Origin of the sequence: Streptomyces sp. NPDC006435, assembly GCF_040612315.1 — a bacterium.
Taxonomy (GTDB): Bacteria; Actinomycetota; Actinomycetes; order Streptomycetales; family Streptomycetaceae; genus Streptomyces.
Genome location: NZ_JBEXPY010000057.1, coordinates 1 through 47,978, shown reverse-complemented (window position 1 = coordinate 47,978; position 47,978 = coordinate 1). Strand labels below are relative to the sequence as shown.

The 47,978-nt window shown below is 72.0% G+C and carries 38 protein-coding genes, 3 pseudogenes and 1 riboswitch; of the genes and pseudogenes, 30 read left to right on the top strand and 11 right to left on the bottom strand.

Annotated features, from left to right (window positions below):
• Both ABZZ04_RS34665 and ABZZ04_RS34660 read left to right on the top strand, forming a co-directional pair.
• Positions 1–1,625, top strand: a 1,625-nt coding sequence (locus tag ABZZ04_RS34665) for a peptidase C14 (protein ID WP_356936202.1), incomplete at its 5' end; no start/stop codon positions are given.
• A complete protein-coding gene (locus ABZZ04_RS34660) occupies positions 1,622–2,557 on the top strand; it encodes a GNAT family N-acetyltransferase (RefSeq protein WP_356936201.1) in 936 nt (311 codons plus the stop codon). The genes ABZZ04_RS34665 and ABZZ04_RS34660, both read left to right, overlap by 4 nt.
• 256 nt (positions 2,558–2,813) lie before the next feature.
• Here ABZZ04_RS34660 and ABZZ04_RS34655 read toward each other — a convergent pair whose 3' ends face one another.
• On the bottom strand, positions 2,814–4,205 hold the full coding sequence (locus tag ABZZ04_RS34655) for a solute carrier family 23 protein (RefSeq protein WP_356936200.1): 1,392 nt from the start codon (positions 4,203–4,205) through the stop codon (positions 2,814–2,816).
• Positions 4,206–4,469: 264 nt separating this feature from the next.
• A complete protein-coding gene (locus ABZZ04_RS34650) occupies positions 4,470–5,702 on the bottom strand; it encodes an MFS transporter (protein WP_356936199.1) in 1,233 nt (410 codons plus the stop codon).
• A 146-nt stretch (positions 5,703–5,848) separates the two neighbouring features.
• Here ABZZ04_RS34650 and ABZZ04_RS34645 point away from each other — a divergent pair, with 146 nt between their 5' ends.
• Positions 5,849–7,039, top strand: a complete 1,191-nt coding sequence (locus ABZZ04_RS34645) for an ROK family transcriptional regulator (RefSeq protein WP_356936198.1) — start codon at positions 5,849–5,851, stop codon at positions 7,037–7,039.
• A gap of 192 nt (positions 7,040–7,231) precedes the next feature.
• On the opposite strand, the gene ABZZ04_RS34640 is transcribed toward ABZZ04_RS34645, so the two are convergent.
• Positions 7,232–9,571, bottom strand: coding sequence for a glycosyl hydrolase family 18 protein (locus ABZZ04_RS34640; protein WP_356936197.1), 2,340 nt, complete (start codon positions 9,569–9,571; stop codon positions 7,232–7,234).
• A 267-nt stretch (positions 9,572–9,838) separates the two neighbouring features.
• Positions 9,839–9,969: riboswitch (FMN riboswitch) on the top strand.
• Between the two features lie 152 nt (positions 9,970–10,121).
• Here ABZZ04_RS34640 and ribD point away from each other — a divergent pair.
• The 10 genes from ribD (at position 10,122) to ABZZ04_RS34590 (ending at position 18,692) form a co-directional block, all read left to right on the top strand.
• Positions 10,122–11,222, top strand: a complete 1,101-nt coding sequence (ribD, locus tag ABZZ04_RS34635) for a bifunctional diaminohydroxyphosphoribosylaminopyrimidine deaminase/5-amino-6-(5-phosphoribosylamino)uracil reductase RibD (RefSeq protein ID WP_356936196.1) — start codon at positions 10,122–10,124, stop codon at positions 11,220–11,222.
• 1 nt (position 11,223) lies between these two features.
• Positions 11,224–11,841 carry a riboflavin synthase gene (locus ABZZ04_RS34630; RefSeq protein WP_356936195.1) on the top strand — a complete coding sequence of 206 codons (618 nt, stop codon included), beginning with the start codon at positions 11,224–11,226 and terminating at the stop codon, positions 11,839–11,841.
• On the top strand, positions 11,838–12,482 hold the full coding sequence (locus ABZZ04_RS34625) for a nicotinamide mononucleotide transporter family protein (RefSeq protein ID WP_356936194.1): 645 nt from the start codon (positions 11,838–11,840) through the stop codon (positions 12,480–12,482). The genes ABZZ04_RS34630 and ABZZ04_RS34625 overlap by 4 nt, the downstream gene beginning before the upstream one ends.
• Positions 12,479–13,777, top strand: coding sequence for a bifunctional 3,4-dihydroxy-2-butanone-4-phosphate synthase/GTP cyclohydrolase II (locus ABZZ04_RS34620; protein ID WP_356936193.1), 1,299 nt, complete (start codon positions 12,479–12,481; stop codon positions 13,775–13,777). The genes ABZZ04_RS34625 and ABZZ04_RS34620 overlap by 4 nt, the downstream gene beginning before the upstream one ends.
• 29 nt (positions 13,778–13,806) lie before the next feature.
• Positions 13,807–14,292, top strand: a complete 486-nt coding sequence (gene ribH / locus ABZZ04_RS34615; protein ID WP_351836421.1) for a 6,7-dimethyl-8-ribityllumazine synthase — start codon at positions 13,807–13,809, stop codon at positions 14,290–14,292.
• Between the two features lie 35 nt (positions 14,293–14,327).
• Positions 14,328–14,600, top strand: a complete 273-nt coding sequence (locus ABZZ04_RS34610; RefSeq protein WP_148833253.1) for a phosphoribosyl-ATP diphosphatase — start codon at positions 14,328–14,330, stop codon at positions 14,598–14,600.
• 65 nt (positions 14,601–14,665) lie between these two features.
• Positions 14,666–15,514 (top strand): ATP phosphoribosyltransferase, encoded by an 849-nt coding sequence (gene hisG / locus ABZZ04_RS34605; RefSeq protein WP_356936192.1) that lies wholly within the window; start codon positions 14,666–14,668, stop codon positions 15,512–15,514.
• Between the two features lie 55 nt (positions 15,515–15,569).
• Positions 15,570–16,034 carry a PH domain-containing protein gene (locus tag ABZZ04_RS34600; protein WP_356936191.1) on the top strand — a complete coding sequence of 155 codons (465 nt, stop codon included), beginning with the start codon at positions 15,570–15,572 and terminating at the stop codon, positions 16,032–16,034.
• Positions 16,035–16,221: 187 nt separating this feature from the next.
• Positions 16,222–17,598 carry a hemolysin family protein gene (locus tag ABZZ04_RS34595; RefSeq protein ID WP_356936190.1) on the top strand — a complete coding sequence of 459 codons (1,377 nt, stop codon included), beginning with the start codon at positions 16,222–16,224 and terminating at the stop codon, positions 17,596–17,598.
• Positions 17,595–18,692, top strand: coding sequence for a hemolysin family protein (locus tag ABZZ04_RS34590; protein WP_356936189.1), 1,098 nt, complete (start codon positions 17,595–17,597; stop codon positions 18,690–18,692). The genes ABZZ04_RS34595 and ABZZ04_RS34590 overlap by 4 nt, the downstream gene beginning before the upstream one ends.
• A 37-nt stretch (positions 18,693–18,729) precedes the next feature.
• Here ABZZ04_RS34590 and ABZZ04_RS34585 read toward each other — a convergent pair whose 3' ends face one another.
• Positions 18,730–20,655: an AAA family ATPase gene (locus ABZZ04_RS34585; RefSeq protein ID WP_356936188.1), complete on the bottom strand. Its 1,926-nt coding sequence runs from the start codon at positions 20,653–20,655 to the stop codon at positions 18,730–18,732.
• Between the two features lie 387 nt (positions 20,656–21,042).
• Complete coding sequence (locus ABZZ04_RS34580; RefSeq protein WP_356936187.1) at positions 21,043–21,645, bottom strand: hypothetical protein; 603 nt, start codon at positions 21,643–21,645, stop codon at positions 21,043–21,045.
• Between the two features lie 181 nt (positions 21,646–21,826).
• Here ABZZ04_RS34580 and ABZZ04_RS34575 point away from each other — a divergent pair, with 181 nt between their 5' ends.
• Both ABZZ04_RS34575 and ABZZ04_RS34570 read left to right on the top strand, forming a co-directional pair.
• Complete coding sequence (locus tag ABZZ04_RS34575; protein WP_356936186.1) at positions 21,827–23,179, top strand: peptidase C39 family protein; 1,353 nt, start codon at positions 21,827–21,829, stop codon at positions 23,177–23,179.
• Between the two features lie 326 nt (positions 23,180–23,505).
• Entirely contained in the window at positions 23,506–26,682 is a 3,177-nt protein-coding gene (locus ABZZ04_RS34570; RefSeq protein ID WP_356936185.1) for a DEAD/DEAH box helicase, read from the top strand.
• 474 nt (positions 26,683–27,156) lie between these two features.
• Here ABZZ04_RS34570 and ABZZ04_RS34565 read toward each other — a convergent pair whose 3' ends face one another.
• Positions 27,157–27,738, bottom strand: a complete 582-nt coding sequence (locus ABZZ04_RS34565) for a hypothetical protein (protein ID WP_356936184.1) — start codon at positions 27,736–27,738, stop codon at positions 27,157–27,159.
• Between the two features lie 301 nt (positions 27,739–28,039).
• Between ABZZ04_RS34565 and ABZZ04_RS34560 the strand changes: the two genes are divergently transcribed.
• Complete coding sequence (locus ABZZ04_RS34560; RefSeq protein ID WP_356936183.1) at positions 28,040–28,807, top strand: transposase family protein; 768 nt, start codon at positions 28,040–28,042, stop codon at positions 28,805–28,807.
• Positions 28,808–28,846: 39 nt separating this feature from the next.
• Here the strand turns inward: ABZZ04_RS34560 and ABZZ04_RS34555 are convergent, their stop codons facing one another.
• Positions 28,847–29,809 carry a hypothetical protein gene (locus ABZZ04_RS34555; RefSeq protein ID WP_356936182.1) on the bottom strand — a complete coding sequence of 321 codons (963 nt, stop codon included), beginning with the start codon at positions 29,807–29,809 and terminating at the stop codon, positions 28,847–28,849.
• Positions 29,810–30,068: 259 nt separating this feature from the next.
• On the opposite strand from ABZZ04_RS34555, the gene ABZZ04_RS34550 reads away from it, so the two are divergent.
• The 6 genes and pseudogenes from ABZZ04_RS34550 to ABZZ04_RS34525 form a co-directional block, all read left to right on the top strand.
• Positions 30,069–31,412: a hypothetical protein gene (locus ABZZ04_RS34550; protein ID WP_356936181.1), complete on the top strand. Its 1,344-nt coding sequence runs from the start codon at positions 30,069–30,071 to the stop codon at positions 31,410–31,412.
• A gap of 186 nt (positions 31,413–31,598) precedes the next feature.
• Positions 31,599–31,835, top strand: a complete 237-nt coding sequence (locus ABZZ04_RS34545; RefSeq protein WP_356936180.1) for a hypothetical protein — start codon at positions 31,599–31,601, stop codon at positions 31,833–31,835.
• Positions 31,836–32,203: 368 nt separating this feature from the next.
• Positions 32,204–32,344 (top strand): annotated as a pseudogene (locus ABZZ04_RS34540) (peptidase C39 family protein); the annotation flags it as partial.
• A 307-nt stretch (positions 32,345–32,651) separates the two neighbouring features.
• Positions 32,652–32,807: a DUF6131 family protein gene (locus tag ABZZ04_RS34535; protein ID WP_148833239.1), complete on the top strand. Its 156-nt coding sequence runs from the start codon at positions 32,652–32,654 to the stop codon at positions 32,805–32,807.
• A 160-nt stretch (positions 32,808–32,967) separates the two neighbouring features.
• A pseudogene (locus ABZZ04_RS34530) lies at positions 32,968–33,375 on the top strand (ornithine decarboxylase); the annotation flags it as partial.
• Positions 33,376–33,402: 27 nt separating this feature from the next.
• Positions 33,403–33,691, top strand: a pseudogene (locus tag ABZZ04_RS34525) (DJ-1/PfpI family protein); the annotation flags it as partial.
• Positions 33,692–33,739: 48 nt separating this feature from the next.
• On the opposite strand, the gene ABZZ04_RS34520 reads toward ABZZ04_RS34525, so the two are convergent.
• Positions 33,740–35,797, bottom strand: a complete 2,058-nt coding sequence (locus ABZZ04_RS34520; RefSeq protein WP_356936179.1) for a PA14 domain-containing protein — start codon at positions 35,795–35,797, stop codon at positions 33,740–33,742.
• Positions 35,798–35,936: 139 nt separating this feature from the next.
• Between ABZZ04_RS34520 and ABZZ04_RS34515 the strand changes: the two genes are divergently transcribed.
• Complete coding sequence (locus tag ABZZ04_RS34515) at positions 35,937–36,137, top strand: hypothetical protein (RefSeq protein WP_356936178.1); 201 nt, start codon at positions 35,937–35,939, stop codon at positions 36,135–36,137.
• A gap of 104 nt (positions 36,138–36,241) precedes the next feature.
• Here the strand turns inward: ABZZ04_RS34515 and ABZZ04_RS34510 are convergent, their stop codons facing one another.
• On the bottom strand, positions 36,242–37,108 hold the full coding sequence (locus tag ABZZ04_RS34510; RefSeq protein ID WP_356936177.1) for a VOC family protein: 867 nt from the start codon (positions 37,106–37,108) through the stop codon (positions 36,242–36,244).
• A 495-nt stretch (positions 37,109–37,603) separates the two neighbouring features.
• On the opposite strand from ABZZ04_RS34510, the gene ABZZ04_RS34505 reads away from it, so the two are divergent.
• Complete coding sequence (locus ABZZ04_RS34505; protein ID WP_356936176.1) at positions 37,604–39,046, top strand: MFS transporter; 1,443 nt, start codon at positions 37,604–37,606, stop codon at positions 39,044–39,046.
• A gap of 319 nt (positions 39,047–39,365) precedes the next feature.
• Positions 39,366–39,527, top strand: coding sequence for an SCO1431 family membrane protein (locus ABZZ04_RS34500; RefSeq protein ID WP_356936175.1), 162 nt, complete (start codon positions 39,366–39,368; stop codon positions 39,525–39,527).
• A 132-nt stretch (positions 39,528–39,659) separates the two neighbouring features.
• Here the strand turns inward: ABZZ04_RS34500 and ABZZ04_RS34495 are convergent, their stop codons facing one another.
• Complete coding sequence (locus ABZZ04_RS34495; RefSeq protein WP_356936174.1) at positions 39,660–40,934, bottom strand: glycoside hydrolase family 18 protein; 1,275 nt, start codon at positions 40,932–40,934, stop codon at positions 39,660–39,662.
• 375 nt (positions 40,935–41,309) lie between these two features.
• Here ABZZ04_RS34495 and ABZZ04_RS34490 point away from each other — a divergent pair, with 375 nt between their 5' ends.
• The gene (locus ABZZ04_RS34490) at positions 41,310–42,482 is read left to right on the top strand and encodes an acyl-CoA dehydrogenase family protein (RefSeq protein WP_356936173.1); all 1,173 of its coding nucleotides are present in this window, start codon (positions 41,310–41,312) and stop codon (positions 42,480–42,482) included.
• Positions 42,483–43,027: 545 nt separating this feature from the next.
• Here ABZZ04_RS34490 and ABZZ04_RS34485 read toward each other — a convergent pair.
• On the bottom strand, positions 43,028–43,426 hold the full coding sequence (locus ABZZ04_RS34485; protein ID WP_356936172.1) for a hypothetical protein: 399 nt from the start codon (positions 43,424–43,426) through the stop codon (positions 43,028–43,030).
• Between the two features lie 203 nt (positions 43,427–43,629).
• On the opposite strand from ABZZ04_RS34485, the gene ABZZ04_RS34480 reads away from it, so the two are divergent.
• From ABZZ04_RS34480 to fxsA, 4 genes are all read left to right on the top strand, one after another.
• Entirely contained in the window at positions 43,630–44,070 is a 441-nt protein-coding gene (locus ABZZ04_RS34480; protein WP_356936171.1) for an Lrp/AsnC family transcriptional regulator, read from the top strand.
• Positions 44,071–44,160: 90 nt separating this feature from the next.
• Entirely contained in the window at positions 44,161–45,807 is a 1,647-nt protein-coding gene (locus ABZZ04_RS34475) for an amidohydrolase (RefSeq protein WP_356936170.1), read from the top strand.
• 549 nt (positions 45,808–46,356) lie between these two features.
• Positions 46,357–47,124 carry a polyprenol monophosphomannose synthase gene (locus ABZZ04_RS34470; protein ID WP_356936169.1) on the top strand — a complete coding sequence of 256 codons (768 nt, stop codon included), beginning with the start codon at positions 46,357–46,359 and terminating at the stop codon, positions 47,122–47,124.
• 87 nt (positions 47,125–47,211) lie between these two features.
• Positions 47,212–47,799 carry an FxsA family membrane protein gene (fxsA, locus tag ABZZ04_RS34465; RefSeq protein WP_356936168.1) on the top strand — a complete coding sequence of 196 codons (588 nt, stop codon included), beginning with the start codon at positions 47,212–47,214 and terminating at the stop codon, positions 47,797–47,799.
• Positions 47,800–47,978 lie beyond the last annotated feature (179 nt).

Below are 47,978 nucleotides of genomic sequence, written 5' to 3'. Positions count from 1 at the left end.
ACCGCATACGCACCGAAGGCATCGAGAAGAACACCCACGACAACCCCTTCGGCGCCGTCCTCTCCTTCCGCGGCACCCCCACCGACACCACCGTCGAGCACGCGCTCTCCGGCAAGGTCATCGAGCTGACCGACACCTTCCCGGTCCCCGACGCCGAGGCGTTCGAGGTCGGCCAGTGGTGGGCCGTCCAGGTCGCCCCGGTCGAGGGCGGCGGGCGCGACGAACGCGAACTGCAGAAGCTCGTCGAGATCACCGAGATCGTCGACGCCACGCACATCCGGATCGGCTACCTCAACGGCTGGGAGCTCGCCGCCGGACGCACCCTGACCTGGACCCGCGTCGAACCGGTCCGCGACGCCCACGTCCGCAACATGGTCTTCGAGGGCGCCGGCCGCGACGAGTACACCGGCTCCCACCCGGTCAGCTACGAGTACGCGGTGGGCTGCGACGTCTCCGGCATCCACGCCACCGGCTCCTTCTGGCCGGTCATCATGCGCCGCTGGTGCACCCGCTTCCGCACCGAGGACTGCTCCCTGAAGAACCCGCCCACCGTCGAGTACGGCGGCGCGGGCTACCTCACCCAGCAGATCTACTGCCTGTACGGGCGGGTCGCCGACTGCACGACCAGCAACGTGCGCCACCTCAACGACCTCACCGCCTCCGCCTACTGCACCGTCGTCAACTGCCACGGCGACGGCGACGACGCGGGCGGCAACCCCTTCACCACCCATGGCCAGTACGAGCACGACCTGCTCTTCGACGGCAACTCCGGGCTGATGGACATCGCCAACTCCGGTGCGCAGTGGGGCATCTCCGCCAAGCGGATCACCGTACGGCGGCACGTCTGCTCCTGGTTCACCGCCAACACCAAGATCACCGACCTGACCCTGGAGGACGTCACGGTGATCGCCCGCCCCACCTTCGACCAGGCGGGCACCCTCACCGTCAACGCCGACGGGGCCCAGGTGCGCGGCTGCACCGCGAAGACCTTCGCCGTCGCCCAGCGCTCCGCCCGCTCCAGCCGCCCCACCACCATCAGCGACTGCTCCTTCGAGCCGCCCGCCGGTGCCGTCCTCGTGCAGACCCCGGTCACCGCCCCGGTCCACTTCGTGCGCTGCACGTTCAAGGGCGTCGACGGCGCGATCCTGCGCGGCGCGGGCCCCGTCCACTTCACCGACTGCACCGTCACCGGCGCCGAGAACGCCGCCCCGCTCTCGGTCGGCTCGGCGGACCTGCGGATCGACGGCGGGCACTACGACGACACCGGCATCGAGCTCAGCGCCGTGCGCGACCAGCGGATCACCCTCACCGGCGGGGCCCGCCTCACCGGTGGCAACAAGGCCAGGGCACTGCTCGGCCGGGCCGCCGGCCCCGGGAAGATCACCTGGGACATCAACGGGATCACCGGCGCCGCCTCCGGCACGGACACCGCCCACATCCGGATAGCCGACGGCACCAACCACTACGCGGCGAGCGGCAGCCGCTTCACCGGCGGCACGCTCCACCTCGCCCCGGACGCCCTGGCCTCGGCCCTGCACACCGGGTGCGTGGAGGACGGCACGAAGCGCACCGCGATGCCCGCGAACGGCCCGTCGGCGCGCACGGACGGGAACCTGGTCCTGTGACCGCCGTCGTACGGACCGCCACCCCGGCCGACGACCCGGAGCTGGCCGGGCTGTGGCGGCTGTGCTTCGACGCCCCGCAGGTCACCGCCCTGCACGCCCTCGACCCGGACCGTCACCGGCACACCTTCGTCGCGCAGAACGCCGCGGGCGACGGGATCGACGCGGTCGTCGTGTACGTGCCGAGGACGATCCGCGACGCGGACGGCGCCCCGCGGCGGGTCGGCGGCATCGGCAGCGTCGCCACCCGCCCCGAGGCCCGCGGGCGGGGGCTGGTGCGGCGGCTGCTGGTGGAGGCGGAGCGCACCATGCGGGCCGAGGGGTGTGCCTGGTCGCTGCTGTTCACCGGCACTCCGGGCGTCTACCGGGGCTCGGGCTGGCAGGAGTTCGACAGCACGTACACCGAAGGGACGCTCGCACCGGCGTCCGCCGCGGGGCAGGCCTTCCGGATCCGCCCGGCCACCGGGCGGGACGCCACCGGGGTGGTCGCGCTGCACCGCGCGTACAACGCGGACCGGCCGCTCAGTTCGCTGCGGAGCGCCGAGGACTGGGCGGTGCGTGTGCCCGCCTGGTACGGCCCGGCCGAGCGGTGGCTCGTGGCCGAGGACCCCGTGTCGGGGGCGCTCGCCGGCTGGGTCGTGGCCCAGCACGTGGGGGAGCACGTCGAGGTGCGGGAGTTCGCCGGGATACCCGGGTGCCTGGGGGAACTGCTCGCCGAGGTCGGTGAACGGGGCCGGGCGGCGGGGCTGGGCCGGGCCCGGGTCCGGCTCCCCGACGAGCCCGGGGTCCGGGCCGCGCTGCCGGCCCTGCTGACGGACGCCCGGCGGGTGACGGAGCGGGTGGGCATGGCACGCCCGCTGCACGCCACCGGGGAATCCGTCCGGGCCGCGGTCACGGCGCCCGGCGCGGTGCACTGGTACGGCGACTGCTTCTGAGCGACGGCCGGGGCGACGGGAACGCGGGAACGGGAACGCGGGAACGGAAACGCGGGAACGGGAACGCGGGAACGGAAACGCGGGAACGGGAACGCGGGAACGGAAACGCGGGAACGGGAACGCGAGGACGGCAGCGCGGTAACGGGGACGGGGCGCGCGAGCGGGGGAACGGGAACGCGGCGACGGCCGCGGCGGGACGGTGCGTCCGCCGCGGCCGTCGCCGCGTCATCGGGTCATCGCCGGTCCGGCCCGGCCGTCACCGCTTGTCCGCCGGGTCCTGCTCGTCGTACGCCGAGGTCCCCGAGTCCAGCAGGGGCTCCTGGGTCTTGAGGTGCGCCGGGGCGAAGGCCCGCAGCACGTGGTAGCCGGTGATCACCACGATGGTGCCCAGGGCGATCCCGCTCAGCTCGAAGTTGTCGGTGATCTTCAGGCCGACGCCGCCGACGCCGATGATGATGCCCGCGGCGGCCGGCACCAGATTCAGCGGATTGCGCAGGTCCACCTTGGCGTGCAGCCAGATCTGGGCGCCGAGCAGGCCGATCATGCCGTAGAGGATGACGGTGATGCCGCCGAGCACCCCGCCCGGGACCGCGGCGACGACCGCGCCGAACTTGGGGCAGAGGCCGAAGAGCAGGGCGAAGCAGGCCGCGGCCCAGTACGCGGCGGTGGAGTAGACCCGGGTCGCGGCCATGACGCCGATGTTCTCCGAGTACGTGGTGTTCGGCGGGCCGCCCACCGCGGTCGACAGCATCGACGCGGCGCCGTCGGCGGCGATCGCGGTGCCCAGCTTGTCGTCCAGCGAGGAGCCGGTCATCTCGCCCACGGCCTTCACGTGCCCGGCGTTCTCGGCGATCAGCGCGATGACCACCGGCAGTGCGACCAGGATCGCCGACCACTCGAAGCTCGGCGCGTGGAAGGACGGCAGCCCGATCCAGTCGGCCTTCGCGACGCCCGACAGGTCGAGCCGCCAGTGGTCCACGGCCTCGGCGCCGCCCGCCGGGGAGTGGATCTTGCCGAAGACCTGGTCGAGGACCCAGGACAGCACGTATCCGAAGACCAGGCCCAGGAAGATCGCGATGCGCGAGAAGAATCCGCGCAGGCACACTACGGCCAAACCGGTGAACAGCATCACCAGCAGCGCCGTCCACTGGTCCTGCGGCCAGTACGTCGAGGCGGTCACCGGCGCCAGGTTGAAGCCGATCAGCATGACGACGGCACCGGTGACCACCGGCGGCATGGCCGCGTGGATGATCCGGGCGCCGAACCGCTGCACCGCGAGACCGGCGAGGAGGAGCACCACGCCGACGACGAACACCGCGCCGGTGACCACGGCGCTGCTGCCGCCGCTCGCCCGGATCGTCGCCGCGACCCCGACGAAGGAGAGCGAGCAGCCGAGGTAGCTGGGCACCCGGCCGCGGGTGGCCAGCAGGAAGATGGCCGTCGCGACACCCGACATCATGATCGCCAGGTTGGGGTCCAGCCCCATCAGCACCGGCGCGACGAACGAGGCGCCGAACATCGCGACCACGTGCTGGGCGCCGAGGCCGAACGTACGGGGCCAGGAGAGCCGCTCGTCCGGACGGACCACGGCCCCCGGCGCGGGGGTCTTCCCGTCGCCGTGCAGGGTCCAGCGCACGCCGAGGTCCATGGTCGCTCCCTGTGGGTAGATGCGGAGCCCGCCGCCCCGATGGGCGTGGCGCTTCCGCCGAAATGATCAGCGCCATGGTAATGCCGGATCGCGGGGTCCTCTCGGCCGGGCCGCAGGTCGGGAGCCTGCCCGGCCCCGGCCCGGCCGGTACGGGCCCTTGTCCGGGGCGCGGCCTTCGGCTCAGGGGCCGGGTGCCGGGCCGCGCCCCGGACGCCCGGCCCCGGTTGAGGCACCGGGGCCGGGCTCGGGCGCCCGGCCTTCGGCTCAGGGGCGCGGTTCGGCCGGCGCCGTCTTCGTGGCGCCCGCGTCCGGGGACGGAGTGGCCCGGCGGTCGCCCGCCCGCAGCACCCCGGCCCCCAGCACCAGGCCGAACGCCAGCACCGTCACCAGGCCGAAGGAGACGACCAGCGAGGTCGCCTCGGCCAGCGAGCCGATCGCGGAGGGGGCGATGAGCCCGGAGGTGTACGTGATCGTGGCGACCCCCGCGATCGCCTGGCTCGGGTTCGGGCCGCTGCGCCCCGCCGCCGCGAAGGCGAGCGGGACGACCACGGCGACCCCGAGGCCGAGGAGTCCGAAGCCGCACATGGCGAGCACCGCGCTCGGCGCGGCGACCACGAGCACGCCGCCCACCGTCGCGAGGACCCCGCCGACCCGCACGGTGCGCACCGCGCCGAAGCGGTCGACGACCTTGTCGCCGGCGATCCGGGCGACCGCCATGGTCAGCGCGAACGCCGTGGTGGAGGCCGCGGCGAGCCCGGCGGACGTGTCCATCACGTCCCGGAGGTAGACCGCCGACCAGTCCAGGCTGGCCCCCTCGGCGAACACCGCGCAGAAGCCCACCGCACCGATGACCAGCGCCGACTTCGGCGGCAGGGTGAAGCGCGGCGGCGGCTCCTCGTCCGGCTCGCTGCGCAGGTCGAGCACGCCCCGGCAGGCCAGCAGGCCCAGCGCGGTGAGCACCAGGGCGGCCAGGGCGTGGTGCAGCCGGGCGTCGGTGCCCAGGTGCGCGGCCAGGGTGCCCGCCGCCGAACCGATCAGGGCGCCCACGCTCCACATCCCGTGCAGCCCGGACATGATCGACTTGTCGAGGCGGTTCTCCACCTCGACGCCGAGGGCGTTCATCGCCACGTCCGACATGCCGGCCGTCGCCCCGTAGACGAGCAGGGCCGCGCACAGCGTCAGCAGACCGGGCGCCAGCGCGGGCAGGACCAGCGCCAGCGTCCAGAGGGCGAGCAGCCCGCGCAGCGCGGTCCGGGCGCCGAAGCGGTGGCTGATCGCGCCGGCCAGCGGCATCGCGAGCGAGGCGCCGATCGCCGGGAAGGCCAGGGCCAGGCCGAGCTGCCCGGCGCTGACCCCGGCGTGGTCCTGGATCCAGGGAACCCGGGTGGCGAAGCTGCCGGTCACCGCGCCGTGGACGGTGAAGACCGCGGCGATGGCGAACCTGGCCCGCCTCACCTGCTCCGTGCCGAAGACCGTCTCGGTGGAATCCGTTGTCATGCCGCCGTGCCCTCCCCTGGGATTCTTCCGCCGCCGGTGGCCCGGCGCTCGTTGTCGGCAGTGCGGGCCGTAAACTATCAGGAACCCTGCCTGATAAATAGTCCGCCCGTGCGTCCGGTCCGGCGGAGATCTGGAAGGATCCCGGCATGCCCGCATCACCGAGCACCGCCCGAGCCATCAACGACCGGCTCGCCCTGCGACTGCTCCAGCAGGAGGGCCCGCTGACGGCCACCCAGCTGAAGAACCTGACCGGCCTGTCCCGGCCGACCGTCGCCGACCTCGTCGAACGGCTCCGGGAGGCCGGACTGGTCGAGGTGGTCGGGGAGGCCGGCGCCGAGCGGCGCGGCCCCAACGCCCGGCTGTACGGGATCGTCGCCGACCGCGCCCACCTCGCCGCCCTCGACGTGCGCACCCGCGGCGTCGCCATGGTCGTCGCCGACCTGCTGGGCAACACGCTCGCCGAGGCCACCTTGCCCGTGGACGGCGGCCTGGACGCCGACACCGCCGCGGAACGGGCCGCCGACCTGCTGGAGCGCATCGCGCGCGAGGCCGGACCCGCCCCCCTGCACAGCGTCGGCATCGGCGCGCCCGGACTGATCGACCCGGTCACCGGCGAACTGCGCGACACCACCGGGCTGCCCGCCTGGCACCGGCGGCTGGTGCGGGTGCTCCAGGAGCGGCTGCCCGCGACCGTGCTGGTCGAGAACGAGACCAACCTCGCCGCCGTGGCCGAGCACCGCAGCGGCGCGGCCCGCGACCGCGACACCTTCGTGCTCTTCTGGCTCGGCCAGGGCGTCGGCGCCGCCGTCATGCTGGACGGCGCGCTCCGCCGCGGGGCCTCCGGCGGCGCGGGCGAGATCGGCTTCCTGCCGGTGCCCGGCACGGTCGGCGTCCCCTCGGCGCTCAACTGCGACGGCGGCTTCCACTCGCTGGTCGGCTCCACCCCGGTCTGCGAACTGGCCGCCGCCCACGGCATCGTCGTGCCGCCGGGCACGGCCGGGGGCGAGAAGGAACCGGGTGCGGCCTCGGCCGTGCGGGCCGCCCTGGCGGGGGAGGGCGGGCACGAGGCGTTCCTGGACGTCCTGGCCGAACGCCTCGCGCTGGGCGCCGCCGCCGTCGCCGCGGTCCTCGACCCCGGCTGCGTGCTGCTCGCGGGCGAGGTGGGTCACGCGGGCGGCGACGCGCTCGCGGCCCGGGTCGAGGAGCGGCTGGCCGCGATGTCCCCGCTGCGCACCGAGGTGAGGGCCGGACGGCTGGGCGGTGGCGCGGTCCTGAGGGGCGCGCTGCTCGCGGCCCGGGACGCGGCCCAGGACGAACTGTTCGCCCCGACCGGCTGAATCGACCGGCTGAATCGACCGGCTGAATCGACAGGCTGAACCGTCCGGCTGAATCGACCGGCCGACCCCGCCGGGCCGGTACGGAGTCCGGCGCATCAGCGGCCCCTCCAGGGAACGGACCTCCCCGCGAAACGGGCGGGCCCGACGGCGACCGGGGGCGATCCGGTCACCGTCGGGCGGTTCGGGAGGGTGTCAGCAGGCCCCGAGGTCCTGCCAGGCGCCCCATTCGCCGGTGGAGCCGGGCGTCTCGCCCTTCGTCCACCACCGGGCCTTCCACTGGTGCGAGCCGTGGCTGACCGTCGTACCGGCGCCGTACTCGGAACCCGCGCTCCAGGCGGGGGCGGTGCATTCGCCGCCGGGGGTCGGGTCGGGGCCCGGGGTCGACGGGTCGGGCGACGGCGACGTGCCGGTTCCGGGCTCGACCCGGGTGGTGCCGCGCGCCAGGTCGGCGACGAGGGCGTACGACTTCCCGCCGAAGGTCACCGTCCAGTTCGACGGGGTGGAGGTGGGCAGGTAGTACACGAAGTCCACCTGCACCGAGGCGCCGGGCGCCAGGCTCTGCCAGCCGGGCAGCTTCAGCGAGACGCGGTTGTAGTCGCCCTTCAGCCCGCCGATGTTGTCGGCGGCGGTGTGGTCGCTGCGCACGATCGTGGTGCCGAAGCCGGACTGGTCCTTGGCGTTGGCGGGGGCCGAGGTCGAGTAGTCGAACTGGAACTCGGTGCCGCCGGGCAGCGTCGCCCTCGTGTTGTTGGTGATCTTCAGCTTGGGGCTGATCGGGTAGTTGGAGTCACCGAGCGGGAACTGCTCGAAGGACACGTCGATGTCGATCGCCTCGGTGGGCAGGTCGACGGTGGAGCGCTTCGCGCCGTACGGGGCGGCCGACTTGAACTTCTCGTACATCGTCGAGGTGAGCGTGGAGCCCGGCTCGTACTGGCCCTTGGCGGCGTTCCAGCCGTAGTCGCCCGCGAGTTCCCAGATCATGGTGCCGCCGATGCCCTTGTCGACGACGTAGTCCGCCTTCGCGGCGACCGACTGCTCGTCCTCGGTGGACAGGAAGACCTTCTTCTCGGCGTTCCACAGCCAGGGCGCGACCAGCGTCGAGTCGTACTTGCGGGCGTAGGTGCCGGTCAGCCTGGTGTCGGCGGGGAAGCCGTAGTCGGTGACGTAGTCGCCGACGACCCCCTTCTCCAGGTTCTTCGCGTGCCACATGGGGTTGGAACCGGCGGGCGACTCCTTGCCCGCGGTGTCCAGGTCGTGCCAGAGGTTGTCGATGCCGACGGCGCCGTCACCGCACTTGGTCAGCCCCGCGCCGGCCGGGCAGTCGGTGGTGGCGGCCCTGCCCCACAGCCCGTCCGTGCCGCCCTGCACGTTCTTGAAACCGCGGGTGTAGTACGGCAGGCCGATGTTGATCCGGCCGGACGGCATCGAACCGCGGAAATAGTGGTACGCCCAGTCGGTGTTGAGGTAGCCGGTGCCGCCGTACTGGGAGGTCGAGTAGACGCTCGCCTGGGCGAGTTCGGCGTCCTTGCCGTCGTCGTACAGCGCGGCGTTCGGACCGACGTACTCGTTCCACGCGCCGTGCAGGTCGTACGACATGATGTTGACGTAGTCCAGGTACTTCTGGACCTGGAAGGTCTCCATGCCGCGCAGCAGATAGCCCGACGAGGGGGCGGCCACGCTCAGCAGGTAGTGGGTGCCGTCGGCGGCGGACGCGCGGTCGAGCTTCTCGCGCAGGGTCTTCATCAGCGCGGAGTAGCCCTTTACCAGACCGGCCCGGCGGGCGTTGGACAGGGTCCAGTCCAGCGGGTTGCCCGCGTCCTTCATGGTCGTCGGGTACTCGTAGTCGATGTCGACGCCGTTGAAGCCGTACTTCCTGACGAAGTCGACGGCCGAGTCCGCGAAGGTGTCGATGCCGGCCCGGTTGACCGACCCGTCGGCGTTGGTCGCCATCGAGTAGAAGCCGCCGGAGTCCACCCGCTCGCCGTCGGAGCCGAAGTAGCCGCCGGTCTCGGCCCAGCCGCCCACCGACACCATGGTCTTCACGTTCGGGTGCTTCTTCTTGAACTTGGTGAGCAGGTTGAAATGGCCCTTGTAGGGGAGTTCGGGGTCCATCTCGGCACCGGCGACACCCGGCCAGGTCATGCCGGTCGAGGCGTTGTTCGCGCCGTCGGCGCCCACGGAGAGCCTGTTGTCGCCGTCGACGTGGGCGAAGGCGTAGTTCAGGTGGGTGACCTTGTCCCAGGGGATGTCGGGGACGAGGTAGGCGGGCTTGCCGTCCTTGCCGGTACGCCAGTTGGTGAAGTACCCGATGACCCGCCGCTGGTGGTCGGCGCCCATCTTCTCGCGGCCCTCGGTGTCGTAGACGGAGCAGTAGGGGACCTGGACGCCGGGGGTCTGGTAGAGCCCGTCCGGGCGACAGGACTCCTGGTCGGCGGCGGCCGACGGGGTGGCGGCGAGTGAACCCAGCAGCAGTGCGGCGGCGGTGGCACCGGCCGCGAGCAGGGTGGCTCTCGCACGGGTGGGGGACAGCACGTTCGGTTCCTCCCGGGGAGGTTCGGCGGAAACGCAACTGGCAAGGGGGTGGGTCGTGTTGATGCCCCGGGTGTGCGCACACCACGGGACGGCTCCTCGGAGGTGACGCAGAGATTAAGAGGACTAGACCAGTGAGTCAATAGGTCTGGACCTTTAGGGGGTGGCTGTCCGTTTGCGCCCCGCCGTGCGCCCCCTTGTGAGCCAGTCCACAGCCGCTCACCCGCATGGCCCAGCGGCGGGCGTGGCACACTGATCCTGTACCAGTAGCAGCGCACTCCGGGGTCGGTGAAATTCCGAGCCGGCGGTTAAAGTCCGCGACCCGTCCGCATCCAGCGGCCGGTTGACCAGGTGAAATTCCTGGACCGACGGTTAAAGTCCGGATGGGAGGCAGTGCGCGGCGGGCCGTTTCACGGGTACGCCGCCGTCGGCGGATGGTTTCGGGCGACCGATCCGTCCGTTCTTCCGGCATTCGGCGTTCCCTGTCGCGTTCCCGCTCTTCTGTCGTCATCGACAGCCCCGGAGTCCGTGCCCGAAGAGGCAGGAGGACCCGGTGGACACCGCAGCCGACATCACCGCCATGCGCCGAGCGATCGAGCTCGCCGCCCGCGGACTCGGCTCCACCAGCCCCAACCCCGTCGTCGGCTGTGTCGTCCTCGACGCCGCGGGCCACCGGGCGGGCGAGGGCTTCCACCAGCGGGCCGGCGGCCCGCACGCCGAGATCCACGCCCTGCGCGCCGCGGGCGACCGGGCCCGCGGCGGCACCGCCTACGTCACCCTCGAACCCTGCAACCACACCGGCCGCACCGGCCCCTGCGCCCAGGCGCTGGTCGAGGCCGGCGTCGCCCGGGTCGTCTACGCGGTCGGCGACCCGAACCCGCAGGCCACCGGCGGTGCGGACACCCTGCGCGCGGCCGGGGTCGAGACTGCGGGCGGGCTCCTCGCCGCCGAGGCCGAAGCGGGCAACGCCGCCTGGCTGACCTCGGTGCGGCTCGGCCGCCCGTACGTCCTGTGGAAGTACGCGGCGAGCCTCGACGGCCGGATCGCGGCCGCCGACGCCACCAGCCGCTGGATCACCTCCGCCGAGTCCCGCGCCGACGTCCACCGGCTGCGCGCCGAGGCCGACGCCGTCGTGGTCGGCTCCGGCACCGCCCGCACCGACGACCCGCAGCTCGGCGTCCGGGGCATCGACGGCGCCGTGCAGCCCCTGCGGGTGGTCGTGGACACCACCGCCACCGCCGTACGCCCCGGAGCCCGCGTCCTCGACGACGGCGCGCCCACCCTGATCGCCGTCGCCGACGACGCCGACGCCCGCCACCTCCCCGAAGGGGCCGTCCTGCGGCTGCCGCGCGCCGCCACCGGCCCCGGCCTCGACATCCCCGCCCTGCTCGACGCCCTGCACGGGCGCGGCATCCGCTCCGTACTCCTCGAAGGCGGCCCGACCCTGGCCGGGGCCTTCGTCGCCGCGGGAACGGTCGACAAGGTCGTCGGCTACCTCGCCCCCGTGCTCCTCGGCGCCGGGCCCGCGGCCCTCGCCGACGCCGGAATCTCCACCATCGCCGAGGCGTTGCGCCTCGATGTGACCGAGACCGTCCGCATCGGCCCCGATCTGCGCATCACCGCCGTCCCCGGCACCGACCGGAAGGGAAACTGAGTTGTTCACCGGAATTGTCGAAGAACTGGGTGAGGTCACCGCCGTCGAGAAGCTCGACGACGCCTCCCGCTTCCGCCTGCGCGGCCCCGTGGTCACCGAGGGCGCCAAGCACGGCGACTCCATCGCCGTCAACGGCGTCTGCCTCACCGTCGTCGACCTCGGCGACGGCGAGTTCACCGCCGACGTGATGGCCGAGACCCTGAACCGGTCCAGCCTCGGCGCCCTGGACACGGGCTCCCGGGTCAACCTGGAACGCCCCATGGCGGTCGGCGGCCGGCTCGGCGGACACATCGTCCAGGGCCACGTCGACGGCACCGGCCACATCGTCGAGCGCCGGATCTCCGAGAACTGGGAGGTCGTGAAGGTCTCCCTCCCCGCGCACCTGAGCCGCTACGTGGTCGAGAAGGGATCGATCACCGTCGACGGCGTCAGCCTCACCGTCGTGGACGCCGGACCCGACTACTTCACCATCAGCCTCATCCCCACCACCCTCGCCCTGACCACGCTCGGCATCAAGGAGCCCGGCGACCCGGTCAACCTGGAGGTGGACGTCATCGCGAAGTACGTCGAGCGGCTGCTCGGCCACACCGCGCAGGAGTCCGAGGAGCCGGTGCGGTGACCGTCCTGAACTGGCTGAACTCGGAGGCGTTCACCGTCCTCGGGCAGCACATCATCTGGTCCGACATGATCGGCAACACGGTCGGTCTGATCGCCCTGACCCTGGGCTGGCTCCGCTCGGTCTGGACCTGGCCCGCCCAGCTCCTGTCCGGCGTCGTCCTCGTCGCGGCCAACGCCTCCGTGCACCAGGCGGGCAGCGTCGGCAAGCAGGTCGTCGTCATCGCCGTGGCCGTCTGGGGCTGGCAGCAGTGGACCCGGGGCAGGCAGCAGGCCCAGGACGGCTCCATCGCCGTACGGTTCGCCACCTGGCGCGAGCGCGGATACCTGCTGGGCGGCGCCGCGCTCGGCACCCTCGCGGTCGGCGGCCTGTTCACCGCGTTCCCCTCGCTGTCCTGGAGCCCGTGGGCGGACGCGTACATCTTCGCGGGCACCCTCGTCGCGATGCTCGCCCAGGCCCGCGGCATGGTCGAGTTCTGGTTCGCCTGGCTGCTGGTCGACCTGGTCGGCGTACCGCTGAACTTCCACAGCGGCCTCGCCTTCTCCGGTCTCATCTACGTCGTGTACGGCGCCCTCGTCCTGTGGGGCATGCGCGACTGGTGGCTGCGCTCGCGGACACCCGCTCTGGAAGGAGCCACGGCATGACTGCCCAGCCCACCTGGCTGCACCCGGACCACGAAAGGGAGCTGGAGGACCTCTCGCTCGACCCCGTCGAACAGGCGATCCGCGACATCGCCGCCGGCCGGCCCGTCGTGGTCGTCGACGACGAGGACCGGGAGAACGAGGGCGACCTCGTCATCGCCGCCGAGAAGGCCACCCCCGAGATCGTCGCGTTCATGATGAGCGAGTGCCGCGGCCTGATCTGCGCCCCGATGGAGAACGACGAGCTGGAACGGCTCGAACTCCCGCAGATGGTCGGCCACAACACCGAGTCGATGCGGACCGCGTTCACCATCTCCGTCGACGCCTCGGCGGCCCACGGCGTGACCACCGGGATCTCCGCCGCCGACCGGGCCACCACCCTCCGGCTGCTGGCGGGCGGCGAGGCGGGCCCCGCCGACTTCGTACGGCCCGGCCACGTCTTCCCGCTCCGCGCCCGCTCCGGCGGCGTACTGGTGCGCAACGGCCACACCGAGGCCGCCGTCGACCTCGCCCGGCTCGCCGGGCTGCGGCCCGCCGGCGCCATCGTCGAGATCGCCGGCGAGGACGGCGTGATGCTGCGACTGCCGCAGCTGATCCCGTTCGCCCGCAAGCACGGCCTCACGATCATCTCCATCGAGGACCTGATCGCCTACCGCCGCAGCTCGGAACCGACCGTGCGCCGCGAGGCCGAGGTGCGGCTGCCGACCGGCTTCGGCCCGTTCACCGCCTACGGCTACCGCTCCACGACCGACGGCGTCGAACACGTCGCGCTCGTCCACGGCGACCTCGGCGACGGCGACGACGTCCTGGTCCGGGTCCACTCCGAATGCCTGACCGGCGACATCTTCCAGTCCCAGCGCTGCGACTGCGGCCCCCAGCTGCACGCGTCCATGCGCCGGATCACCGAGGAGGGCCGCGGTGTCGTCGTCTACCTGCGCGGCCACGAGGGCCGGGGCATCGGCCTGCTGTCCAAGCTGCGCGCCTACGAACTCCAGGAACGCGGCGTCGACACCCTCGACGCGAACCTGGAACTCGGCCTGCCCGCCGACGCCCGCGACTACGCGGCCGGCGCCCAGATCCTCAAGGACCTCGGCGTTCGCAGCCTCCGGCTGATGACCAACAACCCCGACAAGACGGCCGCGATCCTGCGACACGGACTGGCCGTCACCGGCCGCGAGCCGATGCCCGTCCAGGCGGGCGAGCACAATCTGCGCTACCTGCGCACCAAGCGCGACCGCATGGGGCACGACCTGCCCTGGCTCGACACCGCCAAGGCGTCGACCTGCGGCAACCAGTGACGATCACGGAAACGAGCGACAGGAGAGACATGAGCGGCAAGGGCGCACCCGAACTGTCCGTACGCAACTGCGGTGACCTGCGCGTGGCGGTCGTCGCCGCGCAGTGGCACGAGAAGGTCATGGACGGACTCGTCGACGGCGCACTGCGCGCCCTGCACGAGCTCGGCATCGACGAGCCGACCCTGCTCCGGGTGCCCGGCAGTTTCGAGCTCCCGGTCGTGGCCAAGGTCCTCGCGGGCCGCGGCTACGACGCGGTCGTCGCCCTCGGCGTCATCATCCGCGGCGGTACTCCCCACTTCGAGTACGTCTCCCAGGGCGTCACCAACGGCCTCACCCAGGTCGCGGTCGACACCGGGGTGCCCGTCGGCTTCGGGGTGCTCACCTGCGACACCGAGGAGCAGGCGCTCGACCGGGCCGGCCTCGAAGGGTCCAACGAGGACAAGGGGCACGAAGCGGTCACCGCGGCCGTCGCCACCGCCGCCACGCTGCGCACCGTCAGCGAGCCCTGGCGCTGAGTGGGGCGCGCGGACCCCGTAGGCTAAGAACCATCATGGCGAACAAAACCTTCGAAGAGCTCTTCGCCGAGCTGCAGCTCAAGGCCGCCAACGGCGACCCCTCCACCTCCCGCACCGCCGAACTGGTGGGCAAGGGCGTCCATGCCATCGGCAAGAAGGTCGTCGAGGAGGCCGCCGAAGTCTGGATGGCCGCCGAGCACGAGAGCAAGGACGCCGCCGCCGAGGAGATCTCCCAGCTGCTGTACCACGTCCAGGTGATGATGGTCGCCCGCGGGATCTCGCTCGACGACGTCTACGCCCACCTCTGAGCAGGACCCCGCACCACCCACCCCTTCCGCACCCCGAACTCCTCCTCGCAAAGGAAGCTGACCTCATGCTGCGCATCGCCGTCCCCAACAAGGGTTCACTCTCCGGGCCTGCGATGGCGATGCTCCATGAGGCCGGGTACCAGCAGCGCAAGGAGTCCAAGGAACTCGTCCTGGTCGACCCCGAGAACGAGGTCGAGTTCTTCTACCTGCGCCCCCGCGACATCGCGATCTACGTCAGCTCCGGCCGCCTTGACATCGGCATCACCGGCCGCGACCTGCTGCTCGACTCCGGGGCCGACGCCGAGGAGATCCTCCAGCTCGGCTTCGCCCGCTCCACCTTCCGCTACGCCACCAGGCCCGGCACGGCCCAGGGCCCGCAGGACTTCGACGGCAAGACGATCGCCACCTCCTACGAGGGCATCGTCGCCAAGCACCTCGCCGACGCCGGCATCAACGCCTCCGTCGTCCACCTCGACGGCGCGGTCGAGACCGCCATCGAACTCGGTGTCGCCCAGGTCATCGCCGATGTCGTGGAGACCGGCACCAGCCTGCGCAACGCCGGCCTCGAAGTCATCGGCGAGCCGATCATGAAGTCGGAGGCCGTCGTCATCCGCCGCGCCGGCGCCCCGGACGACGACCCCAAGGTGCAGCAGTTCCTCCGCCGCCTCCAGGGCGTCCTGGTCGCCCGCTCCTACGTGATGATGGACTACGACTGCCGCGTCGAGCACCTGGAGCGCGCGGTCGCCCTCACCCCGGGCCTGGAGTCGCCGACCATCTCCCCGCTGCACCACGAGGGCTGGGTCGCCGTCCGCTCCATGGTCGCCGCCCGGGAGGCGCAGCGGATCATGGACGACCTGTACGACCTCGGCGCCCGCGCCATCCTCACCACCGCCATCCACGCCTGCCGCCTCTGACGGCCAGGCGTCCCCGGAAGACAGCAGAACAGCCCCCGGAAGACAGAAGAACATCATGTCCGCCCCCGCGCCCCGGTCCGAACTACCCACCCTTCCGGTCACGTTCCGGCCGACCCGAACCCGGGTGGTCCTGCTGACCGTGGGGGCGGTGATGTTCCTCGTCATCACCGCCGTCGCCCTGACACTGGAACGGCTGAGCGGGGGGGAGCGGATCAGCTTCGTCTTCACCGCGCTGCTGTTCTTCGGTGTGCTCGCCCTGCTCAGCCGCCCGAAGGTGGTCGCGGACGAGGACGGGGTGACGGTGGTCAACCTCACCCGGACGCGCCGGCTGTCCTGGGCGGAGATCCTCCGCGTCAACCTGCGTGCCGGCGACCCCTGGGTCTTCCTCGACCTCAGCGACGGGACGAGCATGCCCGCCCTCGGCATCCAGCCGGGCGTCGCCAAGCAGCAGGCCATCCGGGACGCCCGCGCACTGCGGGCCCTCGCCGAGAACCACGGCACCGGCAAGGACATCGGCTGAGCCCCCTGCCCCGCACGGGCTCTTCTTGATTACCCTGGAGGACGGCGGCGCCCCTGTGCGCCCCCGCCCCGCACCGGAAGGTCCTCGGGACCGGCGGGGCTTTCCTGCGACCCAAGGAGTGACTCCTTCCAGCAATGGACGGATCGTCCGGTAGTACCTGCGCCGCCCCCTCCCCGGAGGCGGCGGCATGACCACCCCCTTGCTGCTGCTGAGCGCGGCATTCCTTCTCATCCTCGCCAACGGATTCTTCGTGGCGGCCGAGTTCGGCCTCGTCACGGTGGAGCGGCCGGACGCCGAGCGCGCCGCCGCCGAGGGCGACCGGCGGGCCCGTACCGTCGTCGAAGCCCTGCGTGAACTCTCCTTCCAGCTCTCCGGCACCCAGCTGGGCATCACCATCACCTCACTGGTCGTCGGCATGCTCGCCGAACCGGCGCTCGCCCAGTTGCTGGACGGCCCCCTCACCGCGACCGGACTGCCCGACGGTGCCGTCCCCGGCATCAGCGTGGTCATCGGGATGCTGGTGGCCTCCGCCGTCCAGATGGTGATCGGCGAACTCGTGCCCAAGAACTGGGCGGTCTCCCGGCCGCTCCAGGTCGCCCGGTTCGTCGCCGGTCCCCAGCACCGTTTCTCCGCCGTGTTCCGCCCGGTGATCAGCCTGCTGAACACCGTGGCCAACCGGCTGGTGCGGCTGCTGGGCGTGGAGCCCACCGAGGAACTGGCCTCCGCCCGCACCCCCGGTGAGCTGGTCTCCCTGGCCCGGCACTCGGCCGAGGCCGGCACCCTCGAACAGGACACCGCGGACCTCTTCGTACGGACCCTGTCGCTCGCCGGGCTCACCGCCCAGCACGTCATGACCCCCCGGGTGAAGGTCAGCGCCCTGCAGTCCTCGGCGACCGCGGCGGACGTCCTCAACCTCACCCGCGCCACCGGCCTCTCCCGCTTCCCGGTCTACCGGGAGCGCATCGACGAGGTCGTCGGCATGGTCCACCTCAAGGACGCGCTCGCCGTGCCCGCCGCCGACCGGCTGCGCACCCCGGCCGGCCGGATCGCCGTGCCGCCGCTGCTGGTCCCCGAGACCCTGCCCGTCGAGCAGCTGCTCCAGCGGCTGCGCAACGAGCAGCCGATCGCCGTCGTGGTCGACGAGTACGGCGGCACCGCCGGGGTCGTCACCCTGGAGGACATCATCGAGGAACTCGTCGGCGAGGTCCGCGACGAGCACGACGCCGAGGGCGCCGACCGGCCCGAGCTGGTCCCCGCCGCCCCCGAGGACGGTCGCCCGGCCTGGGACGTCGAAGGCAGCTGCCGCGTCCTGAGCCTACGCCGGATAGGACTCGACGTCCCCGACGGCCCGTACGAGACCGTGGCCGGGCTCGTCGCCGATCTGCTGGGCCGCATCCCGGCCCCCGGCGACCGGGCCGAACTGCCCGGCTGGCGGCTCTCCGTCCGCCAGGTCGGCCACTACCGCGCCGAGCGGGTCCGCTTCGTGCGCACCACGGCCGCCCCGGCCACCGTCCCCGTCACCGGGGCACCGGTGACCCACGAGGTCCTGGAGGCCGTGCGATGAGCGTGGTCCAGTTGCTCCTCGCGGGGTTCCTCGTGCTGGCGAACGGCTTCTTCGTCGGCGCGGAGTTCGCCCTCGTGTCCGTACGGCGCAGCCAGGTCGAACCCCTCGCGGCGGCCGGGTCGGGCCGCGCCCACAAGGTGCTGTACGGCCTGGAGAACCTGCCGCAGATGATGGCCGCCGCCCAGTTCGGCATCACCGTCTGCTCGCTGACCCTCGGCGCCGTCGCCGAACCGACCGTCGCCCATCTGCTGGAGCCGGTCTTCCAGGCGGTCCACCTGCCCGAGGGGCTGATCCACCCGCTCGGCTACGTCCTGGCGCTCGCCCTCGTGGTCTTCCTCCACCTCGTCATCGGCGAGATGGTCCCGAAGAACCTCGCGATGGCCGCGCCGGAGCGGACCGCGCTCTGGCTCAGCCCCGGCCTGGTGGGCTTCGCCCGCCTGTGCCGGCCGGTCACCTCCGCCCTGGGCGCCTGCGCCCGGCTGGTGCTCCGGCTCTTCGGCGTGGAGCCCAAGGACGAGGTGGAGGCCGTCTTCACCAGCGAGCAGCTCAACCGCCTCGTCGAGGACTCCGGGCAGGCCGGGCTGCTGGAGCCGGAGGCCCAGGAACGGCTGGAGGACGCGCTGGAGCTGGGCAGCAGGCCCGTCACCGACGTGCTGCTCAAGCGGGCCTCCCTGGTGACGGTGGACCCGTCCGTCACCCCGCGCCGGATCGAGGAGCTGACCGTGCGCACCGGCTACTCGCGCTTCCCGGTGTGCGCGGAGGGCGGCGGTCCGTTCATGGGCTATCTGCACGTCAAGGACGTCCTGGACCTGGAGGACGGCGAACGGGCCGTCCCGCAGCAGGTGTGGCGCCCGATGGCGACGGTACGGGCCGAACTGCCCCTGGACGACGCCCTGACCGTGATGCGCAGGGCGGCCACCCACCTGGCCCAGGTCGCCGACGCGTCGGGCCGGATCCTCGGCCTGGTCGCCATGGAGGACGTCCTGGAGATGCTCGTCGGCGAGGTGCGCGACCCGGCCCACCGGGTCTCGGTGCCGCGCCGGGCGGCGGAGACGACGTCCGGCACCGGCGAACTCGCCGCATCGGCCCGATAGGGAGTCCCCGGACCGGAAACCACAGGAGCCGCCGCCCTCACGGGGCCGGCGGCTCCTGCTGTCCCCGGTCCACCGGGCCCCGGCCGGACAGGACCTCGCCGTACGCCTGCATCAGGTCCGGCAGCCGCAGCGTGGCCAGGTCGTCCCGGCCCGGTACGGCGGCGTACCCGGAGAGCCGCAGGTCCCGGTAGGCGCAGCTCTTCTCGTACAGGGTGCGCAGGAACCGTCCGTTGCCCAGCTCGTCGATCCAGCCCTGCTCGACGACGTGGCCGCTGATGGAACGCAGCTCGTCGAGCGACTCCTCGTCCCACGCGTCGCCGTTCTCCGTCGCCAGCACCTCGCCGATCGAGGTGAGCTCCAGCGGCCGGTAGCTCGGGAAGTCCACCCGGGTGGTGAAGCGCGAGGAGAGCCCGGGGTTGGTGGCCAGCAGCCGGTCCATGCCCTCCGGGTAGCCGGCGAGGATGACGACCAGGTGGTCCCGGTTGTCCTCCGCACGCTTGAGGAGCACCTGGAGGGCCTCGTCGCCGTACGCGTCGCCCTTGCTGTAACCGCTGTTGGAGAGGCTGTACGCCTCGTCCACGAAGAGCACCCCGCCGAGCGCCGAGTCGATCAGCTCATTGGCCTTGACCGCTGTCTGGCCGAGGAACTCGCCCACCAGGTCGGCCCGTTGGGCCTCGACCAGATGGTCGCCGCCGAGCAGCCCCAGCGCGTAGAAGACCCGGCCCAGGATGCGGGCCACCGTGGTCTTGCCGGTGCCGGAGGGACCTGAGAAGACGAAGTGGCGCTTCGGCGGCTGGACGGGCAGCCCCTGCCCGGCCCGCAGCCGCGCCATGTTCAGCTGTGCGGACAACGCCTTGACCTGGCGCTTGACCGGTTCCAGCCCCACCATCCGCTCCAGCTCGGCCAGCGCCTCGGCGAGCAGCACCGGATCGCTGGGCCCCGCCGGGAAGGGCGCCGGCGACCCGCCGGGGGCCGCGCTCTTGCGCCGCACCCCGTCGGGAGGCGGCACCCCGAGGCCCGTGAGCCCCGAGGGTTCGCCGCCGGGCCGCAGCTCCCGGCCGTCCACCAGATCGGTGCCGAGCGGCGGATCGACGTCCGGCGGGACCTCCGACCCGGTGGCGTCCGTCCCCGACACGGTGTTGTCCGTGCCCACCAGGGACACGGCGGCCAGACCGGACGCCTCCTCGGCACCCTCCAGACCGTCGTAGTCCGCGATCGCGGCCAGCCGCGCCGAGGTGTCCATGAACGCCGGGTCGACCCGGTGCACCGCCCGGTAGAGCGGCAGGGCGGCGGCGCTGCGGCCGGTGCCCTCGTACGCGCGGGCCAGCCAGTAGCGCAGCTCCTTGCGCTGGGGCTGCTCGCTGCGGCAGCGCATCAGGGCGGTGGCGAGCAGCGGCTCGGCCTGCCTGTACATCTCCAGCCGGACCCGGGCCATCCCGCCGAACAGTCCCGCCTCGATGCCGAGCAGCGGGTCGTCCGTCAACTGGTCGGTGTTGCGGACGAGTTGCTCCCAGTCCTTGACCAGGTAGGAGCGGCAGGCGTGCAGGAAACGCACCTGCGGGTCCGTGTCCACCGGCGGCAGGCCCGCGAGCGCCCGGTCCAGCTCGGGGACGTGGCGGCCGTCCAGCCAGTGCGAGGCGTGTGCGAGCAGCAGGTCGCGCGGGCTCTCCAGCACCGGTTGTACCCACCAGCCCAGCCAGTACCAGGAGTTGAGCGTGCGCCGGTGCCGGGTGCGCTGCTCGCCGAAGCGTTCGCGGTGGCGGTGCATGTGCAACAGCGCCGTCGTCGTGTCGACCCTCAGCGCGTGGAGGCCGAGCCAGCCGTCCGCCATGCCCGGGTCGAGGCGTACCGCGGTTCTGAATTCCTCCTCGGCCTGCGGATAGGCGCCCATGGTGTAGGCGTCCACGCCGCGCAGCCAGGCGAGGTCGGCCGGGGCCTGAGCGCCCTGCGTGCCGATGTCCATCTGGTCCCCCACAAACCGTGCCCCCAGGATGTCCCGCCGCCCGACCGGCTCGCCGGGGCGTGCCGAATCGATGTGCCACGGACGGGAATTGACCGCACCGAGAGGCATCGTACCTGCGCAGGGAGTGCGCGACTAAGGGCATCGCAGACGGAAGGAAGCCCGTGACCCAGGGTGATCGAAACGGGTCGGTCCGGGGCGGCGGAAGGGGCGTCGGAGCAGAACGAAGCCCCCGATCACGGGGGAACAACCGGGGGCTTCGTGTCCATTGGGGCTCCGAAAAGCCGCACAATGAGAACGTAAGACCTGTACCGCCCCCGGGTCAAGCGGAGTTGGGGCACTTCCGGGGGGTTTTCTCACCATTCGACACGACAGCTCGATGCGCTCACCCTACGTGACGGAATGGTTCGTTCCTGCTGCTGTTCGAGGTCCCTCCAGCAACTCGTACCCCACGGGCAACTGCCGTACCAGGGTGTCCGCGTGAGGTCGTGAAGGATCGGCCGAGAAGTGCTCCGTCTCGGCCGCCGTCCACCCGTCCCAGAAGTCCGAGAGCGCCGGACCGTCCCGGCGGCGGCCGCGCCGCCAGGACGCCTCGGCGTCGAGGTCCATCCACAGGAGTTGTGCCAGGTGCGGTCGCAGCGCCCGCCGCCCGGCCCCGACCCCCTCGACGACGACCACCGGCGCCGGCTCCAGGACGCGCGGCGTCCCGAACCGCCGCGCGGTCCAGTCGTACGGCGCGTAGCGCGCGCACTCGCCGCGCCCCAGCGGTCCGGTCACCTGCTCCCGCATCCGGCCCGTCCAGGTGAAGAAGGAGTCGTGGGCGGCCAGGTCGTCCAGGTGCAGGACGGGGGCGTCGCCGAGCGCGGCGGCCAGCCGGGCGGCGAAGGTGCTCTTCCCCGACCCCGCGTGGCCGTCGACGGCGACCAGCCGCACCGGGCCGCAGGACGGTGCCAGGGCGGGCAGCCGCGCGGCGAGGAGCGAGAGGGCGTTCATGCGGACCAGCCTACGAGCCGTCCCGGAACAGGTGCAGGTCACGCCAGTGGACCAGACCAATATTGCTTTCCCGGCGCGAGTCGAATCACTGGCCGAATCCGGTCGCGACCCGCGATAGTTGGCGCACTGTCGTGTATCCGCAGCCCCATTCCGCTTACGACTACGACCGGGGGTCCCGCCCATGAACAGACCGACCTCACGCAGGACCGTGCTGACCGCCGCGCTCGCGGTGGCGGCCACCGCCGGCTCGGTGTCGTCCGCCGCCGCGCGCTCCACGACCCCGTCCGGCACCTCCTCGGCGGCGGCCACCGTGGACAACCACTTCTGGCACAGCTCCGTCGACTGGCACGGCGGCCTCGGCGTCGGGACGCGCGTCGTGTCCGGCCTCCGGCCCGGTCTGGTGATCGGCCGCGCCGAGGGAAGCACCGACTACACCGACCCGCACACCGGTACGACCGCTTCCTGGGAGTACGCCACCTGGACCTCCCCGGTCCACCGGTCCGCCGTCCCGGCGACCGAGGTGATCGCCTCCTGGAACGCCGAGACCCCGGCGGGCACCTGGATCCAGGTCGAGCTGCAGGGCCACTACTCGGACGCCACGCGGACCCCCTGGTACGTGATGGGCCGCTGGGCCGCGGGCGACGGGGACATCCGCCGCACCTCCGTCGACGACCAGACCGACGGCAGGAGCTCCGTCTGGACCGACACCCTCTCGGTGGACGACGCGACGAGCGGGCTGCGGCTGACCGCGTACCGGCTGCGCCTCACCCTCCACCGCACCCCGGGCAGCCGCCTCACCCCCGTCGTCCGGCGGCTCGGGGCGATGGCCTCCGACGTCCCGGACCGCTTCACGGTGCCGGCCAGCACCCCCGGCCTGGTCCAGGAGCTGCTGGTGCCGCGCTACTCGCAGAACGTCCACGCGGGCGAGTACCCGGAGTACGACAACGGCGGCGAGGCCTGGTGCAGCCCCACCTCGTCCCAGATGATCATCGAGTACTGGGGGCGCAGGCCCACCGCCGAGGACCTCGCCTGGGTCCGGCCGGAACTGGCCGACCCGCAGGTCTGCCACGCGGCCCGGTTCACCTACGACTACCAGTACGAGGGCTGCGGCAACTGGCCGTTCAACGCCGCGTACGCCGCGACGTACCACGACATGCGCGCGGCGGTGACCCGGCTGACCTCGCTCACGGACGTGGAGACGCTGATCCGCGCGGGCATCCCGGTCATAACGTCCCAGTCCTTCCTCAAGGAGGAGCTGACCGGGGCGGGGTACGGCACGTCCGGCCACCTGATGACCGTGATCGGGTTCACCGCGGACGGCGACGTGATCGCCAACGACCCGGCCTCGCCGGACAACGAGGCCGTGCGCCGGGTCTACCGGCGCCGGGAGTGGGAGAACATCTGGCTGCGCACCAAGCGCTACGACGCGAACGGCAAGGTCAGGAGCGGTACGGGCGGGGTCTGCTACGTCTACTGGCCCGCGCGGCCGACACCGGCCCAGCGCCGTGTCCTGAGGTCGTTCGACCTGTTGTGAGCCCATGCGGCGCCCCGGCCGCCCCGCCCACCCGACGGCAGCGCTCCCGGCCGTCCCGGGCGGGGGTGGCCGCGGAGGTCCACCGTGACCTTGATCGAACGATGTCCGAGCCGGTGAGACACCTCGTGAATGGGCACTTTGCCGGGCAGGGCCACGGTGGTCCATTTGTGGCGCAAGTCGTGCGGGTCGTGGTGAGTTCCTTGTCGAGGGGCGGTCTGGAGACGGCCCCGGACGAGGCAGGGGCCGAGTGGTGACGGGATGCTTGATCGGGGGGAAACCCGGCGATCGGCTTACGGGCAGTGATCGCTGGATGTAACAGTTGGGTCATGCGCAGTGACGAGGCCGGAGTGCAGGGATCCGTCACCGACCTGGTGCGGGAGCGGTGGGGAGTCACGCTGGGCGGAGAGTTCCCGGCGCGGTTCGCGGAGCCGGGGTGGAGATGCGAGGCGACCGTCGACCGCCGCTGTCCGGTATGTGGCGGCGAACTGCACGCCCTGCGCAGACCGTACGAGTCACAGGGGCGCACCTACCAGTACACAGCGCTTGTCTGCCCTGCCTGTCCCACCGCCTTCACCCTCGCGGATCTCGGGGTGAAACGGTACGACCAGCTCACCGACGCCTTGCCCCGCCGGGCCGGGCAGGCCACCCCGTCCCCGCCCGTTCCGCGCGGGGCCTGCCCGGACGGGCCGGGGGTCACCGTGACCGCGATCATCAGGGTTCCGGCGCAGTCGCGCCCGGGGACGCATACGGCCCGTGGACCGGCGTGGCCGGAGGACCTGGTCGTGCCCGACGAGACGGAGCAGCGTGCCTTGTTGTGGTGCAAGGCCGCCGATTCCGAGTGGCGTCCGGCCGAGGCGGCGCTCGCGGCGGCTGAGGACGCGCGGGTGATCCTTCCTGAAGGCCCGGAGTACGAGGCGCTGCGGACCTGGCTGAAGGAGCGGGACGTTCCGTACCGCGTCAGCCGCTACTGGGAGGAGGCCGGTCGGGTCGGCACGGTCACGGAGACCGGTGGCCGTACGGAACTGGTCGCGGCCGGCCCGGACGGCGCGGCACCCGCCGCCGGGCCCTGGGCGGTCGCGGCCCGGGACGCCTTCGCCGCCCAGTGGGACGCGCTGGAGGAACTGCCGGACGGTGCCGCCGACGCATACGTGCCCGTGGGCGAGCTGGTGCCGGCCGATTGGGCCGGGCTGCTGCCGCACCCGTCGTTCAATCCGGTGCAGGCCGCCGCCGTACCGGTGGTGCTTGAGGACACCGGGCATCTGGTCGTCGTCGCGCCGACGGGTGCGGGAAAGACCCCGATCGGGATGGTCGCGGCCCTTGAGGCGCACGCCCGCGGACGCAAGGCGGCCTGGCTGGTGCCGCAGTGCTCGCTCACCGACGAGCTCGACCGCGAGCTCCAGCTGTGGCGCAGCCGTGGGCTGCGGGTGGTGCGACTGACCGGTGAGGCCGCGGTGGACACGGAGCTGATCCGGGCGGCCGACGTATGGGTGGCCACCACCGAGAAGTTCGAAGCGATCTGCCGCGCGGGCTCGCTGCGGGACGCGCTCGCCGAGGTCGGCTGCCTGGTGGTCGACGAGATCCATCTGCTCGGCGACCCGACGCGCGGCGCCGTCCTGGAGGCGCTGCTCGCCCGGGTACGGGAGGACGGCGCGGCCACCCGGATCGTCGGCCTGTCCGCGACGGTCGCCAACGCCGACGAGGTCGCCCACTGGCTGGGCGCCCGGCTGGTCCGCACCACCTGGCGGCCCACCCGGCTCACCTGGCAACTGCCCCTTCTGCCCCCGGTCGACGAGACGGACTGGGTGAAGCGGGCCACCGTCCGCACCGAGGCCGCCGTACGCATCGCCCGACAGATCACCGGGGACGGCGGCAGCGTCCTCGTCTTCTGCGGCAGCAAGCGCGGGGTACGGTCCACGGCGCTCGCACTGGCCGCCGACCGGGGCGTGCCCACCACCGGCGTGGACGCCGACGACGCCGAAGAGGTGGAACGGCTGTGCACCAAGGCGGGCGTACGGCTGCACTACCGGGACTGGCCGTACAAGCGGGAGGCCGAGCAGGCGTTCCGCGCCCGCGAGGCGGAGATCCTGGTGGCCACCTCCACGGTGGCGGCCGGCGTCAACCTCCCCGCCCGCGCGGTGATCGTCCGCGACACGACCCTCGGCCTGGACCGCGTCGAGGTGTCGATGGTCCAGCAGATGTTCGGCCGCGCCGGGCGCATCGGTGCCGGCGAGCGCGAGGGCTGGGCGTTCCTGCTGAGCGATCCGGCGGAACGGGCGCACTGGCAGGCCCGGTTGGCTGCCGGGTACACCGTACGGTCACGGCTCGACGAGCACCTGGCCGACCATCTCCTCGCCGAGGCCGTGCAGGAGCGGCTGTCCACCCTCGACGGGGCGGAGCGCTGGTGGTCCGGGACGTTCGCCGCGTACCAGGGCCACGACAGCGTCGAACCGCTGCACGAGGCGGCGCGGTTCCTCGCCGAGGCGGGCTGCCTGCGGCCCGCTGCCGACGAGGAACGGCTGGAGCCCAGCCCCCTGGGTCGGCTGACCAGCCGCTTCATGGTGGACGCCACGATCGCTGACGACCTGGCGACGGCACTGCGGCAAGCGCCGGTACCCGAAGACCCGCTCGCCGCCGAGCAGTTGCTCGCATCCCTGCTGAGCACCCGTCTGCCCGTGCTCGAACAGGCGCCGTTCACCGAGCGGGCGAAGGCTGCTCTGCGCCGGGTCCTGCGCGAGACCGAGGGTGCGGACGACGAGCCGGACGACCCGTGGGGGCTCGGCCCGGCGCAGGGGCCGACGCCGGGCGACGACGAGCAGCAGCCGCAGGCCGGCGACCTCGCCCGCGCGGTCCTGCTGCTCGCGGCGACCCGCCCGCACCTCTTCCGCGGCCGACCCTCCTACATCCTCGGCATCCCCGTCGAATCCATGATCGGCATCCTGGAGGAGGCACAGCGCTATCTGGCCTGGCTGGGCGCGCAGGGCTCCCTCGGCACGGTCCATCCCTGGGTCGCCGTCGTCGCCGGTGACCTCGCGCTGCGCATCCGCTGGCGCACCCTGGGCCCCGGCCGAGGAGCCGGACGCCTGCTGTGGATGTGCGAACGCATGGCCACGGCCCCGCGCGCACCCCAGCTCGTCCCCCGCATGTGGCACGCGGCCCGGACCCGCGGCATCGACGCGCCCGACTGGAACGGCACGACCCCGCCGAGCGACTGTGCCCTGCCCCCGGACCGCTACCGCGCCCTCCTCGCGGAGCGCGTCACCGGCACGTGCCTCACCGTTCAGGACGACACGGTCCGGGCATGGGCCCCGCCCGGAGCTGTGATTCGTCTGTGGAACGGTGCGACCACCACACTGCACCTCGCCGACGGCGAGGAGACCACGCTGCTCCTTCCGCCCGCCGACCCGGCCGACCCGTCGTCGGGGTGCTGCGGCGCGGCCGTTTTCACCCGCGCCGACCGGCTGGCGGCAGGCTGGCTCGGAGCGTACGCAACGATGCGCGCCTGACCGGGGCAGCCGGCCACAAGCGGCCGGTGGGTGAGGCGGACATGGGGCACAGGGAGGTGATCTCCACCGGGTGCTTCGGCCCAGTGGCATAGGCGTCCTGGCTGGAGATGTCCCGTCCCGTGAGAATCGCCGCGTACCGGTACTTCAGCGCCCGCAGTGCGACCGTGCACTCCTCCAGCCCGGCGATGACGGACTCGGACTGCGGCAGATCCAGTTCGGTCCAGGCGCCGTTGGTGCCCAGCCGGATCTCAGGCTGCTGCCCGCCCTCGTCGTCTTCGAGCAGGGCAATGCTTGCGGACAGCGTCGGCGCGTCGTAGCGGGTGCTCTTGGTGCGCCGAGCCGAGCCGCTCCATCACGATGCTCTCGTGCGCATGCGCAAGGTCCTCGGCCGCGAGGAACTGTCCAATTCTGTGGACCGACCGGACAGTCCAATGACCGGTCGATGTCCGGTGGGTTCCGCCAGCGCCGAGTTGATCACGGGTGGACGCCCGCCTGCGCAGCCAGATACTCGATGCCGCGGTGGCCGGACTCCTTGGACACGTAGACGTGGACCGCGTGCCGGCCGGACGGCAGTGCAGGGTCGGAGTGGTCGCCGCGGAAGGCGACCTGTACCGCGTCGTGGCGGAAGCCGTGCAGGCCGTGCTCGGGCCTGTCCGGCCAGCGGCCCGGCCACACGAGGAAGACCGCGTTGTCGTTATCGCCCAGTGCCGCGATGACCCGCTCCTCGGCCGTCCCCGGTGCGAACCGTGCCGACATCTCGAGCGGCAGGTGCGCCTCCAGTTCACGGTCGTCCATGGACGACACGTACGGTTCGCAGCCGCCGGCACCGCAAGAGAGCCGGGCGCCAGGGTAAGGGCGGTGCACAAAGCGGGAGTTCGGCAGCGCCGTCGCCATCCGACGGACCTCGTCGACGCTCTCCAGGTGCGTCAGCAGCTCTACCTCCTCGCCGCGGTGTTCCATCAGCGCGCACAGCCGCATGGCCTGGCGGTACGCGTCGGCGGCGTCAGCGGTGACGTGGACACAGCGTGAGTAGCCGGCCAGACAGTCTTCGCACATGGCCGCATGGTGCCACCCGCTGGTCCGGACTGCCACCCGGAACGATCGGCGGACTCCGATGCCGAGGGGCGGCCGTCGGCATGGCCCCCCACGATGCCTTGACGAGCAGGGCGTACAAGCTGCGCAGGCCGATGGTGTCGAGGTGGAGAAAGTCCGTCGCGAGCAGGCCACCGACCTGGGTCTTGAGGAACCGAGTTGTCCCCAACCCGACGGACGCATGGGGCAGTTGGGCTGACAGGCGGGTGAAGCCCCTGCTAGACGGGTTTTCGACCGAGAAACCCGTCTCCACCAGAGGCTTCGTGTGCTTGTCCACCCGTCCGGCGTCGACGTGTCCGGCTCTGCCCTGCGCTTCCTGTCCGCCGAGCTTCGCCAACACCGCCGGGAGCTCGGTAGTCGGTGGAGGCGCCTGACTCCGGGCCGGCAGGCCCTGCCAACACTCGCCCACCTCCGCAACGGCCACCCCTGCGCCCAACTCGCGGCTGGGTTCGGTGTCGGCACCGCCGCCGCCTACCGATACGTCGCCGAGGCCGTCGACCTCCTGGCCGCACTCGCCCCGGCCCTCGAGGAGGCAGCCCGTACGGCATCGGCCAAGGCGCTCGTACTGCTGGACGGCACATTGCTGCCCATCGACCGGATCGCTGCGGACCGTCCCTTCTGCTCCGGGAAGCACAAGAAGCACGGGATGAACGTGCAGGTTCCGGCCGATCCGTTCGGCCGGCTGCTGTGGGCATCCCCTGCTCTTCCCGGTGCTGTCCATGACGTCCGGGCCGCCCGTGAAAACGTCATCCTCGGCATGCTCGCGAACGTCGGCATCACGTACTGGGCGGACAAGGGACACCGAGGTGCCGGAGGCACGGTCCGCATTCCGTACTGGGGCCGCTGGGAGACGCTCTCCGACGGTCGGAAGACCGTCAACCGGTCCCACACCAAGATCCGGGCCCTGGTCGAAAGGGCTGTCGCCGCCCTCAAGTCCTGGCGACTCCTCCGCAAACTGCGGTGCTCGACCACCCGCATCACAAGCCTGGTCCAAGCCGTCCTGACCCTGCATCTGGTCAGTTCAGGCCGATGACGGAAAGAGCTCAGTGGCCCGGACAGGTGCGGGTCCGGACTACTTCGCAGAAGGCTCGGGGATTCGCCAGACGATGGGAAAGCGATCCGAGTCCGGCAGGCTGAGCGGGCCGGGCGGGCCTATCTGCTTGATCAGGTAGCCGAAGACCATGTGGTGGGCGTCCTCGGACACGTCATCCCAGGTGTCCGGAGTCACGATCATGACCTCTTTCATCAGGCTCAGGTCCGACTCATTTTCGAGCATCTCCGCCCGGTCGTCCCGGTCCATCGTCTCATCGGTACGCATCGCGCGGATCGACTCCGCAAGAAGGTTGGGCTCAGCTCTCAAACGGCGGCGCACTTCCTGGCAGCCGTACCGGAAGGCCGCGTACGCATCCATCGCCTCCCGGTCCATGTCCTGGTAGCCGAACGGCGTGCCTTCGACGGCTCCGATGTAGTCGCCTTTCAGCGTGTGCAGCAGGACTCTCAGCGCGTGTTCAGCCCCACTTTCCTCGATGAACTTCTCCATCGCCCGGATCCACATGTCCTCGGAGATGATCGGTTCGTGCGGGGCGGCGAGCCCGGGGGCGATCTGGATGGCGCTGAACGGGTTGACCAGGATGCCCATGACCATCTCGGGCGTCCATGTGCCGTCCTCACCGCCCCATCCGCTGTTGGCCAGTTCCTGGAACGACTTCCGGCCACCTTTCTCTCCTTCCCGGGCGGCCCGCCACAGCAGCAGGAACCTCCCGGACTCGGCTTCCCCGTCCCGAGGAGGGCTGCACAGACTGGCCAGCACCATGACGATGTCGTGCAACGTCTCCCAGCGCGGCATCCGCTTTCCATTGAGCGCGGACCGCACGGTCTCGTGACTGGCTCCGGACAGCGAGTCCCCCCGCTCGCAGATCAGCGCACTCACCTTGCGGGAGCTCAGCTGGCCCGCTGCCCGGTGCAGTTCCTGCAGCGCGTCGACCAACTCCTGATGCCAGTTCTCCAGCTGGTACTCGTCCGGGGTGTCCGCCATCTGGATCCTCCTGTTCTCGGGGCCGGTGAACGGGCTTCGGCCGGGTGTCAAGTTTCGCTGCCGCGGCGCACCGCGGAGTCAGCTTTCGTCAAGTTTGACGCCCGGACTCCCGGTTGGTGACTAACGGGCGAACGCCCAGGTGAGCATGGTGGGGACGCCGGCGAAGCACAACACCCGAGGAGTGAGCTCCGTGCACATCCCTGCCTACGCACACGGCACGATCCGTGCCGCCCTACCCGCCGTACCGACGGCCCGGCAGATGGCAGGCCTGGACTGCTGCGTATGCGGCGCCCCGTTCGGCCGGGATCTCGGCGCGGTGCCGCTCGGTCCCGTTCCGGAGGCCGGTCCGTCCGGGTGCAGCCTGTGCCTGCGTCGGCTGATCACCCGGGCTCGGGAGACCCGGGACGCTGCGCTGACACGGAGCGCCCAGCAGGTCCGCGAGGATTCCGCGGCCTGGGAATCGGTCCGTGACCACCACCTGGCTCGGCTCGACGCGGTCCGGCGGGCCGCGGAGGAAGTCGCCGTACTGGCCGGGAACGAGGCGGTCCCACCGCTGCAGGTCGCCTGGCTGTCGATATCGCTGGAGTCGGCCCGTAACTGGATCCCGGACACCCCGGAGCCTCCCGCCTCGGTCGATCCGGAGGATCATCCGCTGACAAACGCGGAGATGCTGCTGGACAGTGCCGTAATCACGGCCCGCGGGGCCGTGGCCGACAGGCTCGCCTACCACTTGATCAATGAGGTTCAGCCCGACGAATCAGAGATGTGCGAGGAACTGGAGTGCCCCGAGGACTGCTCGGGACGACACGACGCGTCACATGTCGACTGCGGGCCGGATGCCATTTTCGAGGACCTTCTGCGGCACGGCGTCACCGTCGAGGAGCCCGATCCTGCTCCCCTCTCCCCGCAGTTTGCCGCGCTCTTCGCACCACGGTCCGAGGAACCGACCCCATTGTTCCCGGGGTTGGAGGAGCAGGCATCGGCCGCGCTCGCCCAACTCGGCATTGATCCGGACGACCCGGAGGTCCTGCTGAGTGTGGCGGCAGCCGGGCTGGCCGCCGAAGCCCTGCTGAACGAACCGCTCGACGCGATCCGTACGGCACCCGACGGACCGAGCGCCGGAGAGGTCTTCGCACAGGGCGTCGACCTGTACCGCCGAGCCCGCAAGGCACTCGTCGCCGCCCGCGACGGTGGGCCCGAACGCCTCGACGCGTTCACGGCCGTCGCCTCGGACCTTGACCTCCCCTGGGCCGGCGGCTCCCGTTTCACCTTGCGAGCCGCGTCCGGGCCGGTGAGTGACTTCGTCCGACACATCGATGAACAGACCTATATGACAAAGGAGTTGATGCGTCGACAGGGTTGGCGCAACGCGCTTCTGCACCGGGCGTTCACTGCCGTCTTGAAGGACACTCACCACTTTGGCATGCCCGACTGGCCCGCCGTCGTCGACGCCGCGATGGAGCATCTTGCCTCGCTGGACCGATCGTCCCTGCCTCCTGGGCTCACCGATCTCCGGACCGTGGAGACCGCACTGCTCCAGAAGCCGGACCGGCTGGGAGTGGACGCGCTCGAGTGGCTGGCCCGTCATGCCCTGCTCGGTTGACGGCCGACGGCCTCGCCGACCGCGGAACCAATCGTGTCAACGGGATGTGGGGAGTGCCGGCACATCCAGAGCCGTTGCCAGTGTCCTCGTCCCCACCCATCCGAACACCAGTGACTGGAAGCCGGCCGGATTCATGATCACGTCAAGCCGAGGCGGGTCGAGTACTCGAGGAGTGGGGGTTGCACGGTGAGCTGGGATCGAGTCACTCTGCTCATTCTGGCGTCGTTCGGCTGCGTCGTCCTGCTGCTGACGCAGATAAGCGAGGTGTTGTCGAAAGTTCCTCCCATCATCCGTGCTTGGCGGCGGATCCAGGACGAGCTGAGCCACAGCAGCCATGACCGTTCGACTGCCGACCGGCCCGACCCGGAGGAAGCTGTAGATGAGCAGGAAGAGAGAAGCAGTGGTACGACGGGAGGGGGATGAGCCGCTCTGAAGCCGATACTCCGGCCCCGGACCGGAGGCCAGTTGCTCGTCGCGGGGCGGGGCGGGGAACGGGGAGGAGAGGGCTCACATTTCAGCAGCTCAGAGGCAGGCCCTTGAGCTGCTCGCGAGGACGGCAGTGAGGAATGGCGGCCGCACCAAGCGGTTGGAGGCCTGTCGGGCGTCGAGGGCCCGGGAGTCGGCGCCGATCCAGTGTGACGCACCCGAACGGACCGGAACGGACGGCAGCGGAAGTCAGTACCGGATCAGCACCAGCGCGTCTGCGCTCGATTTACCTCGCGCGGCCCACGCCTCTGACCTGCGTATTTGTGGGGGAGGGTGCCGCGTGGCAAGCGCCGCCCTCCCGTTTGGAGAACATCTGGTTGAGGACGAAACGGTACGACGCGAACGGCAAGGTCAGGAGCGGTACGGGCGGGGTCTGCTACGTCTACTGGCCCGCGCGGCCGACACCGGCCCAGCGCCGTGTCCTGAGGTCGTTCGACCTGTTGTGAGCCCATGCGGCGCCCCGGCCGCCCCGCCCACCCGACGGCAGCGCTCCCGGCCGTCCCGGGCGGGGTGGCCGCAAAGGTCCGTTTGCGGCGTGACGCCCTCCAGGCGCCGGGTGCCGTCCTCGGCCCCGTAGCCGGCACACATCCCGTCGCAGGGCTGCCTGCCACAGGTGCCCTGTGGGCCGTGCTGCTCGTTCACCGTCCCGCGGAGCCGGGCATGGGACAAGCCGACTTGAGAACCTGGGCAGTTGCCGCGACGGCTCAGGAGGGACAGAGTGAAAGAAGAACACACACGAGATCGGAGCGTGTTGTGATCATTCTGGGAGTCATACTGCTCGTCATCGGTTTCGTCACCGGTATTTCCATCCTCTGGACCATCGGAATCATCCTGGCCGTGGTCGGCCTGATCCTGTGGATTCTGGGCGGGATGGGGCATGCCGTCGCGGGACGCAGACACTACTGGTAGCGCCTTCGGGCAGCGGCCTTCGCCCCTGGGGGCGCGGCATCGACGAATGCCCCGCCGAACCGGCAACCTGCACTGGGCACGTAAGCGGTGATCCCGCCCCGTGCCCAGAAAGGTGCCGATGCGTCCATGGGTCACAGCGAGGCGCCCGTCCTGGACGCCCCTGGCCCCCCGGGCGGATCTGCTGGGCACCACGAGCCCCTCGGTCCTGCTCCACGCCGGGATCGACGGTTGGCGGCGCCAAATGGTCCTGCACGGCCATCTGTTGATGATCCGTGCGCTGGAGCCCGCGGCTTTTGTTTACCAGGAGATCGAGGCCGTCGAGGGAATGCACGTCAGTGATCGCGAGGACTTCTGCGGGCCGGGGGCAGGGGCCGATTTTGATCTGCTGCCGGTCGTCATCGACCTCCCCGGCCCCGGTACCTCCGGATACGACGCCGCCGACCGGCTCCGCGAGCACCATCGGATCGACACCCATCCGGTGGACCACCGCCGCATCGGCGCGCAACTCACCCACGCCGACGACTCCCTCACCGCCGGACGCCTGCTCACCGCGCTGTGCGACCTCGCCGACCGGGCGGAGATGCTGCCGTTCTGGCGGCCCGGCGCGGCCATCTGCAACGGGCCGTGGGCCCTGGTCGAAGCGGGGGTGGTGGCGGAGAAGGGGCTGACGTCCCACCCCTCGCCGAAGACGGACAATCCGTAACGCGGGCGGGGAGCGGACCGACGTGCCGGTCGTCACGGACGACCGGCGGCTCATCACCTCACGCAACCGGGGAGCCCCGGAACCATTTCTCCGCGAGGCGGACGCGGCCCTCGCGGCGGACACCCGGTGGGGGCGGGCCCCGGGCCGAGGGCCCGCCCCCACCGTTGCGGACGGACGGTGATCCGCACGTCGTACCGCCTCGGCGCCCGAGAGCCCGGCGCCGGGGCGGTCAGTCGGTCACGGTGACCGTCTCGCTCGCGCCGGACTCGGTGCCGTCCGTGTAGAGGACCGTGACGCGGTAGTACACCGTGGTGGCGGCCGGCTGGTCGAGGTCCGTCCAGTCGCCGCTGCCGGCGTTGTCCTCGGGCTCGGTGCCGATCCGCTCGAACGTCGCGGTCCGCGGGTTCCAGCGGTGGATGGCGAAGCCGGAGACCGGGCTGCCGTTCTCGTTCCTGTCGCTGGACAGGAACCAGGAGATCCAGCCGGAGGCGTCGGCACCGAGGTGGCCGAGCGGCGCGCCGGTCGCGGGCGGGGCGGTCGGGCGGAGATCCAGCTCGGTGACGTCGGCGACGGACGCGCCGGTCTCCGGGGCGAGCCGGTTGCCGTACTGGTCGACGGCGACGACGGCGTAGCGCACCTGCTGGCCGTCGGCGGGCACGGCGTCGTGGAACGTCGTCGCCGTGATCTCCCGCGGCTTCAGGGTCCAGGAGTCCTGCACCGGGGTGTAGGTCCACCCGCCGTCGGCGAGGGTGCCGCGCAGCACGCGGTAGTGGTCGAAGCCCGGCTCGTCGTTCGCGTCCCAGGAGAGCGTGACGCCGTTCTCCTTCGGGGTGGCGGTCAGACCGGCGACCGCGGCCGGCGCGGTCGTGTTGCCGACGACGTCGAGGGTGAGCTCCTGGGAGGGGACGCCCCCGTTCCTGGCATGGTCCACGGCCACCACCCGGTAGCGGTACGTGAAGCCGGGCGGCGGGGCGGCGTCGGTGAAGGTGGTGCCCCGCACGCCCTTGCCGACCTCCTCGCTCACGCCGACGGTGGTGCCCCGCACGGTCCTCCGGAAGACCGAGTAGCCCGCGAAGTCGTCACTGGTCCGCTCGGAGGCGTCCCAGTCCAGGGTGACGCCCGCCTCGCTCTCGACGGCCCGCACGTTGAGGGCGGTGTCCACGGGGCCCGTCAGGTCACGGGTGTAGTACATCGCCGTGGCCGAGGCCGGGGACTCCAGTCCATGGGTGTCGACGGCGGTGACGACGTAGTAGTAGACGTCGCCGGTGGGCGGCAGCGGGCCGGTGTACCCGCCGGGCGACAGCTTGTCGCCGGTGAGGAGGTTCTCGGGGGTGAGGGCGACCGGGTTCGACGTCGAGCGGTAGACGCGGTATCCGGCGAGGTCCGGCTCCGTGTTGCTGTCCCAGTAGAGGGTGATCTCGGTCGGGAAATCCATGGACCAGTTGTCCTCGACGCCCTTCGGGGCGGCGGGAGCGGTGCGGTCGACGGTGGTGACGGCCAGGTCGGCGGTGCCCGAGGAGACGTTGCCGGCCTTGTCGTAGGCGCGGACCTCGTAGTAGTAGACGTTGCCGTCCTTCGGGACGGTCGTGTCGGTGTACGAGGTGGACGTCGTGGTCGCGATCGGCTTCGTGGGGTAGGAGGCGCCCTTCAGCCGCCGGTAGACGCGGTACCCGGCGAGGTCCATCTCCTTGTTCCCGGCCCAGCCGATCTTCGTGGACATGTCCGTCGGGCTGTAGATGACGGTGGTCCCGGCCGGCACGAGCGGCTTGACCTTGTCGACGGTCGCCGAGGTGCGGGGGGCGTAGGAGAACTTGACGTCGGCGGCGCCGGTCCAGTTCACGAAGTCGACGCGGAGGCTGTGCCTGCCCGACGGGACGGTCACCTGGACGGTCTTGGAGACGGTGGTGGAGACGTTCTTCCACATGTCGACCTTGCGGACGCCGTCGAGGTAGACGCGGATGCCGTCACGGGAGGAGGCGGTGAACGTGAAGGGGCCGCCCGAGCCGAAGTCGCGGGTCATGGACCAGCGGACGCCGAAGTTGTTGGCGGGCATGCCCTTGATACCGGGTGCGCCGGTTCCCCAGTTCTGGTCGATCACCGAGTCGCAGTCCGTGCCCTTGGGGGTCCCGGAGAACGTGGTGTTCGCGTAGAACGTCCGCTTGAAGACGGGCGACGCGCAGGTCACGGCGGCGGAGGCGGCGGGGGCGGCCACGCTGAGCAGGCCCCCCGCGGTGGCGAGTACGACGGCGCCGGCGGTGGCGACCGTCGTGCCTCTGGGTCGGTTCAATTCGTTCCTTCGATCTCGGTTTATCTGAGGCAGTACGTGACTGCCGACGATCAAGACTCGCGAGGAACGGGCTTGGTTGTAGCCGCAGGAGCCCGGCTTCGTCCGTACGGTCCGGGTTCGTACGACATATGGTTAAAGAATGAGCAAAACCGAGCATGAGACCGGTCCCCAGGGGGCGCTTGTGTGCCCGGTCTGCAAGCAGCCCCTGCCCGTCAACATCACCAGGCGGCACAAGACACTCGGGGTCTTCGTGCCCGTGCGGGCCGCGGGCCCCTGCGGCAATCCCGACTGCCCCGAATACCTGGAGGAGCCGGTGGGCGAAAGCCCCGGGCCCCGGTGACACCCCCGGACCTTGGTGACATCCGGACCCCGATGAGGCGTCCGGGCCCCGTGATGCCCGGATCCCGCTGACGTCCGTGCGGCGGGTCCGCGCGGGGCGTCCCGTCAGCCGGGGGCCGGGGGAGGGGCGGCGTTGCGGGGAGCGACCACCGTTCTGCCGGGGGAATCGGCCCCGAAGACCGCGCCGTGCAGGTCGTGCAGCAGGACCGTGCGGCGGTTCTTCTCCGCCGACCGGCCGACGACCCCGCCGCCGTACCGGCACGCGGCCGCCGCCGCCGATTCGGCATCCGGCACCGGGAAGTAGAGGTGCCACCCCCGGCGCGCCCGTTCACCGCTCAGCGGCGAGCCCACCGGTACGATCCTGGCCGCCGTGCCGCCGGCGTCCCGGAGCGTGACGCCGCCCCTCTCGTACCGGACCTCGCAGCAGCCGGGGCGGCCGCAGGCCCACTCCAGCACCTCGCCGTAGAAGATGGCGGCCTCGAACATGTCGCCCGCGTGCAGCTCCAGCCGCCACGGACGGCGGGTGCGCCACGTCTCCCAGTCGGTGATCAGCGGCCCCTCCCAGATTCCGAAACGGTTGCCCTCCCGGTCGGCCGCGAGGACACCGCGCCCCAGGGGGAGGCGGACCGGGCCCACCGCGATGGTGCCGCTGCGCTCCATGATGCGGGCCGCCGTCCCGTCGGCGTCCGGGACGGAGAAGTAGGGCGTCCAGTCGAGGGCCACCTGCAACGCCGGTGCCGTGCACCCCAGGCTCGCGGTGGGCACGCCCCCCGACAGCGCCATCCGGAAGTCCTCGCCCAGCGAGGTGCGCCGGAAGGTCCACCCCAGCACGGCCCCGTAGAAGCGCTGCGCGGCCTCGGCGTCGGGCGTGGCGAGGCTCGCCCAGCAGGGCGCGCCGACGGTGCAGCCGCCCCGTCCGGAGGCATGCGCCGAGGAGGCGTGGGGCTTGGGCGGGCTCGGGGTGGACACCATGGGGGGAACCTGACGGCGGGGGCGGTCTCCTCATCAGGGTGCGCGTCCGGTGCCCCGGCGGCGAACGCACAGCGGGCGCGGGAAGGGGGATGCCGCTGTGTTCCTCCTCCGGGCCCGCCCCCGCCGCACCGCGGTGTGCCCCGGGCCCGCGGCGCGTCCCGGGTCGTTCGCCCCGGATCGTTCGTTCTTCGCCGCCGGGGCGGCGGGCGCCGCGCGGTGGGACGGCCGGTCGGTGAATCCGGGTAACGGGCCCCGGCGCCGTGGCGGCTTCGGCCCCGGACCCGGGGTCCGCGCCGCCCGGCTGCGGTCCATGACTCCGGTCGCAGCCGGGGGAGCCGGCCAGTCGCAACCCCTTTCATACGCATTCGTCCGCCCCGGTCACTCCGTGCCGGACGGAGGGTGCGCAACTCCCCTTCCATACCCCGCCGGGGTATGTTACGTTCCGGTCGACCGGATACCCCCTAGGGGTATCAAGGCTCGATCAGGGAGCAAGTGATGTCGGCTGTCAATCCTCGGAGGTGGTGGGCACTGGCCGTGCTGGCCACCGCCCAGTTCATGGTCATCATGGACACTTCGATCATCGGGGTCGCGCTTCCCGAGATGCAGCGCGATCTCGGCTTCACCCAGGGGGACCTGCAATGGGTCTTCAACGCGTACGTCATCGCCTTCGGCGGGCTCCTGCTGCTCGGCGGACGCCTCTCCGACCTGCTCGGCGCCCGGAAGGTGTTCGCGGGCGGTTGGGTGATCCTCGTCGCGGGCTCCGTCGTGGCCGCGGCCGCCGGTGACGCCACCACCGAGATCGTGGGGCGCGCCGTGCAGGGCGTGGGCGGCGCCCTCATCGCGCCCGCCTCGATGACGCTGCTGATGATGCTCTTCGGCCAGAACCCGAAGGAGCTCGGCAAGGCGCTCGCCTTCTACGGTGCGGCGGCCCCCGCGGGCGGTACGGCCGGTGTGTTCCTCGGCGGCGTCTTCACGGAATGGGCCAGCTGGCCCTGGGTCTTCATCATCTACGTCCCCATCGGCGTCGTGACCCTCGCGGCCACCGGTCTGCTGCCCGCCGTCCAGGGGCGCAGGGGCTCGGTCGACGTCCTGGGCGCGACCGCGGTGACCGCGGGACTCGCACTCGCGGTCCTCGCCGTCGTGCGCGCACCCGAGATCGGCTGGGACGCGACCTCGACCCTGCTCGAACTCGGCGGGGCGGCAGTGCTGCTGGCGCTCTTCCTGGTGATCCAGCGTTCCGTCCGCAGCCCGCTCATGCCGCTCGGCATCTGGCGGACCCCGCGGCTCGGGGCGTCCAACCTGGCCATGGCCCTGCTCGGCGCCGCCTGGATCCCGATGTGGTACTTCCTCAACCTCTACCTGCAGCAGGTGCTCGGGTACGGCGCCTTCGCCAGCGGTGCGGCGCTCCTGCCCATGACGGTCCTGCTGATGATCTTCATGACGACGATCACCGCCCGTCTCCTCGCCCGGTTCGGTGCCAAGCCGCTCATCGCGGGCGGGCTGTTCGTCCTGGCCGCCGGGCTGGTGTGGCTGTCCGCCGTCGAGCCGACCGGCACCTTCCTGGTCGACGTCCTGCCCGCGTCGCTGGTCGCGGCGCTCGGCATGTCCCTCGCCTACATCCCGGCGATGATGAGCGCCATGTCGGGGGCGCCCCAGGAGCAGGCGGGTCTCGCCTCCGGCATCGTCAACACCACCTACCAGGTGGGTTCGGCCCTCGGTCTCGCCGCTCTCACCGCGCTGGCGACGTCCCGAGGCGCGGGCAGGCTCGGCGATCTGCCCGCCCTCACCGACGGGTTCGCCTCGGCCTTCACCGCGGCGGCGGCGATCGCGGCGGCGGGCGGACTGCTCACCCTGGCCCTGATGCGGGGCGAGAAGAGCGAACCGGCTCCCGGCGGGGACGCCGCACCGCGGAAGGACGGCGAATCGGTCGGCGCGTGACCACGGCGCGCGAGCGCGCGAAGGGCGTCACCGCGGTACGGGACCGGCGGGCATCGGATCATTCGATGCCCGCCGGTCCCGTACCGCGTGAACACCGTGCGCGGCCGTGTGGTCTTCAGCACGGGGCCCGCCCGCGGCATTCGCTTCCAGGGACCCCGGCGCCGGGGCGCGGGCGGGCCCCGGACGCCGTCGGCGTACGGGCGGGGGACGGTCCGGCCCGGGGCGGTGACGCACGTCTCTACCTCGGGAGCCGGTCGTACTGGCACTGTGGTCGGGTCCTCGGGGGACACCACATGCCGACCGAACCGAGCGAGATGCCATGACCGCGACTGCTGCCGAAACCGCCACCACCCACCTCGCCGCCCGTCTCCGCGCGCGCACCGGCGGCCCCCAGGACGGCCCGAAGATCCTGGAGACCGTGCTGGGCTGGACGCTCGTCGTGGTGGTCGCCGTGTTCGTCACCCGGGCCGGCCTCATGTGAGGAACGGGCTCATGCGAGGAACGGGGCGGGGAGCCGATCCTGCCCCGCCCCGTCCTGCCCCGCCCCGTTTTGGAACGGACGGGGCGGGACGGAAGACCGACCGGCCCGCCGCCCCGCCCCGGGTTCCCGTGACTACTTGATCGCCTTGATCAGCTCGCCGTCGGTGGTGTCACCGCTGAGCTCCCAGAAGAAGGAGCCGCCCAGGCCCTGGTTCTTCGCCCAGGCAGTCTTGGACGCGATGGTGGCCGGGGTGTCGTAGCTCCACCAGTTGGTGCCGCAGTGGGCGTAGGCGGTGCCGGCGACCGTGCCGGTGGCGGGGCAGCTGTTCTTGAGGACCTTGTAGTCCTCGATGCCGGGCTCGTAGGTGGCGGAGGCCGGGCCGGTGGCGGTGCCGCCCGGGGCGGACTGGGTCACGCCGGTCCAGCCGCGGCCGTAGAAGCCGAGACCGAGCAGCAGCTTGGACGCGGGCACGCCCTTGGCCTTCAGCTTGGTGATGGCCGCCTCGCTGTCGAAGCCCTTCTTCGGGATGCCCTCGTAGGAGGTCAGCGGGGAGTGCGGGGCCGTCGGGCCCTTCGCGTCCCAGGCGCCGAAGAAGTCGTACGTCATCACGTTGTACCAGTCCAGGGACTGGGCGGCGCCGGCGTAGTCGGCGGCGTCGATCTTGCCGCCCTCGGAGGCGTCGGCGGTGATGGCGGCGGTCACCAGGTTGTTGCCGCCGAACTTGGCGCGCAGGGCGGAGGTGAGGCCCTTCAGCGCGTCCGGGCCGCTGGTGTCGCAGGTCAGACCACAGGCGTTGGGGTACTCCCAGTCGATGTCGATGCCGTCGAAGACATCGGCCCAGCGCGGGTCCTCCACCAGGTTGTAGCAGGACTCGGCGAACGCGGCCGGGTTCTTCGCGGCCTCGCCGAAGCCGCCGGACCAGGTCCAGCCGCCGAACGACCAGATGACCTTCAGGTCCGGGTGCTTCTTCTTGAGCTTGCGCAACTGGTTGAAGTTGCCGCGCAGTTCCTGGTCCCAGGTGTCGGCCACCCCGTCGACCGACTGGTCGGCGGTGTACGCCTTCTCGTAGTCGGCGTACGAGTCGCCGATCGCGCACCTGCCGCCCTGGACGTTGCCGAAGGCGTAGTTGATGTGCGTGAGCTTGTCGGCGGAACCCGAGGTCTCGATGTTCTTGACGTGGTAATTGCGCTGGTACACGCCCCAGTTGGCGAAGTACCCGACCACCTTGTCGCCGGCCGCCGTGGGGGTGGTGTCGGCGGACGCGGGGGCCGCGGCCCGCGGGGCGGCCGGGACCGTGCCGGCCGACGCGGTGCCCGCGACCCCCAGCAGGGCGGCGCCGAGGGCGACGGTACAGGCGGCTGCGGTGAGCGCCCGGAAGCGGGCGCGGGGGCGATGCGGTCCGAACATCTTGGCTCCTCGTGGGGGAGGGAACGTACATGTGGGGTGTACGGCCGGCCACCGCATGGATTTGGCATGAACGCGGAAAGGCCGGTCTGCCTGGAACCGTAGAAGGACTAGACCAGTTGGGTCAATGGTTCGGACCAATTCGGAGTGATCGCCCCGCCCGCCGTCGAGTGGCCCGGCCGCCCCGTGACGGATATCGTCCGATCGGGCATACTCGACCCGCCACAGCCGCTGGCCAGCAACTCTCGTAATCCGGGAGGGCCGGTACCGGTTGGGCAGCAGTGCTTGTCCGGAGTTCACCCGGAAACCCCCGGCGGCGCCGCCCACACCCCCTCGCGCGCGACCGTCGCAACGCCCGACAGGGAGGAGAGCGCCGTCATGTCCGACCGTGCCTTGCATGTGGTGGAACGCCGTCTGCCCACCGAGGAGTCCAGGCAACTCGTCGCGCTCGTCCGCGACATCGCCCAGCGGGAGATCGCACCCCGGGCGGCGGAGGAGGAGGAAGCGGGCCGGTTCCCGCGCGAGGTCTTCTCCCTGCTCTCCGAGTCCGGCCTGCTCGGGCTGCCCTACGACTCCGCCCACGGCGGCGGCGACCAGCCGTACGAGGTGTACCTCCAGGTCCTGGAGGAGCTCGCCGCGGCCCGGCTCACCGTCGGCCTCGGCGTCAGCGTCCACTCCCTCGCCTGCCACGCGGTCGCCGGATACGGCACGAAGGAGCAGCAGGCCGAGCACCTCCCGGCGATGCTGGGAGGGGGCCTGCTGGGCGCCTACTGCCTCTCCGAGCCCGCCTCGGGCTCCGACGCCGCCTCGCTGCGCACGAAGGCCGTCCGGGACGGTGACGACTGGGTCCTCACCGGCACCAAGGCGTGGATCACCCATGGCGGCATCGCCGACTTCTACACCGTCCTGGCCCGCACCGGGGTCGAGGGCGCCCGCGGCATCACCGCCTTCCTGGTCCCCGGCGACGCCGAGGGGCTGAGCGCGGCCGCCCCCGAGAAGAAGATGGGCATGAAGGGCTCGCCCACCGCCCAGCTGAACTTCGACGGCGTACGGGTCTCCGACGCGCGCCGGGTCGGCGAGGAGGGCCAGGGCTTCGCGATCGCCCTGTCCGCCCTCGACTCCGGACGACTGGGGATCGCCGCCTGCGCGATCGGCGTCGCCCAGGCGGCCCTGACCGAGGCGCTCGGCTACGCCGCGGGACGGCAGCAGTTCGGCCGCCCCATCGCGGACTTCCAGGGGCTGCGCTTCATGCTCTCCGACATGGCCACCCAGATCGAGGCGGGCCGGGCGCTCTACCTGGAGGCGGCGCGGCTGCGCGACGAGGGCAAGCCCTTCTCGCGCCAGGCGGCCATGGCCAAGCTGTTCTGCACGGACACGGCGATGCGGGTCACCGTCGACGCCGTCCAGGTGCTCGGCGGATACGGCTACACCCTCGACTTCCCGGTCGAGCGGCTGATGCGCGAGGCCAAGGTGCTCCAGATCGTCGAGGGCACCAACCAGATCCAGCGCATGGTCATCGCCCGCCACCTCGCGGGTCCCGAGACGCGCTGACCCGCGACGGCCGGTCCGACCACACGGGCGTCGTCACGATCCGGTTCCACTCCTGGTCGTGGCGGCCCGGCAGGGTCCGGTGCGTGCTCTCCCAATGACGCAGCAGGGCCCGGTAGATGGGCGGATCGGCGGGGTGCGGCCCCGGGCGCGCCGCGGAGCGGCGGGGCGCGGGCTGGGGCACCGGTTGTGTACCGGGCTGCGGAACCGATTCTTCGGCAGTGGGTGCGGCGAGGCGACGACGGTCGGCACCGACCGTCGGGTGCGGCGGGGTCATGCATGGGCAACGCCGCGGAGCGGTCCCCGGTCACTGTCCGGCCGATTCGAGAGCCCGTTCGTCACGTCCCCGGGCGGCGGATTTCCCCACTCCCGGACGGGGCTCCTCCCGGGGCGGTGCGGGCCGGCGTCCCGGTCGATCAGGTGTCCCGGCAGGCCCGGCCGAGGTTCGCGCGGGCACCACGCCGGTCGGGCCGTCGTGGTGCGGTGCGGATCGTGCCGGTGGGGCCCGGACGCGGCCGGGCCGTCCCGTTCGGACGCGGGAGTCGCCGTCAGGCGGCGCTGCGGCGCATCCGCGGCACCCGCAGCGGACGCGAGCCGGGGCCTCCGGCGTGCGAGAACGGCTGCATCCGCCAGTCGAGTCCCTGGGGGAGCGTCAACAGCAGGCCCGTCTCCTGCTCCTGGGCGTCGCGCGACTCGTCGGCGGGCCGCGACAGCGACGCCGGCCGGCCGGTACCGGAGCAGACGGTCAGCACGAACGGATTCCACGGCGTCGGGCACAGCGCGTGCTCGGGCAGCACGTCCTCGCCCGCCGGCAGCGCGATCGGCTGCGAGCAGTCCGGGCAGATCACCCGGTACATCTCGAACGTGTCGTACGCGTCGGGAGCGGTGTCCTCGACGGGATCGGCAGGCTCCGGTTCGGTACGGCCGGTGAGCTTCAGGCTCTGCATGGGAAATTCCCCCCTCGGGTGGGCCGACTGGGCGACGTCGCCTCGGCCACACCAAGCACTTCCCGTCGCGCATCGGCCGTAACCGCGAGGTGGGCGGCTACCCATCCGTAAACCTGTGGCATTCGTCACATGCCCGCCGCAGGTGCCCCTTCGCGCGTACGTCCGCTGTGCCTGGAGGGACTCGGGGCAATAGGTTGATCCGTATGGAGGAGCTGGACCGACAGATCGTGGAGTTGCTCGTCAAGGACGGGCGGATGAGCTACACCGACCTGGGCAGGGCCACGGGCCTGTCCACGTCGGCCGTTCATCAGCGCGTCCGCAGGCTGGAGCAGCGCGGGGTGATCCGGGGCTATGCCGCGGTCGTCGACCCCGAGGCCGTCGGCCTGCCGCTCACCGCGTTCATCTCGGTGAAACCCTTCGACCCGAGCGCGCCGGACGACATCGCGGAGCGGCTCGCGGGCGTCCCGGAGCTGGAGGCGTGCCACAGCGTCGCGGGCGACGAGAACTACATCCTCAAGGTGCGCGTCGCCACGCCGCTGGAGCTGGAGCACCTGCTCACCAGGATCCGTTCGCTGGCCGGCGTCTCCACCCGGACCACCGTCGTCCTGTCCACGCCCTACGAGGCCAGGCCGCCGCGGATCTGAGGGGGCCGGACCACGACCCCCGGAGGGCCGGACGGTGACTTCCGAGGGGGCGCGGGCCGCGCGGCTCCGGGCAGGCGCGAGACTGGTCCCATGACCGAGAGCACCGCCCTCCAGAGCGAACACCGCACCGTGCTGCTGCGCGGTGGAGACGTCCACAGCCCCGCCGATCCCTTCGCCACCGCCATGGTGGTCGAACGCGGCCATGTCGCCTGGGTGGGCTCGGAAGGGGCCGCCGACGCCTTCGCGAGCGGCGTCGACGAGGTGATCGACCTCGACGGCGCGCTGGTCACCCCCGCGTTCACCGACGCCCACGTCCACACCACGTCGACCGGCCTGGCCCTCACCGGCCTCGACCTCTCCGGCGCCCGGAGCCTCGACGAGGCGCTCGGCCTGCTGCGAGCGTACGTGGCCGGGCACCCCGGGGACCGGGTCGTCCTCGGCCACGGCTGGGACGCCACGCGCTGGCCGGAGCAGCGCCCGCCGGCGCGGGGCGAACTCGACGCGGCGGCCGGCGGACGCCCGGTCTACCTGCCCCGGGTCGACGTGCACTCCGCCGTCGTCACCACCGCCCTGCTCGACCTCGTCCCCGGCGTCACCGGGATGGTCGGGTACCACCCCGACGCGCCGCTGACCGACGCCGCCCACCACGCGGTCCGCGCCGCCGCCCACGGCGCCGTCTCGCCGCTCCAGCGGGCCGAGGCCCAGCGCGCCGCCCTGCGCCGCGCCGCGTCCCTCGGCATCGGCACCGTCCACGAGTGCGGCGGCCCGGACATCTCCGACGAGGAGGACTTCGCCGGCCTGCTGAAGCTCGCCGGCGAGCAGGACGGGCCGCGGGTCCTCGGCTACTGGGCCGAGCGGGTCGCCGACGAGAAGGACGCCCGCCGGATCAGGGAGCTCGGCGCGATCGGGGCGGCCGGCGACCTGTTCGTGGACGGTTCGCTCGGTTCGCACACCGCCTGTCTGCACGAGCCGTACGCCGACGGCCCGGCCGGGCACACGGGCACCGCCCACCTGGACGCGGCGCAGATCGCCGCCCATGTCACGGCGTGCACCGGAGCGGGGCTGCAGGCCGGCTTCCACGCCATCGGGGACGCCGCGGTCTCCGCCGTGGTGGAGGGCGTCCGGGCCGCCGCCGAGACGCTCGGCCTCGCCCGGATCAGGTCCGCCCGGCACCGCGTCGAGCACGCCGAGATGCTCACCCCCGAGACCGTCGCCGCGTTCGCGGAACTCGGCCTGACCGCGTCCGTCCAGCCCGCCTTCGACGCGGCCTGGGGCGGCGAGGAGGGTATGTACGCGCGACGGCTCGGCGCCGAACGTGCCAGGACCCTGAACCCGTACGCGGCGCTGCTGCGGGCCGGGGTGCCCCTGGCCTTCGGCTCGGACAGCCCGGTGACCCCGCTCGACCCGTGGGGCACCGTCCGGGCCGCGGCCTTCCACCGCACACCCGAGCACCGGATCTCCGTACGGGCCGGTTTCACCGCCCACACCAGGGGCGGCTGGCGGGCCGTCGGCCGTGACGACGCGGGAACCCTGGTGCCCGGCGCCCCGGCCGACTACGCGGTCTGGCGCACCGCCGACCTGGTGGTCCAGGCCCCGGACGACCGGGTCGCCCGCTGGTCGACCGACCCGCGCTCGGGGACGCCCGGCCTGCCGGATCTCAGCCCCGGCGCCGAACTGCCGGTCTGCCTGCGGACCGTGGTCGGGGGGCGGACCGTCCACGAGCGTCCGAACGAGTGACGTGCGGACATTCCGCACCGCGGGCCGCGGCGGGGCCCGTTCCGCCGCGACCTGCGGATCTTCGCTACTGACCAGGCAAGTTCCATAAAGGTCGCAGGTCAGACGGCTATTGACAGAAAGCGCCCACCGGCCGGTAGGTTCGGCAAAGTCCACCAAGGACGTCCGACCGGTCGAACCTCCACGCAGTCGTCGAATGCCGCTGGGTCACGGGGGGCTGTGCCGCACCGGCACAGCGCCACTGACAGCCAGGTTCAGCGTCCGCGCCTCGGGGCGAGGGAAGGTTTCAGCCGGACGGCGGTGCGACCCGGGTGGGGCCCGGACGTTCAGTAGACAACGGCTCTAGGTCGACCCGCAGCCAGCGGGTCCCAGGTCGGCCCGAAGGGCGCTGGGCCCCCACCCGCAGTTCCCGTCCGCAGCCGCGACAGGGTTTCTGTCCGCACTTCCCTCCTTCTGTCCCCGGCGCCGCCCGACCACCTGCGACCGGGTCGGCGATCGGTGCCCGCCCGCTGGATATGGTGTGCACCTGCGTACGGACTTAAGGGGCAGTAAGTGAACGACGGCGGTCAGCGGCGGTACGGCCCGCTCGGCAGGATCCTGGTGATCATTCCGACCTACAACGAGGCCGAGAACATCAAGCCGATCGTCAGCCGGGTGCGAGCCGCTGTGCCGGAGGCCGACATCCTGGTCGCCGACGACAACAGCCCCGACGGCACCGGCAAGGTCGCCGACGAACTGGCCGCCGAGGACGGTCAGGTCCAGGTGCTGCACCGCAAGGGCAAGGAGGGGCTCGGCGCGGCCTATCTCGCGGGCTTCCGCTGGGGCACCGAGCACGGGTACGGCGTGCTCGTGGAGATGGACGCCGACGGCTCCCACCAGCCCGAGGAACTGCCCCGGCTGCTCACCGCGCTCAAGGGTGCCGACCTGGTGCTCGGCTCCCGCTGGGTGCCGGGCGGCCGGGTGGTCAACTGGCCCAAGTCCCGCGAGATGATCTCCCGCGGCGGCAGCACGTACTCCCGGCTCCTGCTCGGGCTGCGGACCCGGGACGTCACCGGCGGCTTCCGGGCCTTCCGGGCGGAGACCCTGGACGGCCTGGGCCTCGACCAGGTCGCCTCGCAGGGCTACTGCTTCCAGGTCGACCTGGCCCGCAGGGCCGTCGAGGCCGGCTACCACGTCGTCGAGGTCCCGATCACCTTCGTCGACCGGGAGATCGGCGACTCCAAGATGAGCCGCGACATCCTGGTCGAGGCGCTCTGGCGGGTCACCGCCTGGGGGGTCGCCTCCCGCACGAACCGGGTCCTGGGCCGCAAGGCGATCTGACCCGGACCGGCGGCGGACGCCGTCCCGCCGCCCGCGGTGATCACCCCCTTGTGCCGCCCGGACCGTCGTACAGGCACACTGGGGACCATGACGACCGGCACACCGCCCCCGACCGCCCCCCGGCGCTCCCGCGCCCGCACCCTCGTCCCGCTCGCCGTCGCCGCCTGGGCGGTGCTGGAGATCTGGCTGTTCATCGTCGTGGCCGACGCGGCGGGCGGGATCACCGTGCTGCTGCTCCTGGCGGCGGGGATCGTGCTCGGGGCCGCGGTGGTGAAGCGGGCCGGCCGCCGGGCCTTCCGCAACCTCACCGAGACCCTCCAGCGGATGCCGGGCCGGCCCGGCGCCGAGGCCGAGCCGCCCGCCTCCCAGGGGAGCGAGGGCAACGGCTTCCTGATGCTCGGCGGGCTGCTGCTGATGGTGCCGGGAATGATCTCGGACGTGGTGGGGCTCCTGCTGCTGGTGCCTCCGGTCCGCACGCGGCTGGGCCGGTACGCGGAACGCTCGCTGGAGCGTCGGATGAGCGCCGCGAGCCCCGGCAGCCTTTCCGACGCCTTCCAGCAGGCCCGTATTCACCGGCCGGACGGAAAGATCATTCAGGGTGAGGTCATCCACCAGGACGACGTGCCGTCCGACGCGCGGCCCGACGGGAGCCCCCGCCCGCCGCTGACCCCCTGACCGCACGCACCCGCACCCGTCGGTCCCCCCGCTCCGGCCGGGCGGGGACCCGCGGGGCCGGGTGCGAGGGCGCGCCACAGAGCCGCGGGGGGGGGGGGCGGAGCCCCTGCGCAGGGGGAACCAGCCCCGCTGGTCCGTGGGGGGGGGGGAGGGTCGGGACGGCGGCAGGCGGCCGTCCG

Bases quoted from the DNA above. Each gene is read 5' to 3' on its own strand.
- ABZZ04_RS34655 (WP_356936200.1), bottom strand. From the start codon at position 4,205: ATGGACCTCGGCGTGCGCTGGACCCTGCACGGCGACGGGAAGACCCCC.
- ABZZ04_RS34650 (WP_356936199.1), bottom strand. From the start codon at position 5,702: ATGACAACGGATTCCACCGAGACGGTCTTCGGCACGGAGCAGGTGAGG.
- ABZZ04_RS34645 (WP_356936198.1), top strand. From the start codon at position 5,849: ATGCCCGCATCACCGAGCACCGCCCGAGCCATCAACGACCGGCTCGCC.
- ABZZ04_RS34620 (WP_356936193.1), top strand. From the start codon at position 12,479: ATGACTGCCCAGCCCACCTGGCTGCACCCGGACCACGAAAGGGAGCTG.
- ribH (WP_351836421.1), top strand. From the start codon at position 13,807: ATGAGCGGCAAGGGCGCACCCGAACTGTCCGTACGCAACTGCGGTGAC.
- ABZZ04_RS34610 (WP_148833253.1), top strand. From the start codon at position 14,328: ATGGCGAACAAAACCTTCGAAGAGCTCTTCGCCGAGCTGCAGCTCAAG.
- hisG (WP_356936192.1), top strand. From the start codon at position 14,666: ATGCTGCGCATCGCCGTCCCCAACAAGGGTTCACTCTCCGGGCCTGCG.
- ABZZ04_RS34600 (WP_356936191.1), top strand. From the start codon at position 15,570: ATGTCCGCCCCCGCGCCCCGGTCCGAACTACCCACCCTTCCGGTCACG.
- ABZZ04_RS34595 (WP_356936190.1), top strand. From the start codon at position 16,222: ATGACCACCCCCTTGCTGCTGCTGAGCGCGGCATTCCTTCTCATCCTC.
- ABZZ04_RS34590 (WP_356936189.1), top strand. From the start codon at position 17,595: ATGAGCGTGGTCCAGTTGCTCCTCGCGGGGTTCCTCGTGCTGGCGAAC.
- ABZZ04_RS34585 (WP_356936188.1), bottom strand. From the start codon at position 20,655: ATGGACATCGGCACGCAGGGCGCTCAGGCCCCGGCCGACCTCGCCTGG.
- ABZZ04_RS34580 (WP_356936187.1), bottom strand. From the start codon at position 21,645: ATGAACGCCCTCTCGCTCCTCGCCGCGCGGCTGCCCGCCCTGGCACCG.
- ABZZ04_RS34575 (WP_356936186.1), top strand. From the start codon at position 21,827: ATGAACAGACCGACCTCACGCAGGACCGTGCTGACCGCCGCGCTCGCG.
- ABZZ04_RS34570 (WP_356936185.1), top strand. From the start codon at position 23,506: ATGCGCAGTGACGAGGCCGGAGTGCAGGGATCCGTCACCGACCTGGTG.
- ABZZ04_RS34565 (WP_356936184.1), bottom strand. From the start codon at position 27,738: ATGTGCGAAGACTGTCTGGCCGGCTACTCACGCTGTGTCCACGTCACC.
- ABZZ04_RS34555 (WP_356936182.1), bottom strand. From the start codon at position 29,809: ATGGCGGACACCCCGGACGAGTACCAGCTGGAGAACTGGCATCAGGAG.
- ABZZ04_RS34550 (WP_356936181.1), top strand. From the start codon at position 30,069: ATGGCAGGCCTGGACTGCTGCGTATGCGGCGCCCCGTTCGGCCGGGAT.
- ABZZ04_RS34515 (WP_356936178.1), top strand. From the start codon at position 35,937: ATGAGCAAAACCGAGCATGAGACCGGTCCCCAGGGGGCGCTTGTGTGC.
- ABZZ04_RS34510 (WP_356936177.1), bottom strand. From the start codon at position 37,108: ATGGTGTCCACCCCGAGCCCGCCCAAGCCCCACGCCTCCTCGGCGCAT.
- ABZZ04_RS34505 (WP_356936176.1), top strand. From the start codon at position 37,604: ATGTCGGCTGTCAATCCTCGGAGGTGGTGGGCACTGGCCGTGCTGGCC.
- ABZZ04_RS34500 (WP_356936175.1), top strand. From the start codon at position 39,366: ATGACCGCGACTGCTGCCGAAACCGCCACCACCCACCTCGCCGCCCGT.
- ABZZ04_RS34495 (WP_356936174.1), bottom strand. From the start codon at position 40,934: ATGTTCGGACCGCATCGCCCCCGCGCCCGCTTCCGGGCGCTCACCGCA.
- ABZZ04_RS34490 (WP_356936173.1), top strand. From the start codon at position 41,310: ATGTCCGACCGTGCCTTGCATGTGGTGGAACGCCGTCTGCCCACCGAG.
- ABZZ04_RS34485 (WP_356936172.1), bottom strand. From the start codon at position 43,426: ATGCAGAGCCTGAAGCTCACCGGCCGTACCGAACCGGAGCCTGCCGAT.
- ABZZ04_RS34480 (WP_356936171.1), top strand. From the start codon at position 43,630: ATGGAGGAGCTGGACCGACAGATCGTGGAGTTGCTCGTCAAGGACGGG.
- ABZZ04_RS34475 (WP_356936170.1), top strand. From the start codon at position 44,161: ATGACCGAGAGCACCGCCCTCCAGAGCGAACACCGCACCGTGCTGCTG.
- fxsA (WP_356936168.1), top strand. From the start codon at position 47,212: ATGACGACCGGCACACCGCCCCCGACCGCCCCCCGGCGCTCCCGCGCC.